Source organism: Rathayibacter sp. PhB1, from assembly GCF_004362935.1.
In the GTDB taxonomy this organism is placed as follows: Bacteria; Actinomycetota; Actinomycetes; order Actinomycetales; family Microbacteriaceae; genus Rathayibacter; species Rathayibacter festucae.
Genome location: NZ_SNYD01000002.1, coordinates 628,484 through 684,769 on the forward strand (window position 1 = coordinate 628,484; position 56,286 = coordinate 684,769).

Genomic DNA, 56,286 nt, shown 5'->3' on the forward strand with positions numbered 1-56,286 from the left:
AGGAGGCGTCGCTGATCGGCAACGTCTACCTCGGCCGCGTGCAGAACGTCCTGCCCAGCATGGAGGCGGCCTTCGTCGACATCGGGCGCGGCCGCAACGCCGTGCTCTACTCCGGCGAGGTCGACTGGGACGCCGCGAACAACGCCGGCGGCCCCCGCCGCATCGAGCTCGCGCTCAAGCCCGGCGACCGCGTGCTCGTCCAGGTCACCAAGGACCCAGTCGGCCACAAGGGTGCCCGCCTCACCAGCCAGATCTCGCTCCCGGGCCGCTACCTCGTCTACGTGCCCAACGGCTCGATGAACGGCATCTCGCGCAAGCTCCCGGACACGGAGCGCGCGCGCCTCAAGAAGATCCTCAAGGAGGTCCTCCCCGAGAACGTGGGCGTCATCGTCCGCACCGCCGCCGAGGGCGCCACGGAGGAGCAGCTGACGGTCGACGTCGAGCGCCTCACCGCGCAGTGGACCGCGCTCAGCACCAAGGCCGCGACCGGCCAGGCGCCCGCGCTGCTGCACAGCGAGCCCGACCTGCTGATCAAGATCGTCCGCGACGTCTTCAACGAGGACTTCGAGAAGATGGTGATCGCCGGCGACGACGCCCGCGAGACCATCGAGCTCTACCTCAGCCAGGTCGCCCCCGACCTGCTCGAGCGGGTCCAGGTCTACTCCGGCGAGCAGGACGCGTTCGACGAGTTCCGCATCACCGAGCAGATCGAGAAGGCCCTCGAGCGCAAGGTCTGGCTGCCCAGCGGCGGCTCGCTCGTGATCGACCGCACCGAGGCCATGACCGTCGTCGACGTGAACACCGGCAAGTTCGTCGGCTCCGGCGGCAACCTCGAGGAGACGGTCACCAAGAACAACCTCGAGGCCGCCGAGGAGATCGTCCGCCAGCTGCGGCTGCGCGACATCGGCGGCATCATCGTCGTCGACTTCATCGACATGGTGCTCGAGTCCAACCGCGACCTCGTGCTCCGGCGCCTGGTCGAGTGCCTGAGCCGCGACCGGACCAAGCACCAGGTCGCCGAGGTCACCTCGCTCGGCCTCGTGCAGATGACCCGCAAGAAGCTCGGCCTCGGCCTCCTCGAGACCTTCAGCGAGAACTGCGAGGTCTGCGCGGGCCGCGGCGTCATCGTCCAGCACGACCCCGTGGTCAAGCACCGATCGACCGCGGCTCCGCAGCAGGAGCGCCGCCGCGGCGGCAAGCCCGCTGGCGAGCAGCCCGCGAACGGCCGCGGCGGCCAGGCTGGTCAGAACGGCTACAGCGCCCAGAACGGCGCTGGCGCGCAGAACGGCTCCAAGCCGGTCAGCACCCACGCCATCACCGACGACGCCAAGAACGCGCTCGCGCAGATCGCGGCGAGCACGATCCACCCGGCCGCCGTCCGGCACGCCGCGGAGGAGGCCGTCGCCCTCGTCGACGAGGCCACGACCACCGCGGCGGAGACGCAGTCGGCCGAGCAGCCGGCCGATCCGTCCGCCGAGCAGTCGGGCGAGCAGTCCGCGGAGCGTCAGGGCGAGTCGTCCGGCCGCCGCGAGCGTCCCGCCCGGGGCGAGCGCCGTCGCCGAGGCCGGGACCGCGAACCGCGCCAGGAGACGCCGGAGTCCGGCGAGCAGCAGGAGTCCGCTCCCGCCGCCCGCGAGACGGCCCAGGAGCCCGCAGTGCAGGAGCCCGCGGCTCAGCCCGTCGCGGCCGAGGCTCCTGCGGCCCAGGCTCCGGTGGTCCCGATCCTCGACATCCCGATCCCGCCCGCGCCGGTCGTGACCGAGCGCCGGGTGCCGAGCGCGGTCGCCGAGCACCTCCTCGACTCCGTTCTGGACGCGCTGCCCGCACCCAAGCAGCCCGGCCAGGGCCGCGCCAAGAGCCGTCGCGTCACCACGGCGGCGCTCACCGGGATCGCGGTCGTGCCCGAGCAGACGCCGCGCCGCGCGCAGTAGCGCGACCAGCGACGATCAGTGGGGCCCGGTGCCCGGCGAGAGCCGGCGCCGGGCCCTCTCCGCGTCCCGGTCCCGGCCCTTCACCCTCAGCCCGCTGTCGCGGAGCCGCTCGACCAGCTCCCGGCTGCCCACGGGCACGGCACCCGCCGCCAGCAGCTCCTCGCGACGCGCGGCGGGCACGTCGTAGTGATCGAGGTCGAAGCCGCGCTCCGGCAGCCCGACGCGGCGCGCGAAGGCGTGCAGCTCCTCCAGGGAGGAGTCGCTGACGAGGTGGGCCCAGAGCGTGTCGTGGGCGGGCCAGCGCGCCGCGTCGAGGAGGATCGCCATCCGTCGATCGTAGGCGGCGCGCCTGCCCGATCCGCGGCACGGCCTGCACTATCGTGACGGGGTCGTCGGTCGGGCGGCACCCCCTCCGGGGCGGTGCGCGTTTGACCGGGGAGCACGGATCCCGTACTCTTGACCGTTGGTGTGGCGCGATCCATGTGCTCACGCAGATTTCCGTTGCCGCTCGGTCCCTCACGGGATGCGAGCCGCGGTGCCGGTCCCCTCGTCCCGTACGAGAGACGGGTACGACCGGGAAGACCGGGGTCCGACCCCGTCCTTACAAGCCCCGGACAGCGCTCACGCGCCGTCCAGATGAGAAAACAGGTACGAGAAGTGGTTTACGCAGTTGTGCGCGCCGGTGGCCGGCAGGAGAAGGTCGAGGTCGGCACCATCGTGACGATGGACCGCATCAAGGCCGACGAGAACGGCACCGTGCAGCTGGCTGCCGTGCTCCTCGTCGACGGGGACTCCATCACCTCGGACGCCGCGGCGCTCGAGAAGGTGTCGGTCACGGCCGAGGTGCTCGAGGAGCTCCGCGGTCCGAAGATCATCATCCAGAAGTTCAAGAACAAGACCGGGTACAAGAAGCGCCAGGGGCACCGTCAGGACCTCACGCGCGTCAAGGTCACGGGCATCAAGTAACACCCACACTTCGCTGATCTGCGGCGGGAGCCATCGCTCCGCAGAGCATCAGCACGGGGCTGCGGCCCCCCGGTCTCGAGGAGATGAGAAATGGCACACAAGAAGGGCGCAAGCTCCACCCGCAACGGTCGCGATTCGAACGCGCAGCGTCTCGGCGTGAAGCGCTTCGGCGGTCAGGTCGTCAGCGCGGGCGAGATCATCGTCCGCCAGCGCGGCACCCACTTCCACCCCGGCGTCAACGTCGGTCGTGGCGGCGACGACACCCTGTTCGCCCTCTCGGCCGGTGCGGTCGAGTTCGGCCAGAAGGGCGGCCGCAAGGTCGTCAACATCGTGGTGGCCGCCGCTTAGGCAGCTCTCCTCGGCCGAGCAGGCACAGGACGCAAGGGGCGGGCTTCGGCTCGCCCCTTGCGCGTTGCTGCGGCACCCTCACCGCGAGCCCCGTGCTCGTGAGCGCCGCGCACCTCGGCACCCGGCGTCGGACACTCCGACGCCGCCACCTCCCCATCGGACGGAACACACCATGGTCACCTTCGTCGACAACGTCACGCTGCACCTGCGCGCCGGGCACGGCGGCAACGGCTGCGTCTCCGTCCGCCGCGAGAAGTTCAAGCCGCTGGCCGGCCCCGACGGCGGCAACGGCGGTCACGGCGGCGACATCGTCCTCGTCGCCGATGCGCAGACCACCACGCTGCTCGCCTTCCACCGGCACCCGCACCGCTCCTCGGCCAACGGCGGCCCCGGGATGGGCGACCACCGCGCCGGCGGCAACGGCGACCTCCTCGAGCTGATGGTCCCGGTCGGGACCGTCGTCAAGTCGCCCACGGGCGAGGAGCTGCTCGACATGGACGAGCCGGGGCTCCGCTTCGTCGTCGCCCCCGGCGGCCAGGGCGGCCTCGGCAACGCCTCGCTGGCGACCACCAAGCGCAAGGCCCCCGGGTTCGCGCTGCTCGGCACTCCCGGCTGGGAGGGCGACGTCGTCCTCGAGCTGAAGACCGTCGCCGACGTCGCGCTCGTGGGCTTCCCCTCGGCCGGCAAGTCCAGCCTCGTCGCCGCGATCTCGGCAGCGAAGCCGAAGATCGCCGATTACCCGTTCACCACCCTCGCCCCCAACCTCGGCGTCGTCCAGGCGGGGGAGTCGCGCTACACCGTCGCCGACGTCCCCGGCCTGATCGAGGGTGCGAGCGAGGGCAAGGGCCTGGGCCTGGAGTTCCTCCGCCACGTCGAGCGCTGCACCGCTCTCGTGCACGTGCTCGACTGCGCCACGCTCGAGCCGGGCCGCGACCCGCTGACCGACCTCGACATCATCCTCGGCGAGCTGGCCGCGTACCCGGTCGGCGACGGCCAGGTGCCGCTGCTCGAGCGCCCGCAGCTGATCGCCCTGAACAAGGTCGACGTGCCGGAGGCCCAGGAGCTCGCCGACTTCGTCCGCGCCGACCTCGAGGCCCGCGGCTACCGCGTCTTCGAGATCTCGACCGTCTCCCACTCGGGACTGCGCCAGCTGACCTTCGCCCTCGGCGAGATCGTCGAGCAGCACCGTCTCGCCCTCGCGGCCGAGCCCAAGGTCGAGCGGATCACCATCCGCCCGCGCGCCGTCGACGAGAAGGACTACGAGATCCGCGTCGAGGGCGGCTCCTACGGCAACGTCTACCGTGTGCTCGGCACCAAGCCGCAGCGCTGGGTCGCGCAGACCGACTTCACCAACGACGAGGCCGTCGGCTTCCTCGCCGACCGCCTCGCGAAGCTCGGCGTCGAGAACGGCCTCTTCTCGGCCGGGGCCGTCGCCGGCTCCACCGTCGTCATCGGCCCGGGCGACGGCGTCGTCTTCGACTGGGAGCCCACGCTCACCTCGACGGCGGAGCTGATCACCGCCCCGCGCGGCACCGACCTCCGGCTCGAGGAGAACAACCGCAAGACCCGCGCCGAGCGCCGCGACAACTACCTCGAGCGGATGGACGCCAAGGCGGCTGCCCGCGCCGAGCTCGACCGCGAGCGCCAGGGCGGCGTCTGGCGCGTCTCCGACGAGGACGACCTGGTGGGCGACGCCGAGGAGGTCTGACTCCTCGGCTCCGCCCGTCGGCGCCCGGTCGTCTGCGAATACACTGGCCGGATGCCACAGACCACCCTCGACAGCTCCGTCCTGACCGAGCGGTTCGCCGCCTCCCGCACGGCCTCGCGGTCGCTGCGCAGCGCGACGACCGACCTCAAGAACCGCGCCCTGCTCGCGATCGCCGACGCCGTCCGCGGGTCCGTCGAGCGGATCGTCCCGGCCAACGAGCTCGACCTCGCGAACGGTCGGGAGAACGGCATGAGCACCGGTCTGCAGGACCGCCTCCGCCTCGACGAGGCGCGCCTCGGCTCCCTCGCGGACGCCGTGGTCGCGGTCGCGGGTCTCGTCGACCCGGTCGGCCAGACGGTCCGCGGCTCCAACCTGCCCAACGGCGCCTCGCTCACCCAGGTGCGCGTGCCCTTCGGCGTCGTCGGCGCCATCTACGAGGCGCGCCCCAACGTCACGATCGACATCGCCACCCTCGCGCTCAAGAGCGGCAACGCCGTGATCCTCCGCGGCGGCAGCGCGGCCGAGAACACCAACCGCGTCCTCGTCGAGCTGCTGCAGGAGGCGGTCGCCTCCGTCGGCCTGCCCGCCGAGCTGATCCAGACGGTCGACGACTTCGGCCGCGAGGGCGCCAAGGCCCTGATGCGCGCTCGCGGCTACGTCGACGTGCTCGTGCCCCGCGGCAGCGCCGGCCTGATCGAGTCGGTCGTGACCGAGTCGACCGTGCCGGTGATCGAGACGGGCGCCGGAGTGGTGCACGTCTTCCTCGACGCGAGCGCGGACGAGCAGTGGGCCGTCGACATCGTGCACAACGCCAAGACCCAGCGCCCGAGCACCTGCAACGCCCTCGAGACGCTGCTCGTGCACCGCGACGCCGCCGAGCGCCTCCTGCCGCCCGTCCTCGGCCGCCTCGCCGCCGCCGGAGTGACCGTGCACGGCGACGAGCGGGTCCGCGCGATCATCGCCGATGCGGTGCCCGCGACCGAGGAGGACTGGACGGCCGAGTACTACTCTCTCGACATCGCGGTCGCCGTCGTCGACGATCTCGACGCGGCGATGGACCACATCGCCCGCTACTCCACCCACCACACCGAGTCGATCGTCACGAACGACCTGCGCAGCGCCGAGCGCTTCCTCGCCGAGGTCGACTCCGCGGTGGTGATGGTGAACGCGTCCACCCGCTTCACCGACGGCGGCGAGTTCGGCTTCGGAGCGGAGGTCGGCATCTCGACGCAGAAGCTGCACGCCCGCGGCCCGATGGGACTGCCCGAGCTGACGAGCACGAAGTGGCTGCTGCGCGGGTCCGGTCAGGTCCGCTCCTAGCGCCGCACCCGGCTCGCGGCGGTGTCCGGGTAGACTCGACGACGCCCTGAGTGGGCGATCCCGATTCCAAGGAGCACCGCATGTCCCTCGTGACGACCGTCCTCGCTGAAGCAGCGCACACCGAGCTGCCGATGCCGACCATCGTCTACGGGCTGATCGCCGTCGTCGCCTTCACCGCGCTCGGCTTCGTCACGTGGAGCTACCGCGACGTCGCCAACCGCCACTCGCACAAGACCGGTGCCGGCTCGCACGACTCCCACGGCCACGGCCACTAGTCCGGCGGCCCTGCGATCGTGACGTCCGCCGCGAGCGGAGACCCGCGGCGTCCGCGCATCGGTGTGATGGGTGGCACCTTCGACCCGATCCACCACGGGCACCTCGTCGCCGCCTCCGAGGTGGCGCAGTCCTTCGACCTCGACGAGGTCGTCTTCGTGCCGACCGGCCGGCCGTGGCACAAGAAGACGGTCACGCCGCCGGAGCACCGCTATCTGATGACGGTCATCGCGACCGCGTCCAACCCGCGCTTCACCGTCAGCCGCGTCGACATCGACCGCGTCGGCACGACGTACACCATCGACACGCTCCGCGACATCCACCTCGCCCACCCCGACGCCGAGCTGTTCTTCATCACGGGAGCCGACGCCGTCGAGCAGATCCTGAGCTGGAAGGACTACGACGAGCTCTGGGAGCTGGCGCACTTCGTCGCCGTCAGCCGGCCGGGTCACGCCCTGTCCGTTTCGGGATTGCCGGCTCAGGACGTATCCTTGTTGGAAATTCCGGCGCTAGCGATTTCCTCGACGGACTGTCGGAGCCGCGTGAACCGGGGTGATCCGGTCTGGTATCTGGTTCCCGACGGTGTCGTCCAGTACATCTCGAAGCACCACCTGTATCGGAGCACGCCATGACAGTTCAGCACGAGGGCGCGCCGCTCACCCGGCGCGAGATCCGCGAGCGCGAGCGAGCCGCGGCCGGCGCCGCGCCCGCCGCCGCACCGACGACCTCCCGCCGCGCCGCGACCGCGTCCGTCACCGCCGCGGGCGAGATGCCCGTCCTCACCGCGACCCAGGCCCTGCGCGTCCCCGTCGTCGCGCCCACTCCCGCCGCCGAGCCCGAGCTGAGCACCTCCGCCATCGAGGTCGTGCTGCCCGAGGGAGTCGACCGCAGCACGCTCACCCGCCGCGAGCTCCGCGCGCTGCTCGCCCAGCAGCAGGCGGAGCAGGTCGCCGCGACCCCCGAGGCCGCGCCCGTCGACGCCGCGCAGGATCCGGCGAAGGCCGAGCCCGACGCCGCTGAGGAGTCCGCTCCCGAGGAGTCCCCTCGCGAAGAGGCCGCTGCCGAGGAGTCCGCTCCCGAGGCGTCCGCCGTCGAGCAGCCGGCCGACGAGCTCGAGCAGTCGGACGACGAGCCCGAGCAGCCCAAGCTCAACACCGCCCTCTTCGCCACCGTCGGCACGCTCGACATCGCGGACGAGAAGGCGACCGAGATCACCGGCAGCTTCCACCCGCCGATCGAGCACCTGGCCATCACCGACGAGCTCGACAGCAAGTCCAAGGAGGAGGTCGACGCCTCCTTCGACTCCCTCATCGCGAGCGGAGTCGCCTCGACGGGCGCCGTCACCACGACGAACGCCCTGATCCTGCCGACCGCGGGCGACGCGTCGCCCGTCCGCACGGACACGGGGGAGGTGCTCGTCACGGGCTCCTTCGACCTGCCGCGCAGCCTCGGCTCCACCGGTCAGCACCCCAACCTCTACGACTCGCCCGATGTCGACCGCTACGTCGACCGCATCGACCGCGAGCAGCCCGCCTCCGACTCGGAGCCCGTCCGGGCGTCGAGCGCCGTCTCCACGCACGCCGCGGGCACCGCGATGATCGCCCCGCAGAAGCGCCGCGCCGTCAGCGTCCCCGTCGTGCTGGCCATCACCGCCGCCGTGCTGCTGGTCGCCTCGATCGCGCTGTTCATCGGCGGCTTCGTCCTCAACATCTTCTGATCCACCACCGACACTGAAGGCTTCATGACTGCGACCGCTTCCGCCCGCGCCCTGCTCGACCTCGCGGCCACCGCCGCCGACTCCAAGGGCGGGGAGGACCTCGTCGCGCTCGACGTCTCGGGACCGCTGCCGCTCGTCGACATCTTCTTCCTGGTGACGGGGCGCTCCGAGCGCAACGTCGTCGCCATCGCCAACGAGGTGGAGGACCGCCTCAACGAGTCCGGAGCCAAGCTCCTGCGCCGCGAGGGCCGCGCCGAGGGCCGGTGGATCCTGCTCGACTTCGGCGACCTCGTCGTCCACGTCTTCCACGAGGAGGACCGGATGTACTACTCGCTGGAGCGCCTCTGGAAGGACTGCCCCGTGGTCCCGATCACGGTGGCGAACGCCGTTCCCGCCGACTCCGCGGCCTCCTCGAACTGAGGAACACGCCCGGCGGCAACGCTCGATTTCACTCCTCGCGCTTCGTGTTGTAGTTTATTCGAGTTGCTTCCGCCGGGCGGAGGAGCGGGCCGCAAGGCCGGTACCTCGAGTCCGAGAAGCGCACCAAGGGTCCGTGGCGCAGCTGGTAGCGCACCTGCATGGCATGCAGGGGGTCAGGGGTTCGAATCCCCTCGGATCCACCGCAAGGCAGAGAGCCCCGCACTTCTCCGGAAGCGCGGGGCTTCTGTCGTTTCCCGGGGCGCAGCACCGGGCGACCGATCATCCTGCGCCACCGCACACGACCTCCGAGTCGGTGCCTACCATCCCTGGGATGTCTCACCACTCGAGCAGGCGCCACGGTGCGTCGAGCGTCGGCCGCGTACCCGCCGATCTCCTCGACGCCCTGGCCGACGACCCGATGCGCCGGTCGCCGACGCTCGCGTTCCTCCGCGACTCGCTCGCCGGCGACGTGCACCTCCGCTCCTGGTGGTCCGAGGACGAGAGCGTCGCCGTGGTCGGGTTCGAGTACTCGGGCGAGCGGATCCCGCTGAGCTTCGATCTCCCGCGCCTGCTCGGTGTCCCAGGCGCGGCGACCGGGGAGCGCTGGCTGATCGTGGGTACGCCGGTGCGCCTCCGGCACACCCTGTACGGCTGCGCAACGGCACTCGCGCCGCTCCTCGAGCGGGTGGGCCGGGAGTGCCGGACGTGGGGGCTCGACGGGGTCGTCGTGCCCTGGGTGGACCTCGATGACGGGGACAGAGGAAGCCTGCTGGCCGACCTCGGATTCCGAGCGGTGTTCTCCGACGCCGACTGGCGGCTCGACACCGGCGGGCACGCCGACCTCGACGGCATCCTCGCCGCCCTGCCCCGCACGGCCCGCAAGCAGTTCGCGAGTGACCGGAACCACTTCGCCCGGACGCGCTGCACGATCCGGGACTGGCAGCCGGGCGACGAGGCGTTCGCCCCGCGGCTGCACCGCGAGTTCATGGCCGACCACAGGCACCACGGAGCCGAGTTCACCGACGACGCGTTCGGCTCCTTCTCGGCGCTCCCGGGCGCGCGCCTGAGGGTCGCGGTCGATCCCGAGGAGCGGCCGGTCGGATTCGCGATGGCGATCCACGACGACACGACGATGCACGTCCTGCGCTGGGCGCGTCCGTCCCGGGGAGTCCCGGACCGTCTCTCCGCGACGCTCGGCTACCTCGATCCCGCCGAGTCCGCGATCGGGGCCGGGGTGGAGCACGTGTGGCTCGGCAAGAGCGCGCACCGCTTCAAGCGGCTGCGCGGGCTGACCCCGGTGCCCGCGGCCTTCCACTTCCTCGCGTTCGATCCGGACCGGCAGGCGCGGCTCGGGCGTGCGGCGGAGACGGCGGACCGCATGGCGCGCGAGCGGTACCGGCTGGCGCTGGAGAGCTGAGTGCTCCGCCAGAATGGCGGGATGCCGACTCCGACCGCGCCGCGCGGCCTCATCACCCAGTTCTCCATCGTCGACGCACTGCTGGCGGGTCTGTTCGACGGCGTCGTCACGCGCGCCGAGGCGGACGAGGCCGGCGACTTCGGGCTGGGCTGCGGCGACCACATGGAGGGTGAGCTCGTCGTGCTCGACGGCGTGCACCGGCTGTTCCGCGGCGACGGCTCGGTCGTCGTCCTCGAGCCGGAGGACACGATCGCCTTCGCCGAGCTGGCGCGGTTCACGCCGGACAGCACGGAGACGGTCGAGGCGGTGCCGTCGCTCGACGCCCTGCTGACGGCGGTGCGGCGCACCGTGCCGAGCCCGAACGTGTTCGTCGGCGTCCGTCTCCGCGGCCGCGTCGAACACCTGACGCTGCGGCAGCCGATCGCGCAGGTGAAGCCGTACCTCCGCCTGGCGGACGCGATGCGCGACCAGCGCGAGGTGCACCTGAGCGACGTCGAGGGCACGATCGTCGGCTTCTACGGCCCGAAGCCGTTCCAGGGGATCAGCGTCGCAGGGCTGCACACCCACTTCGTCGACACGAGCGGCTCCGTCGGCGGCCACGTCCTCGCGGCGTCCGGACTGAGCGGCGAGCTGGCGGTCGAGCAGTACGCCGGGCTCACCGTGCGCCTCCCGGAGTCGGAGGACTTCCTCGCCGCGGACCTCGACGACGAGGTCGGCTCCTCCGACGCCGCCATCCGCGCCGTCGAGACCGACCACGCGCACTGAGACGGGCACTGAGGCGCACTCCGGCGGGGGAGCGGCGGGGCCCTACCCTGGACGCATGCCCACGCTGCGCGACGTCCACGCCGTCATCGACCGTCTCTGGCCAGAGGGGGCCGCGGAGGACTGGGACGCTCCCGGTCTCGTCACCGGTGACCCGGCCGCGCAGGTCGAGCGGATCCTCCTCGCGGTCGACGTCGTCGCCGACACCGTCTCCGAGGCCGTCGACGGCGGCTACCAGCTCCTCCTGGCCCACCACCCGCTCCTGCTCCGCGGGGTCACCTCGATCGCGGAGGACGGCTACAAGGGCCGCCTGCTCGCCGAGCTGATCCGGCACGGCTGCGCGCTCGTCTCCGCGCACACCAACGCGGACATCGTCGCGGACGGCGTCTCCGACGTGATCGCGACGCGGCTCGGACTCACCGGCACGACGCCGCTGGTCCCCGGCGAGGACCCGTCGGTCGGCCTCGGTCGCGTCGGCGACCTCGCCGAGGAGGTCACGCTCGGCCGCCTGGCCCGCGCCGTGGCCGAGCTGCTGCCCGCGACCGCCGGGGGAGTCCGTGCCGCCGGCGACTACGAGGCGCCCGTCCGCCGGGTCTCGCTCTGCGGCGGAGCCGGGGACTCCCTCCTCGACAGCCCCGCCGTCCGCACGAGCGACGTCTACATCACGGCCGACCTCCGGCACCACCCGGCCTCCGAGGCGCGCGAGAAGGCCCGCCACGGCACCGGCCCGGCGCTCCTCGACGTCTCGCACTGGGCGAGCGAGTGGCTCTGGCTCGACGTCGCCGCGACCGCTCTGCGCACCGCGCTTCCCGGGGTCGTCGTCGACGTCAGCGAGACCCGCACCGACCCCTGGGATTTCGCGATCGTCCACTGACGCTCCGCGAGCGCGCGAGAATGGAGCCGGCACGCCCACCCTCCGTGCCGGGAACGAGGACCGCGACGTGATTGCCAGCCCCGCCGACCAGCGAGAGCTCCTGACTCTGCAGAGTCTCGACACGAGGGGCAACCAGCTCCGTCACGCCGTCGCCACCCTGCCGCAGATCGCGGCGATCAAGGCGATGCAGACCCGCGACAACGAGACCCGCCGCACCCTCGCGGAGCGCAACGGCCGGCTGGAGGACGCCCGCACCGAGCTCGGCCGCATCGAGTCCGACGTCGAGGTCGTCGACAAGCGCCTCGCCCGCGACCGCGACCGCCTGCAGACCGCCTCGTCCGCGAAGGACATCGCCGCACTCGAGGGAGAGATCACCTCGCTGGTCAAGCGCCGCGGCGACCTCGAGGACATCGAGCTGACGCTGATGGAGCGGATCGAGGGCATCGAGGCCGAGGTCGCCGCCGCCCAGGCCGAGCGCGACGAGGTCGTCGCGGGCATCGCGACCCTCGCCGAGGAGCGCGACGCCCAGGCGGAGAAGCTCGCCGGCAAGCAGGAGGCGCTCGCCCGCGACCGCGCCTCGCTCGTCGAGAAGATCCCGGCCGACCTGGTGGAGCTCTACGAGAAGCAGCGCGCCCGCTACGGCGTCGGCGCGGCGCTCCTGCGTGGCAAGGTGTCGGAGGGGAGCGGCGTCGCCCTCACCGAGTCCGACCTCGCCTGGATCCGCACCACCGCGCCCGACCAGGTCGTGCTCTGCCCCGACAGCGGCTGCATCCTCGTCCGCGGCGACGAGTCGACTCTCGCCTGACCCGGCCCGTACACTGGTTCCGCGAACGGGCCGGCAAGACGGTCGCGTCGCCGGGGTGAGAGCCCCGGCGCCGAGGAACGTCCGGGCTCCGCAGAGCAGGGCGGTGGGTAACACCCACCCGGGGCGACCCGCGAGACAGTGCCACAGAGAACAGACCGCCACGGGCCCCGGCCCGCGGTAAGGGTGAAACGGTGGTGTAAGAGACCACCAGGGGCCGGAGTGATCCGGTCCGCTCGGTAAACCTCGCCCGGAGCAAGGTCAGACAGAGGACGATGCGGCTGCTCGTCGGGTCCTCGGGTAGACCGCTGGAGGGTCACGGCGACGTGCCCCCGAGAGAGATGGCCGTCCAGCGCCCGCCGAGAGGCGCGGCGTGAACAGAACCCGGCGTAATAGCCGACCCCTTCGCCACGAAAGGCCCCGCACCGCGGGGCCTTTCGCGTCTCGTGGCCGGCTGCGCCCCTTTGCGCGGCGGTCCCCGCCCGCCGCGCCGCGGTCGGCCCGGGTGCGTGTGCGCGGCGGTCCCCGCCCGCCGCGCCGCGGTCGGCCCGGGTGCGTGGTCGCGTTCCGCAGAGCGTCGCGCGTCCGGCTCCGCAGAAACGCTGGCACGCGTTTCTCCGACTCGCCTCGGCTCTGCTTCCGCAAGCTCCTGAAGAGCGCCGTCCTCGCACTCATGCTGGTCGAGTAGCCCTCGCAGAGGGCGTATCGAGATCCGCCCCTGCTGGACGCGGGCTCGGGGCTGCCGTCCGGTGACGTCGGTCTCGATACGCCGCTGCGCGGCTACTCGACCAGCAAGAGGGTGGCGGCCCTGTGCAGCCGGAAGGGGTCACCACGCCACTCATGCGGGAAGAGGCATCGCGCGCATGCTGATCGAGCAGGCGCCTGTGCATGCTGATCGAGTAGCCCTCGCAGAGGGCGTATCGAGATCCGCCCCTGCTGGACGCGTGCTCGGGGCCGCCGCTCGGTGGCGTGAGTCTCGATACGCCGCTGCGCGGCTACTCGACCAGCATGGAGGGGGGAGGGCATCAGAGGCGCGGGCCCTCCAGACCGCTCTCGCGAAGCGAGGCGAACCGGCGAAACGCGTGCCAGCGTTTCGTCGTAGCCGAAGGCGACACGCCCTGCGGAACGCGGCCACGTGTCGAGGCCGACCGCGCCGCGGCGGGCGGGGACCGCCGCGGAAGGAGGTACCGCCTCAGCGGCGGACGCCGCCGCCTGCCAGGGCCGCGGCGCCGAGGATGCCCGCGTTGTTGCGCAGGGCGGCCGGCACGATCGGGGTGCGCAGGTCGAGCAGGGGCAGGAACTCCTCGTGGTGCTTGGAGATGCCACCGCCGACGATGATCAGGTCCGGCCAGAGGAGCGCCTCGAGGTGGGAGTAGTAGCGCTGCAGGCGCTTGGCCCAGTGCTTGTAGTCGAGGTCGTCCCGCTCCTTCGCGGCGAAGGACGCCTTCTTCTCGTAGTCGCCGCCGTGGATCTCGAGGTGGCCGAGCTCGGCGTTGGGGATGAGGACGCCGTCGTAGATCTGCGCGGTGCCGATGCCGGTGCCGAGCGTGGTCATCAGGACCAGGCCCTTCTTGTCCTTCGCCGCGCCGAAGCGCGACTCGGCGTAGCCGGCGGCGTCGGCGTCGTTCACGAAGAAGATGTCGCGGCCGATGGCGTCCTCGAACAGCTTCTCGGCCTCGAGGCCGATCCACTCGTCCGAGACGTTCGCGGCGGACATGGTGCGCCCGTGCACCACGGCGGCCGGGAAGCAGATCCCCACGGGGGTGTCGGACGGTGCGTCCGGGAGCATGCCCAGGATCTGCTGCACCGTGGCGACGATGTCCTTCGGACGTCCGCCCTCGGGAGTGGCGACCTTCATCCGGTCGCTGAGGAGGGCGCCCTCGCCGAGGTCGACGTACGCCCCCTTGATGCCGGTCCCTCCGATGTCGATTCCGATCGCGGTCGCAGCAGCAGTCATACCGGCCATGCTAGCGAGGCGGGAGGGGGAGCGACCGGCGACCGGCCCCGGCGTAGGATCGCGACATGTCTGACGGTGATGCGAACAGCTGGTGGTACAACCTCAAGTCCGGTGCGGTGGAGCAGGGCTTCCAGTCCCCGTCCGTCGACCGCGCGGGCCCCTACTCGTCCCGCGAGGAGGCGTCCCACGCTCTCGAGAAGATGCGCGAGAACACCCGACGCTGGGACGAGGAGGACGCGGAGGACCGCTGATCTCGCGCTGAACCGGGTCGCGCCCCGCTACTCGTAGCTGTGCTCGGCTCCGGGGTACGCGCCGGCCTCGACGTCCTCGCGGAACGCGGTCACCGCGCCGGTGAGGACACCGCGCAGGTCGGCGTACTGCTTCACGAAGCGCGGCACCCGGCCGGTGGTGAGCCCGGCGAAGTCGGTCCAGACGAGCAGCTGACCGTCCACGTGCGGGCCGGCACCGACGCCGATCGTCGGGATGCTGAGCTCCTCGGTGACCCGGCGGGCGGCCTCGCTCGGCACCATCTCGAGGACGACGGCGAACGCGCCGGCGTCCTGGACGGCGCGGGCGTCGGCGAGCAGCTGCTCGATCCCCTCGCCGCGGCCCTGGATCATGTGGCCGCCGAGGCCGTGCTCGCTCTGCGGTGTGAAGCCGATGTGCGCCATCACCGGGATGCCGGCCTCGACGATCCGCCGGATCTGCTCCGCGGAGCGGACGCCGCCCTCGAGCTTCACCGCGTGCGCGTGCGTCTCCTTCATGAAGCGGAAGGCGGTGTGCAGCGCGTCGTCCGCGCCCGACTCGTAGGAGCCGAAGGGCAGGTCGGCGACGACGAAGGCGCGCTCGACCGCGCCCGCGACGGCCCGGGCCAGCGGGATCAGCTCGTCGACGGTGACCGGCAGGGTCGTGTCGTAGCCCAGCACCGTGTTGCCGGCGGAGTCGCCCACGAGCAGGAAGTCGATGCCCGCCTGGTCGAAGATGCGGGCCGTGAGCACGTCGTAGCTGGTGAGCCCGGTGATCCGCACCCCCGAGTCCTTCGCGGTCTGGAAGTGGCGGGTTCTCACGCGTTTCACGGGCTGCGCTGACATGCGGTCGAGTCTATCCGCGCCCCGTCGGGGCTCCGCGGGGAACGGCCGGGCGCCCAGCAGGGGAGGGGCGGAGCCACTAGCCTGGGAGCGAAACAGGAAGGGCCTTGATGGACAAGCAACGGGACTTCGTTCTTCGCACCATTGAAGAGCGAGGGATCAAATTCGTTCGCCTCTGGTTCACGGACGTCGTCGGCACGCTCAAGTCGGTCGCGATCGCTCCGGCGGAGGTCGAGGGGGCGTTCGCCGAGGGTCTCGGCTTCGACGGCTCGGCCATCGAGGGACTCACCCGCTCGTTCGAGGCCGACGTCCTCGCGCACCCGGACCCGTCGACCTTCCAGATCCTGCCGTGGCGCGGCGAGATCGATCCGACGGCGCGGATGTTCTGCGACATCACCACTCCCGACGGCCAGCCCGCCGTCGCCGACCCGCGGAACGTGCTCAAGCGCACGCTCGCGAAGGCGGCCGAGCGCGGCTTCACGTTCTACACGCACCCCGAGATCGAGTTCTACCTGCTGAAGTCGTCGACCTTCGGCGCCGAGGGGCCCGAGCCCGTCGACTCCGCCGGCTACTTCGACAACGTCCCCGGCGGCACGGCGCACGACTTCCGCCGCCGCTCCGTCCGCATGCTCGAGGACCTCGGCATCTCGGTCGAGTTCAGCCACCACGAGGCGGGCCCCGGCCAGAACGAGATCGACCTCCGCTACGCGGACGCGCTGACCACGGCCGACAACATCATGACCTTCCGCACGGTCATCAAGGAGGTGGCGATCGAGCAGGGCGTCTACGCGACCTTCATGCCCAAGCCGCTCTCCGGCCACCCCGGCTCGGGCATGCACACGCACCTCTCGCTCTTCGAGGGCGACATGAACGTGTTCTACGAGCAGGGCGCGCAGTACCAGCTGTCCAAGCTCGGCCGCCAGTTCATCGCCGGTCTGCTCAAGCACGCCCCCGAGATCACCGCGGTGACGAACCAGTTCGTCAACTCGTACAAGCGCCTCTGGGGCGGCGACGAGGCGCCCAGCTACGTGTCCTGGGGCCACAACAACCGCTCCGCGCTCGTCCGCGTGCCGCTGTACAAGCCCAACAAGGGCCAGTCCTCGCGCATCGAGTACCGCGCGCTCGACTCGGCCGCCAACCCCTACCTCGCCTACTCGCTGCTGCTGGCCGCGGGACTCAAGGGCATCGAGGAGGGCTACGAGCTCCCCGCCGAGGCCGAGGACAACGTCTGGACGCTGTCGGACGCCGAGCGCCGCGCCCTGGGCTACAGCCCGCTGCCGGCGAGCCTCGACCGCGCGATCTCGCTGATGGAGGAGTCGGAGCTCGTCGCCGAGACCCTCGGCGAGCAGGTGTTCAACTTCGTGCTGCTCAACAAGCGGAAGGACTGGGCCGAGTACCGCGCCCAGGTCACCCCGTACGAGCTGCGCAGCAACCTCGAGATGCTCTGACCCCTCCCGCCATGCCCCGCGAACGCACGCTGAGCGAGGTCGCCCGCCTCGGTTTCGCCGCACTCGGCGAGACCGGGGCTCGGCTCGCCGAGGCGGAGGAGCTCGCGGGCCGCTCGCTCGAGTCGGTGGTGCCGGCCTTCGCGACGGTTGCCGATCCCGACGCGGCGCTCGGCGCGCTGCTCGATCTGCTGCGCAGCCACCGCGGCCGGATGGACGCGGTGCTCGCGGACGACGCCGCGATCACGCGCCTGCTGCTCGTCCTGGGGGCGTCCTCCGGTCTCGCGGACTTCCTGCAGCGCCGGCCCGACGAGCTCATCGGCTTCCTCGACCCCGTCCGGGTCCTTCCGGGTCGCGGCGAGCTCAAGCAGGAGCTGCTCGACTCGGTCGGCGCCGTCGACGGCGTCGCGACGCTGCACGAGGAGGACGGCTGGACGGCCCTGCGGGTCCGCTACCGCCGACTGCTCACCCGCGTCGTCGTGCACGATCTCGGCCAGGCGGATCCCGTCGCGGCGATCGATCGCGTCGCCCGGACCCTCGCCGACCTCGCGGGGGCGGCCCTGGAGGCGTCGCTCGCCGTGGCGCGCGCCGACCTGATCGCGGGCTCCGGACCCGGTCGCTTCTCTCGCGAGGAGGTCGTGGCGACCCGTTTCGCCGTCATCGGGATGGGCAAGGCCGGCGCCTCCGAGCTCAACTACGTCAGCGACGTCGACGTCATCTTCGTGGCCGAGGGCGACCCCGAGCGCGGCCTCTCGAACGCCCGCGCAATCGACATCGCGACCCGGCTCGCCGTCCTGCTGATGCGCGGCACCTCCGCGCTCGCGCTCGAGCCGGAGCTCTGGGAGGTCGACCCCAACCTGCGGCCGGAGGGGAAGCAGGGCGCGCTCGTGCGGACCCTGGAATCGCACATCACCTACTACGACCGCTGGGCGAAGAGCTGGGAGTTCCAGGCCCTGCTGAAGGCCCGCCCGCTCGCGGGCGACCTCGAGCTCGGCCGCGCCTACGTCGACGCCGTCGCGCCGAAAGTCTGGTCGAGCGCGTCGCGGGAGAACTTCGTCGAGTCGGTGCAGCGGATGCGCGAGCGCGTCACCGAGAACATCCCCCAGAACGACGTGCATTACCAGATCAAGCTCGGGCCGGGCGGGCTGCGCGACATCGAGTTCACGGTCCAGCTGCTCCAGCTTGTGCACGGCCAGACCGACGACGAGATCCACATGCCGGGCACCCTGCTGGCCCTCGGTGCTCTCGCCGACCGCGGCTACATCGGCCGCGCGGCGGCGGAGGAGTTCGCGCAGGACTACCGCGCGCTGCGCCTGCTCGAGCACCGGCTCCAGCTGCGGCGGCTCCGGCGCACCCACCTGATGCCGCGGGACGAGCACGAGCTGCGGACCCTGGCCCGGGCGAGCGGTCTCGCCCGCAGCGCCGAGGAGCTCCTCACCGTCTGGAACTCGATCAAGCACCGCGTCCGCGGACTGCACGAGCGGCTGTTCTACCGCCCGCTGCTCTCCGCTGTGGCGGCGCTGCCCGACGGCGGAATCGAGCTGTCGACCGGTCAGGCCGAGGCCCGGCTGGCGGCCATCGGCTTCGCCGACGCGCGCGGCGCCCTCGGCCACATCGCCGCGATGACCTCGGGCGTCTCGCGGCGCGCGAGCATCCAGCGCCACCTCGTCCCCGTGATGCTGCAGTGGTTCGCGGACGGCGCGGACCCCGACTACGGGCTCCTCGCCTTCCGGCGCCTCAGCGACATCCTCGGCGGCACGCCCTGGTTCCTCCGGATGCTGCGCGACTCCTCCGGGGCCGCGAAGCGCCTGACGACGGTCCTCTCCGGCTCGCGCTTCGTCGGCGAGCTGCTCGACCGCATCCCGGAGTCGGCGGCGTGGCTCGAGGACGACGACGCGCTGCGTCCGCGCAGTGCCGAGGGGCTGGCCGAGGAGGTTCGCGCGGTGCTCGCGCGGCACGAGACTCCGGAGGCGGTCGCCACGGCGCTGCGGGGCATGCGCCGCCGGGAGGTGCTTCGCACCGCGATGGGCGGCGTTCTCGGGCTGAGCACGATCGAGGAGATCGCGACGAGCCTCTCCGACATCATCTCCGCGCTCCTGGGCGGCGTGCTCGCGGCTGTTCGCCGCTCGAGCACCGGTCGCCGCGGGTCCGCCGCGGCGTTCGCCGTGATCGGCATGGGGCGCTACGGGGGAGCGGAGCTGGGCTTCGGCTCCGACGCGGACGTGATGTACGTGCAGCGACCGGGTGGGGCGGACCCGCACGAGGCGCAGCTCTACGCGCAGTTCCTGGTCGCCGAGCTCGTGCGCCTCACCGAGGACTCGCGGCTACCGCTCGACCTCGACGCCGATCTGCGCCCCGAGGGCAAGAACGGTCCGCTGGTGCGCTCCCTCGACTCCTACCGCGCCTACTACGCACGCTGGTCGCTGACGTGGGAGGCGCAGGCACTGCTGCGCGCTCGTGGGGTGGCCGGCGACGCCGCGCTGATCGCCGACTTCGAGGAGCTGGCCGACGGCGTCCGCTACCCGGCGGCGATCTCGGACCGCGACATCCGCGAGGTGAAGCGGATCAAGGCCCGCGTCGAGAGCGAGCGGCTGCCGCAGGGCGCCGACCCGAAGCGTCACCTCAAGCTCGGCCGCGGCTCGCTGAGCGACGTCGAGTGGCTGGTGCAGCTGCTGCAGCTGCAGCACGCGCGCACGATCCCGGCGCTGCGGACCACTTCGACGCTGACCGCGCTGAGCGTGGCGGAGGAGGCGGAGCTGATCTCGCCGCCCGACGCCGAGCGCCTGCGCGCGGCCTGGCTCCTCGCGTCGCGGGTGCGCTCGGCGATGACCCTGTTCACCGACCGCACCGCCGATGTGCTGCCGGCCGACCGCCGCCAGCTGGACGGCGTGGCGCGGCTCCTGGAGTACCCCGCCGATTCCGCGACGCAGCTCGAGGACGACTACCTCGGCGTCACCCGCCGGGCCCGCGCCGTCTTCGAGCGCCGGTTCTACGGCCCGGTCGAGGTCGACGCGCCCACCTACCGCTGACGCCCGCGGAACGGGCCGGGAACGCGGAAGGGCCGCTCCTCCGGGGAGGAACGGCCCTTCGTGCAGTGCGCGAGCGCTGCGGTGCGTCGGATCAGACGCCGTAGTACAGCTCGAACTCGAAGGGGTGCGGGCGCTGCGCGAGGGGCTTGATCTCCTTCTCGCGCTTGTAGTCGATCCAGGTCTCGATGAGCTCCTGGGTGAACACGCCGCCCTGGAGCAGGAAGTCGTGGTCGGCCTCGAGGGCGGCCAGGGCCTCCTCGAGCGAGGCGGGGACCTGCGGGATGAGCTTGGCCTCCTCCGGGGGCAGCTCGTACAGGTCCTTGTCGACGGGCTCGTGCGGCTCGATGCGGTTCTTGATGCCGTCGAGGCCCGCCATCAGCTGGGCGGCGAACGCGAGGTACGGGTTGCCGGAGGCGTCGGGCGCGCGGAACTCGATGCGCTTGGCCTTCGGGTTCGTGCCGGTGATCGGGATGCGGATCGACGCGGAGCGGTTGCCGGCCGAGTAGACCAGGTTGACCGGCGCCTCGAAGCCCGGGATCAGGCGGTGGTACGAGTTGACCGTCGGGTTCGTGAACGCGAGGACGGCGGGGGCGTGCTTGAGCAGGCCGCCGATGTACCAGCGCGCGACGTCGGAGAGTCCGCCGTAGCCGTTCTCGTCGTAGAACAGGGGCTTGCCGTCGTTCCAGAGCGACTGGTGGGTGTGCATGCCCGAGCCGTTGTCGCCGAAGAGGGGCTTCGGCATGAACGTGGCGGTCTTGCCCCACTGCTCGGCCGTGTTCTTGACGATGTACTTGAACTTCAGGATGTCGTCCGCGGAGTGGACCATCGTGTCGAAGCGGTAGTTGATCTCCGCCTGGCCGCCGGTGCCCACCTCGTGGTGCGAGCGCTCGAGGATGAGGCCGGCGTCGATCAGCTTGAGGCAGATGTCGTCGCGGAGGTCGGCCTGCTTGTCGACCGGGCTGACCGGGAAGTAGCCGCCCTTGTAGGGGGTCTTGTTGCCGAGGTTGCCGCCCTCTTCGACGCGGCCCGAGTTCCAGGCGCCCTCGACGGAGTCGACGGAGTGGAACGCGGAGTTCTGGGTGACCTCGTAGCGCACGTCGTCGAAGATGTAGAACTCGGCCTCGGGGGCGAAGAACGCGGTGTCGGCGATGCCGGTCGACGCGAGGTACTTCTCGGCCTTCTTGGCGACCTGGCGCGGGTCCTTCGAGTAGATCTCGCCGTTGCGCGGGTTGTAGATGTCGAAGACGATGATCAGCGTGCGCTCGACGCGGAACGGGTCCACGTAGGCGGTGGTCACGTCAGGGATCAGCTGCATGTCCGATTCGTGGATGTTCGCGAATCCGCGGATCGAGGACCCGTCGAAGAGCTGGCCGACGGAGAAGAACTCCTCGTCGACCGTCGAGGCGGGGATGTTGAAGTGCTGCTGGACACCGGGGAGATCGGTGAACCGGATGTCGAGGAACTTGACGTCCGTGTCCTTGATGAACTTGAGCACCTCGGAAGAATCTTTAAACATGCAAAGGTCTCCAATGGCGTAACGGGTGGCTGCAGACGCAGCCGTTCCACAGTAGTCACCGGCGGTTACCCCGCCGTGTCCCTCGTGTTTCGGGCGTGTTACACGGGGTCCCGCCGAGCGGGTCGCCGCCGGCCTCCGCTCCCGGCGGGCGCGCGGGCTGCGCGGGTAGCATCGGAGGATGCCAGCACCCGAGCGCAGGACCTTCGCCGACGTCGCCCCGAGCACGCGGCCGGGGGAGCGGCTCGGGCTCCCCGAGACCGGCCGGATGTCGATCGCCCGGCCCGGTCGCCGCTTCGCCGCCCTCGCCGTCGACTTCGCGATCGTCGCGCTGCTGTCCTTCGTCTTCTTCGGCTACGACCGCTGGGCGAGCATCGTCCTCTTCGTGGTGCTGCAGGCGGTCTTCATCCCGACCATCGGCGGGAGCCTCGGCCACCGGCTGCTGGGCCTGCGCGTCGTCCGCCTCGGCGGCGGCTGGGTCGGCGTCTGGCGTCCGCTGGTGCGGTCGGTGCTCCTCGCCGTGCTCGTCCCCGCCCTCGTCTGGGACTCGGACCAGCGCGGCTTCCACGACAAGGTCGCGGGCACGGTGCTCGTCCGCTACTGACCGGGCAGTCGTCCGGGAACGACGAACGGGCCGGCAGGAGTGATCCCGACCGGCCCGTTCGTGTGCTCGTCCCGTGCGTCAGCGGGAGCGCTGCGGCCGCACCTTGAAGGGGTCGACGCCCTTCGGGATCGGCAGCGAGGTGTTCAGCGAGGCGAGGCGGTTCTTGACGGCGAGGACCTCCGCCTTGGTCAGCACCTTCTTCGTCTTCGCGAGAGCGCGGGGGACCTTGTGCAGCGGGACGGCGCCCTCGTCGGGGCCGACGTTCACGAAGGTGACGGGGACGTTGGGGAGGATGCGGGTCACCTTGCGGCGCTCGTCCTCGAGCATGCGCTTGGTGCGGCCGGTCGGGCCCTCCGCGATCAGCACGACACCGCCGCGGCCGACGGCGCGGTAGACCGCGTCCTGCGTCTTGCCGTTGACGGCGACCGGCATCTCGCCGCCGGTCCAGGTGCCGCGGAGACCGCTGCGCAGGACGGCGCCCACGGCGCCCGGCTGCCCGGCGATCTGCCCGTAGGCGGCGCGCTCGGCGCGGCGGGAGAGGACAGCGAGTCCGGCGACGAGTCCGGCCATCACGCCGACGACGATCCAGAGCGCGATGACGAAGCCGTTGCCGTCGCCGAGGAGGACGCCGAGGAGGATCCCGATCAGGATCGGGACCAGCAACGCCAGCAGGATGATCCAGACCGCGCTGCTGTCGTAGCGGCGGGTCATCTGGAACACCTGCCACATCTGCTTGAGACGTCCTGGTTCCTTGACCGCCTTCGTCGACGGTTCCGTGCTGCGTGCCATTCCTCCAGGATACCGAGCGGACCCGGTGGGGGAGACCGATCCGAGCGGATCCGCCGGACCTCCCCTCCTCCCCAGCGACAGGACGGCCGATCCGTCCACCGATCGGACCTCCGCCGCCCCGGCGGGCCGGCTCGAGCGGCACTCTCGGAGCATGGCAGCGAGCGGTGAGAGCGAACGGAGCGGCGGACGGCCGCTCGAGGGGATCGCCGGTCACGCCGTGGTGGGCTCCGGGGCGCTCGGGCCGGTCGTCCGCGACGGCGACGGCCGGCTCCTGAACGCTCTCCTGCTCTCGCAGGAGCGGGCGGAGGGCGCGCTGGGGTCGGGGATAGAGCGGCTCGCGCCGCACGAGCATCGGCAGCGCCTCGTCGACGTCGGGGTGCACGCCCACGGAGCCGTCCTCCTCACCACCCCGGCCGTCGTCTCGACACTCGAGCAGGTGCTCGAGTCCGGTGCGGTGCTGCCGCCTGGGGTCGTCGTCACCCTCCTCGCGCCGGTCGTCGGCGCACTGCAAGACGCGGCGGCGGCGGGAGTCCACCCGCTCCCCGGTGCGGAGGCGATCGGGCTGACGGAGGAGGGGCGTCCGGTGCTGCTGCTCACCGAGGCGTCGACGGGATCGACCGAGGCCGACGTCGTGGCCGCGGTGATCGGACTCCTCGGCCGCTGCCGCAGGAGCTGCCCCGCCTGGCGGGGGAGCCCGCGGGACGACGACGACCTCGCGGCGCTGGAGGCGCTCCTCTACCGCTCCGCGGCGCCGCTGCCGCTCCGCGCGGCGCAGCGGCCCGAGACGGCGGCGGGCTGGGAGCGGCCGACCGGGGTCGTCGAGAGCCCGCCCGCACGACACCGCCGCACGCATCCGCTGGACGGCTGGCGCGATCGGGTGCGCACGTCGGCGGTCCGCCGCCGCGGCCTCCTCGTGACCGCGGCCGTCGTCCTCGTCGGCGCGCTGGTGATGACGGGTCTCGGCCCCGATCGAAGCACGGGAGCGGAGACGGCCGCGTCGACTCGGGCACCGGCACCGGCACCGGCGCCGGTGCCGTCGACGCGGACCCCGGCGCCGAGTCCTGTCGCTCCGACGAGGCCGGTACCGGCGACGGCGACCGCCACCGCGCCAGCGACCGCGGGAGGGACACCTCCACCGCCGGTGAGAGCCGTGGCGACGCCGACACGGGCACCGGCACCGGCGCCGTCGAGCGCTGGGCCGACGGTCCGGCCGCCGGGCGCGGAGCTCGGGGCGGAGGAGGCGGCGACGGCCCTGCTCGCGGCGGCCCGGCACTGCGGAGGCTCGGACAGCGCCTGCGCGGAGGCGCTGACCACCCCCGACTCGCCGATCCGCGTCGACGGGGGCTCCGCCTTCGCCGCGCTCCGCACGCCGGCCTCCGCCGTCACCGCGGTGCGCGTGGACGTGAACGGCGCCTCCGCCGTGGTCGCCGTCGGTCCGGATCCGGGAACGACGACGGCCTCCGTCCTGATGATCAGGACGGAGGCCGCATGGCTTCTCCGCGACGTCTTCACCGACGGCGGCCGCTAGTGCGGCGCGTCAGCGTGGCGGCGTCAGATGCCGAGGTCGTTCTCGAACGAGCCCTCCTCGAGGCGCTCCTTGATGGCCACCAGGAAGCGGGCCGCGTCGGCGCCGTCGACCGTGCGGTGGTCGTAGGAGAGGGCGAGGAACACGGTCGAGCGGATCGCGATCGCGTCGCTGCCGTCGACCTGCACGACGGCCGGCTTCTTCGTGACGATGCCGGTGCCGAGGATCGCGGTCTGCGGCAGGAACACGACAGGCGTGTCGAACAGCGCACCGCGCGAGCCGGTGTTCGTCAGGGTGAAGGTGCCGCCGGCCAGCTCGTCGGGCTTGAGCTTGTTGTTGCGGGTGCGCTCCGCGAGGTCGCCGATGGTGCTGGCGATCTGGGCGAGGGTGAGCTCCGACGCGTTCTTCAGGACCGGCGTGAGCAGGCCGCGCTCGGTGTCGACCGCGATGCTGATGTTCTCGTGGTCCGGGTAGACGATCGAGTCGCCGTCGAGCGTCGAGTTGATCACCGGGTAGGCCTTGAGGGCCTCGGCGGCCGCGAGGGCGAAGAACGGCAGGAAGGACAGCTTGGCGCCGGTCTTCTCGTTGAAGGTCTTCTTGACCGAGTCGCGGAAGCGGGCGACGGCGGTGACGTCGACCTCGACGACCGAGGTGAGCTGGGCGGTCGACTGCATCGACTCGACGGCGCGCTGCGCGAGCACCTTGCGCAGGCGGGTCATCGGCTGCGTCGTGCCGCGCAGGGGCGAGGTCTCGAGCGGCGTGCGAGCGGCCTTCGCAGCGGCGGCGGCCGGAGCCGAGACCGGGGCGGGAGCCGACTTGGCGGCCTCGACGGCGTCGAGCACGTCCTGCTTGCGGATGCGCCCGCCGACACCGGTGCCGGTGAGGGTGGAGAGGTCGATGCCGTTCTCGCCGGCGAGCTTGCGCACCAGCGGGGTGACGTAGCCGGGGTTCGAGTCGGTGGGCTCGGGGGTCGCGGCCGGCGCGGGGGCGGCGGCAGCGGGGGCCGGAGCGGCCGCGGCGGGAGCCGGGACCGACGGAGCGGGGGCGGACGCCTCCGGAGCGGCGGGCTTCTCGGCGGCGGGGGCCGGCTCGGGCTCGGCGGGGGCCGGAGCCTCCTCCTCGGTCTCCGCGTCGACGGACGGGGTGGCCTCGTCGGTCGGCTCGGTCTCGGCGGCCTCGGCCTCGGGCGACTCCTCGGCGGCCGGCTCCTCGGCGGGGGCCTCGGGCTCGGACGCGGCTCCGGAGCCGTCGCCGATGCGCACCAGCTCGGCGCCGACCTCGACGGTCTCGTCCTCCTGGACGAGGATCTCCTCGATGACACCGGCGACGGGCGAAGGGATCTCGGTGTCGACCTTGTCGGTCGAGACCTCGAGCAGCGGCTCGTCGACCTCGACGCGGTCGCCGACGTTCTTCAGCCAGCGGGTGACCGTTCCTTCCGTGACACTCTCTCCGAGTGCCGGGAGGCTGACGGATTCGCTCATGAGCCTGTCTCCTTAAGACGCTTGTGTACGTGGTTTCAGTTTAGTGAGGCGGGAACGGCCGGTCGCCGTCCCGCGATGGTCCTAGAGGGCGTGCAGCGGCTTCCCCGCCAGCGCGAGGTGCGCCTCGCCGAGCGCCTCGTTCTGGGTCGGGTGCGCGTGCACGAAGGGGGCGACGTCCTCGGGGTGCGCCTCCCAGTTCACGATGAGCTGGGCCTCGCCGATCAGCTCGCCGACGCGGGCGCCGATCATGTGCACGCCGACGACGGGCCCGTCGACGACGCGCACGACCTTGACGGAGCCGGCGGTGCCGATGATCGTGCTCTTCGCGTTGCCGCCGAGACCGTAGTCGTAGCTCGCGACGCGGTCGGCGCCGTACTCGGCGACGGCTCGCGCCTCGGTCAGACCGACGGACGCCACCTCGGGGTCGCTGTAGGTGACCTTCGGGATGTTGAGGTCGGCCACCGTCTGCGGCTTCAGGCCGGCGAGCTCCTCGGCGACGAAGATCCCCTGCTGGAAGCTGCGGTGCGCGAGCTGCAGGCCGGGCACGATGTCGCCGACGGCGTAGACGCCGGGGACCGAGGTCTGCAGGCGCTCGTCGGTGATCACGTAGCCGCGGTCGAGCGTGACGCCGATCTCCTCGAGGCCGAGCCCCGCGGTGACCGGGCCGCGGCCGACCGCGACGAGGAGGAGGTCGCCCTCGACGCTCGCCCCGCTCTCGAGCGAGACCGAGACGCCGTCGTCGGTCTGGACGACGCCGGTGACGCGCGAGCCGAGGGTGAAGGAGATGCCGCGCTTGCGGAAGGCGCGCTCGAACTGCTTGCTGACGCTCTCGTCCTCGTTCGGCACGAGGTGGGGGAGCGCCTCGACGATCGACACCTCGGCACCGAAGGAGCGCCAGACGCTGGCGAACTCGACGCCGATGACACCGCCGCCGAGCACGACGACCCGCTCGGGGACGTGGTCGAGCTCGAGGGCCTGGTCGCTGGTGATCACGCGGCCGCCGATCTCGATGCCCGGGAGGGTGCGCGAGGCGGAGCCGGTCGCGACGACGATCGAGCCGCCGTGCAGCACGTGCTCGCCGACTGTGACGGTCGTCGGCCCGGTCAGCCGGCCCTCACCGGAGACGACGGTGATGCCGCGTGCGGAGACGAGGCTCTGCAGTCCCTTGTACTTGCCGGCGACGACGCCCTCGCGGTAGCGCGTGACGCCGGGGACGTCGATGCCCTGGAAGCCGGCGAGGACGCCGTACTTCTGCGCATCGCGGGCGCCGTCGGCGAGCTCGGCGGCGTGCAGGAGGGCCTTGGTCGGGACGCAGCCGCGGTGCAGGCAGGTGCCGCCGAGCTTGTCGCGCTCGACGATCGCCACGCTCATCCCGAGCTGGGTCGCGCGCAGAGCCGCCGCGTACCCGCCGCTGCCACCTCCGAGCACGACCAGGTCGTAGCGCTCTTCCGACACCCAGTGACTCCCTTGCGACGTGCGGTTCCCCTCGCCTCCGCGGATCCCCGCGCCTGTGCGCGGGCCGGTCGGAGGGGGGACGAGGCGGGAGATCCCGCCCCGTCGACCCTACTACGCGCTCGCCAGGCCCTCGGCCAGGGCGAGGAGGGCGCGGACCGAGACCCCGGTGGGGCCGGTGCCGGTGAAGCCGTACCCGCCGCCGCCGTTGTTCGCCGGGCCGGCGATGTCGAGGTGCACCCAGGGGATGCGCGCCGCGTCCGGGCCCTCGCCGCGGCTGCCGACGAACTCCTGGAGGAAGTGCGCGGCGATCAGCATGCCGCCGGCGGTGTTGCCCGGCTTGATGTTGGCGATGTCGGCGATCTCGGAGTTGAGCAGCGGGCGCAGCTCCGCGGGGAGCGGCATGTGCCAGAAGAGCTCGCCCGTGCTGCGCGCCGACTCCAGCACGGAGGCGACCAGCTCGTCGTCGCCGAACACGCCCGTGTAGCGGTTGCCGAGCGCGACGACGGCGGCGCCGGTCAGCGTCGCGACGTCGACGATCGCGTCGGGCTGCTCCTCGCTCGCGGCGACGAGGCCGTCGGCGAGCACGAGGCGGCCCTCGGCGTCCGTGTTGAGGACCTCGACGGTCTTCCCGCCGCGGATCGTGAGCACGTCGTTCGGACGGATGGCCGTGCCGGAGGGCATGTTCTCGGCGATGCAGAGCCAGGCGGTGACCCGCACCGGCAGGCGGAGCTCGGCGACCGCGCGCACGACCGCGTAGACCGTCGCCGCGCCGGTCATGTCGTCCTTCATGCCGATCATCGAGGCCGGCGGCTTGAGGGAGAGTCCGCCGCTGTCGAAGGTGATGCCCTTGCCGACCAGCGCGAGGTGCTTCACCGTCGCCGACTCCGGCGTCCTCTCGGGGGAGTAGGCGATCTTGACGAGGCGCGGCGGGCGCGACGAGCCGCTGCCGACGCCGAGGATGCCGCCGAAGCCGTCGCGCTCGAGCGCCGACTCGTCCCAGACCGTGACCTCGAGGGGGAGCCCTTCGACGCCCTCCTGCACGGCCTCGGCCAGGGTCTGCGGATAGAGGTGCGACGGCGGGGCGTTGACCAGGTCCTTCACGGCGGACACGGCGCGACCGACGACCAGGGCGCGCTCGAGGACGGCCGCGTCGGCGGACTCGTCGAAGGTGACGAGGAGCACGCGCTCGACGGGAGCCTTCGCGGCGTCGAGGGTGCTGTGCCGGAAGGCGGTGTAGCTGTAGGAGCCGAGCGCGGCTCCCTCGGCGACGGCTGCGAGCGCGTCCTCGTCGCCGGTGGGCAGGGCGAGGGCGACCGAGGCGGTGCCGGCGAGGCTGCGGACCGCGAGTCCGGCGGCAGTGCGCAGCACGGTGGCGCTCGGCTCCGCGGAGCCCAGGCCGACGAGGACGACGACGCCGGCGCGGACGGAGGAGGGGACCCGCGTCAGCGACTCCGCGGAGCCGGTCACCCCGAGCGCGGGGAGCGCGGCGACGAGGTCGTCGAAGCCGTCGACGCCGACGAGACGGGGCCCGTCCGGTCCGGGCGCGACGCCGAGGACGAGAGCGCCGGTGTCGAGATCGGAGGCGGGGACGGTCGTGTACTCGAGAGAGGAGAGGGGCATGAGCGCAATGCTAGGCGCGGCCGGGACGGCGCTCTGCCGCCCCGTCGCGGCTGTTCGCTCAGGGCTCAGCGCCGCCGGGGAGCCGCCCCGGTGGGCCGTCTAGGCTGGATCGCATGCCGGATCCTGCAGACCTCTTCGCGATCGAGGGCGACCTCGCCGACGTCCCGCGGGGCCTCCACCTCGTGGCCGGCCTCACCGGGTTCGCCGATGCCGGAGGTGCGGTCGGCCAGCTCGCCGAGCACCTGCACGGCACTCTCGAGCACCGGACCGTCGTCGAGTTCGATCCCGACCAGCTGCTCGACTACCGCGCACGCCGGCCGATCATCACCTTCGATCAGGACCACCTCACCGACTACACCCCGGCGAGCCTCCGCCTCTCGCTCGCGCACGACGAGCTGCACCAGCCGTTCCTCCTGCTCACCGGCTTCGAGCCGGACTACCAGTGGGAGCGCTTCACCAGGGCGGTGCTCGAGCTCATCGACCGGCTCGAGGTCGCGAGCACCACCTGGGTGCACGCGATCCCGATGCCCGTCCCGCACACCCGGCCGGTCGGCGTGACCGTCAGCGGCAACCGCGAGGACCTGATCGAGGCCATGTCGGTCTGGAAGCCGGTCACCCAGGTGCCCGCGAACGTCCTGCACCTGCTCGAGCTCCGCCTCTACGACCGGGCGCTCCCGGCCGTCGGCTTCGCCCTGCTGATCCCGCACTACCTCTCCGACACCGCCTACCCCCAGGCGGCCGTCGCCGCGCTCGAGAGCATCTCGGCGTCGACGGGGCTGATCTTCCCGACCGACAGCCTCCGCGAGAGCGGTCGCGAGTTCCTCGCGAAGGTCGACGAGCAGGTCGGCTCGAACGAGGAGCTGCAGAAGCTGGTCGCGGCCCTCGAGTCGCGGCACGACACCTACATGGAGGGGACGAGCCTGCGCTCGCCGCTCACCGACGAGGACGGCTTCGTCCCGACCGCCGACGCGCTCGCGGCCGAGCTGGAGAAGTTCCTGGCGATCAAGCGGCCCGGCGAGGAGCCCACGGCCCAATAGCAGGCGGGCCGCGCTTGGTAGTCTCTGCCGAGTGCGATCTCGTCGAGCCTGGTTCGTCTTCGGTGCCGGTGCCTTCGCGTACCTGGTGGCCGTCCTCGACCGCACGACGCTCGGAGTGGCGGGCGTCGACGCCGCGGAGCGGTTCGGCATCTCGGCCGCGATGCTCTCCTCGCTCGCCGTCGTCCAGCTGATCGTCTACGCCGGCATGCAGATCCCGGTCGGCATCCTCATCGACCGCTTCGGGCCGAAGACGCTGATCCTCAGCGGGACCGCGCTGATGATGGTCGGCCAGATCGTCCTGGCCTTCGCGCCGTCCCTCGGCGTCGCGATCGTCGGCCGGATCCTGGTGGGTGCGGGCGACGCGGCGATCTTCACCTCGGTGATCCGGCTGACCGTGACCTGGTTCAGCGGACCGATCGTCCCGCAGCTCTCGCAGTGGATCGGCAACATCGGGCAGGTCGGCCAGATCCTCTCCGCCCTGCCTTTCGCCGCGATCCTGCACGCGGCGGGCTGGACCCCCGCCTTCCTCTCCGTCGCCGGGATCGGCGCCGTCGCCTTCCTCGGCGTGCTCCTGCTGATCACCGACGTCCCGCCGCGGACCGAGCCGATCGTCCTGGTGCCGCCGACGCTCCGCGCCACGATCGCCCAGCTGGGTGTCAGCCTGCGCCGCCCGGGCACGCAGCTGGGCTTCTGGTCGCACTTCGTGACGCAGTCCTCCGGCACCGTGTTCACGCTGCTCTGGGGGTATCCCTTCCTCGTCTACGCGATCGGACTCGAGCCGGGAGTCGCCGCTCCGACGCTGACGATCGTCGTGGTCGCCGGTATCGTCGTCGGCCCGATCCTCGGCGTCCTCACTGCCCGGCACCCGATGCGGCGGAGCAACCTCGTGCTCGGCATCGTCTCGGCGATGGCTGTGGCGTGGACCGTCGTCCTGCTCTGGCCCGGCGTGCCGCCGTACTGGCTGATCGTCCTGCTGCTGATCGTCATCGGCGCCGGCGGGCCGGGATCGATGATCGGCTTCGACTTCGCGCGCACCTTCAACCCGTCCCGGAGCCTCGGCGCCGCGAACGGCGTGGTGAACGTCGGCGGCTTCCTCGCGAGCTTCACGATGATGTTCCTGATGGGGCTGCTGCTCGACTCGCTGGCAGGGCCGGGCGCGGACTCCGCCCGGCTCTACTCGATGGACCACTTCCGGCTCGCCTGGTGCATCCAGTACGTCGTCGTCGGAGCGGGCGTGATCGGGCTGATCACGGCGCGCCGCAGGACCCGGCGCCGGCTCGCCGAGGACGAGGGAATAACGGTGGCCCCTCTGTGGGTTGCATTGAACGACCGTCTCCGTCGTGGCCGCGCAGGACGCTGACCGTCGGACCCGCCCTTCCCCGTCCCCCCGCGAGGCCCCGCATGGCCCCGCGTCGGACTCCTCCCGGAGTGCCGAAGCCCTGAGCGCACGGCCGCACTACTCAGGCGTGCAATAATTGTCAATAGGACCCGTTCGGGTCGAGGAGCACGGCGCCCACGTCGGGCGTGCGATCCCCTCGACTTGACATGGGTCCTCGTAATGCCCACCGACGGACGACGCCTCCCGGCCTCGCCCGCAGCCGGGACGCAACGGATGGAGAGGTGCCGCCATGGCCACCAGAGCTACCAAGACCGCAACGCTCGACGCCGTCGACGACGACGTGACGACGACCAAGAAGCCCGCCGCGCGCAAGCCGGCGGCCAAGACCACGCGCGCCCGCGCGACCACCAAGGCCGCGGCTCCCGCCTCCGCCGAGGAGGAGCCCACCGACGCCGCCGAGCCCGAGGACGTCGACGGCGATGCCGTGGACGAGGAGGAGACGGTGGTCGTGGTCGAGGAGACCGAGACCGAGGCCAAGGACGACACCGAGACGCCGGTCGTCGCGGCCGCCGCTCCGGCCGAGCCGCTGCCCAGCGGCGCGCTCGTCCTCTCCTTCGGCGGCGACGACGACGAGGTCCCCGTCTACTCGACGGCGATCACCGGCGCCACGGCCGACCCGGTCAAGGACTACCTGAAGCAGATCGGCAAGGTCGCGCTCCTGAACGCGGCCGAGGAGGTCGAGCTCGCGATGCGCATCGAGGCGGGCCTCTTCGCCGAGGACAAGCTCGCCAACTCGAGCGACCTCAGCCCGGAGCTCGTCCGCGAGCTGCGCTGGGTCGCGAAGGACGGGCAGCGGGCCAAGAGCCACCTGCTCGGCGCGAACCTCCGCCTCGTGGTCAGCCTCGCCAAGCGCTACACCGGCCGCGGCATGCAGTTCCTGGACCTGATCCAGGAGGGCAACCTCGGTCTGATCCGCGCGGTGGAGAAGTTCGACTACACCAAGGGCTTCAAGTTCTCGACCTACGCGACGTGGTGGATCCGCCAGGCGATCACCCGCGCGATGGCCGACCAGGCCCGCACCATCCGCATCCCCGTGCACATGGTCGAGGTCATCAACAAGCTCGCCCGCGTCCAGCGCCAGATGCTGCAGGACCTGGGCCGCGAGCCCACGCCCGAGGAGCTCTCCCGCGAGCTCGACATGACCCCCGAGAAGGTCATCGAGGTGCAGAAGTACGGCCGCGAGCCGATCTCGCTGCACACCCCCCTGGGTGAGGACGGCGACAGCGAGTTCGGCGACCTCATCGAGGACACCGAGGCGGTCGTGCCGGCCGACGCGGTGGGCTTCACGATGCTGCAGAAGCAGCTCGAGTCGCTGCTCGACTCCCTCTCCGAGCGCGAGGCCGGCGTGATCCGCATGCGCTTCGGCCTGGGAGACGGCATGCCCAAGACGCTCGACCAGATCGGCGACACCTTCGGCGTGACGCGCGAGCGCATCCGCCAGATCGAGTCCAAGACGATGGCCAAGCTGCGCCACCCGTCTCGCTCGCAGTCGCTCCGCGACTACCTCGAGTAAGCCGGTGATCCGCTACGCGCCGGCGGTCCTCCTCGGGAGGGCCGCCCGGTTCGCAGCGCGCGTCCGCAAGCCCGGCGGAGGCTCCGCCGTGCCCGGACTCGTCGTGAACCGCCTTGCGCCGGGCTTCCTCCCGGCCGTGCTCGACGGCTTCACCGACGGCCTCGTCGTCGTCACCGGCTCGGCCGGGAAGTCGACGACGACCAAGATGCTGGTGGCCGTCCTGCGCGCCCACGGGCTGCGCGTCTTCACCAACCCCTCCACCGCGAACATCGCCCAGGGGCTGACCTCGGCGCTGCTCGAGCGCACCGACCTCCGCGGCCGGATCGACGCGGACATCGCCGTCCTCGAGATGGACGAGGGTCACGGTGCGCGTCTCGCGCCCCGGATGAGCCCGCGCGTCGTGCTGCTCACCAACGTCGTCGTCGATCAGATCGACCGCTTCTTCGACCCGGCCATGGTCGCCCGGATGCTCGCGACGATCGCGAGCCGGGCCACGGGTCCGGTCGTGCTCAACGCGGACGACCGCCACGTCGCCGACATCGCGACGAGCCTGCCGAGTGACCGCCTGCGCTGGTACGGCGCCTCCGCAGCCGTCCGCGCCGCCGCCGTCGGCGGGCTCGGCTACGCGGCCGACGCCGAGGGCCAGGACGGGCGCGCGACGACCGTCGTCGAGACGACCACCGGTGCCGCGGCGACGATCCGGAGCGACGGCGACGTCCTCGACGTCCGCCTCCCCGCCCGCGGCGTGCACTACGCGGTCGACGCCGCCTCGGCGGTCTCCGCGGCGCGCGCGATCCTCGGCACCCGCTTCCTCCCCGCGATCACCGCGGAGGCGCTCTCCTCGATCGACCCCGTGTTCGGGCGCGGCGAGAACGTGACGGTGCGCGGCCAGGAGGTCGAGTTCGTCCTGGTGCAGAACCCGGCGAGCTACCGCCTCAACATCGCGGAGATCCCCGAGGGCACCGAGCAGATCATGCTCGCCCTCGGCTCCGACGTCCGCGACCCGTCCTACTTCTGGCCGGTCGACACCGCCCGCCTAGGGCGGGTGCGGGTCGTCTCCGGCTCGAAGGCGCACGAGGCCGCGCTGCAGCTGCGCTACGACGGGGTCGCGATCGACGCGGTCGACGACGACCTCGGCCGGGCGCTCGACACCTTCCTCGCGCTGCCCGCTCCGAGCCACGGGCGGAAGACGATCGTCTTCTCCGCCGACTCGATGCGGCGCACCCGCGCCCACCTCCAGCTCGCCTCCAACCGCGAGGAGACCGCGTGACCACCCTGCTGATCGGCGTGCTCGCCCCGGACGTCCTGGACAGCAACGGCGACGCGGCGAACGCCCGCGTCCTCGCGGCACGCGCCGGCTGGGCCGGTCTCGACGCCCGCGTCCTGCCTTTGCGCGAGGAGGCCGACTTCTCCGAGCGGCCCGATGTGCTCGTGGCCGGCACGGGAGCGGACGAGGACCTGCCCGCCGTGCTCGACCTCCTCCGCGCCGTCGGCGACACGGTCCACGGCTGGGTGCGCGACGAGACCGAGGTCGTCGCCGTCGGCGCGGGCTGGGAGCTGCTCGCCGAGTCGTTCGCGACGCCCCAGGCCGTCGTCGCGGGCATCGGGGTCCTCCCCGGTCGTGCGGTGACCGCCGAGCGGTCGACGGACGACCTCGTCGTCGAGTCGAGCGCGGGCGTCCTCGTCGGCTTCGAGAACCACGCCCGCCGTTTCGAGGGCATCGACCCCGCCCACGTCCTCGGCCGGGTGCTGCACGGCACCGGCGACGGCGGGGGAGCGGAGGGCTACGCCGCGGGGTCGTTGCTCGGCACGCACCTGCACGGTCCCGTGCTGGCGAAGAACCCCGTCCTCGCCGATGCGATCCTGCACCGGGTGGCCGAGCGGCGCGGGCTGCTCTACTCGACCCGGGACGAGCGGATCCGCGCGGCGGATGAGACAGCTCGAGCCGCCCGCGAAGTGATCGCGAAGCGGCTCGGAGTCGGCCGGTAGGGAGTCCCGCTCCCCACCGGCGAGGTGGGCGGACCGACTAGGGGCGCTGCTCCTCGAAGAGGCGCGCCGACTCGTCGTGCCAGCTCTGGGCGATGCTGGAGAGCTTCTCCTGGTACTTCTTGCCGTGGTGCGCGCAGAACAGCAGTTCTCCGCTGTTCACCACGACACGGATGTAGGCCTGGGCTCCGCAGCTGTCGCAGCGGTCTGCCGCGGAGAGCTGCTGCGATCCAGCGAGCTCGTCCACGCCGTTCTGGGTTGCTGTGGTCGACATGACGTGGCCTCCTGCGCTCGGGTCTTCGACTTCGGTGGACTCGGCCTCTCGGCTCCGTCCTTCCCTTGGTCCAACCATCAAAGCACGCGGATGTTTCCCGGCAGAGTCGATCCCGTGGCATTTCGCTCTGCGCGTAGGTCCCCCGGCGCACTTCCCAGGCCGTGAGCACCGTGATCGCGCTCCGCCGCGCCGCGGCCGGGGTGTCGTCCCTCGAACCTAGACTGATCGGATGGCCTCCACCGACTACTCCGCACGGCACCTCTCCGTCCTCGAGGGCCTCGAGGCGGTGCGCAAGCGTCCCGGCATGTACATCGGCTCGACGGACTCCCGCGGGCTGATGCACTGCCTCTGGGAGGTCATCGACAATTCGGTCGACGAGGCCCTCGCCGGGCACGGCACCGAGATCAGCGTGGTGCTGCACAAGGACGGCAGCGTCGAGGTCCGCGACCGCGCCCGCGGCATCCCGGTCGACATCGAGCCCAAGACCGGGCTGACCGGCGTCGAGGTCGTCTTCACCAAGCTGCACGCGGGCGGCAAGTTCGGCTCCGGCTCGTACGCCGCCTCGGGCGGCCTGCACGGCGTGGGCGCCTCGGTCGTGAACGCCCTGTCGGAGCGGCTGGACGTCGAGGTCGACCGCGACGGCCGCACCTACCGGATGTCCTTCCACCGCGGCGAGCCGGGCCGCTTCGCGGACTCGGGCGAGCCGACCCCGGACGCTCCGTTCTCGCCGTTCGAGAACGGCTCCGAGCTGGAGATCGTCGGCAAGGTGAAGAGGGGCGTCACCGGGACGCGGGTCCGCTACTGGGCGGACCGGCAGATCTTCACCAAGGGCGCCGCCTTCCAGACCGACGATCTCGTCACCCGGGCCCGGCAGACCGCCTTCCTGGTGCCGGGGCTCACGATCGACATCGTCGACGACCGCGAGGAGGAGCGCCGCGCCGAGATGTTCCGCTACGACGGCGGCATCTCGGAGTTCGTCGAGTTCCTCGCTCCGGACGCGGCCGTCACCGACGTGCTGCGGCTCACCGGCAGCGGCACCTTCGCCGAGACCGTGCCGGTGCTCACCCCCGGCGGCGCGATGGTGCCCACCGAGGTCGAGCGCACTTGCGAGGTCGACATCGCGCTGCGCTGGGGCACCGGCTACGAGACCGTGCTGCGCAGCTTCGTCAACATCATCTCGACACCCAAGGGCGGCACCCACCAGACCGGCTTCGAGCAGGGGCTGCTGAAGCTGCTCCGCGCGCAGGTCGAGGCGAACGCCCGCAAGCTCAAGGCCGGCTCGGACAAGCTGGAGAAGGACGACGCGCTCGCGGGTCTCACCGCGGTGCTGACCGTGCGCCTGCCCGAGCCGCAGTTCGAGGGCCAGACGAAGGAGGTCCTCGGCACCCCGGCGGTGCGCGCGATCGTCGCGCAGACGATCACCTCGACCCTCGGTGCCGTGTTCGCCTCGACGAAGCGCGAGGACAAGGCGCAGATGTCGCAGCTGCTCGAGAAGCTCGTCGCCGAGATGAAGTCGCGGATCTCGGCCCGTGCGCACAAGGAGACCCAGCGCCGCAAGAACGCGCTCGAGTCCTCCTCGTTGCCGGCCAAGCTCGTCGACTGCCGCAGCAACGACGTGGAGAACAGCGAGCTGTTCATCGTCGAGGGCGACTCGGCGCTGGGCACCGCGAAGCTCGCCCGCAACAGCGAGTACCAGGCGCTGCTGCCGATCCGCGGCAAGATCCTCAACGTGCAGAAGGCGAGCATCGCCGACATGCTCTCGAACACCGAGTGCGCCTCGATGATCCAGGTGATCGGGGCCGGATCCGGTCGCTCCTTCGAGCTGCCGGCCGCGCGCTACGGGAAGATCATCCTGATGAGCGACGCCGACGTCGACGGCGCGCACATCCGCACGCTCCTGCTCACGCTGTTCTTCCGCTACATGCGGCCGCTGGTCGAGGCCGGCCGGGTCTTCGCCGCGGTGCCGCCGCTGCACCGCGTCGTGGTGATGAACTCCGGGAAGAAGCCGAACGAGACGATCTACACCTACTCCGAGAAGGAGCTGCAGGGCGTCCTCGCCGGGCTGTCGAAGGCGAACCGGCGCTACCAGGACCCGATCCAGCGCTACAAGGGCCTCGGCGAGATGGACGCCGACCAGCTCGCGCTGACGACGATGGACCGCTCGCGGCGGACGCTGCGGCGGGTCAAGGTGTCGGACGCCGAGAACGCGGGCCGGGTCTTCGAGCTGCTGATGGGCAACGAGGTGGCGCCGCGCAAGGACTTCATCGTCCGCGGCTCCGAGACGCTCTCGCGCGACCGCATCGACGTCTGAGGCCCGTCCCGCGCCGGGGCGGCGCGGGACGACGGTCTAGAACTGCTCGGGGGCCGCGCCGATGCTGGCGACCGGGGCCGCGAGGGCGACGCCGGAGCCGTCGCGCTTCATCCCGGAGTCGGGCAGTGCCGCGACGCTGCCGTCGGCCTCGAGCGCGTGCGCCGGGCCGGGGCCGACCCAGGCGACGCCGAGGGCGGTCTCGCCCTTGAGGAAGCGCTGGGCGCGGACGCCGCCGGTCGCGCGGCCCTTGGGCGGGAACTCCGAGAACGCCGACACCTTGGCGCTGCCGGTGTCGGTGCCGGTGAGGGCCCAGCTGTCGACGGCGACGGTCGCGACGACGGTCTCGTCGCGCTCGGACTCGGGGACGACCGCGAAGGAGACGACCTCGTCGGTCTCGCTGATCTTGACACCGGCCATGCCCGCCGCGGTCCGGCCCTGCGGGCGAACCGCCGAGGCGGAGAAGCGCAGCAGCTGGGCCTCACCGGTGACGAAGACGAGCTCGTCCTCGTCGGCCGACGGCGCGGCGCCGACGACCGCGTCCTTCGGCCGCAGGGCGATTAGCTCGATGTCCGGGCGGTTGGGCAGGTCGCCCGGGGCGACGCGCTTGACCGTGCCCTGCAGGGTGCCCAGGGCGATCGGGCGCGGGTCGTCGAGGGCGACGAGGGCGAGGACGCGCTCGTCCTTCGCGAGGTGGCTGAGGTAGTCGCTCATCCGCACGCCCGCGCCGAGCTGCACTGAGGAGGACGGGACGGACGGGACGTCGACGGGGGAGAAGCGCAGCAGGCGGCCCGCGGTCGTCACCGCGCCGATCTCGGCGCGCGTGGTGGTGTCGATCGTGCTGAGCACCGCGTCGTGCTTGCTGCGGCGGGTCGCGCGCTCGGGGTGCGGCGCGGCCTCCGGGTCGCGGTCGATGCGCACCATCCGCCCGGTGGTGCTCAGCAGCACTCGGCACGGCAGGTCGGCGATCTCGAGCACGGCGGCGGTCTTCCGGCCGGTCGTGGCGACGGAGGGGCGCGCCTCGGTGAGCAGCGTCCGGCGCGGCGTGCCGAGACGCTGCGCGACGTCGTCGAGCTCGTCGGACACGAGCGCCTCGAGGCGGCTGCGGCTGGCCAGCAGCGCCTCGAGCTCGGCGATCTCGGCGAGGAGGGTGTCGCGCTCGGTCTCGAGCTCGATCCGGGAGAACCTCGTCAGGCGGCGCAGCTGCAGCTCGAGGATGTAGTCGGCCTGGTTCGTGCTGAGGTCGAAGACCTCGATCAGCCGGGCCCGGGCGGCGGCGGTGTCGTCGCTCGCGCGGATCAGCTGGATGACCTCGTCGATGTCGAGGATCGCGATCAGCAGTCCCTCGACCAGGTGCAGCCGCTCCTGGCGCTTCCGGAGGCGGTAGCGGGAGCGGCGGGTCACCACGGTCAGGCGGTGGCCGACGTAGACCTGCAGCAGCTCTTTGAGGCCGAGCGTGCGGGGCTGGCCGTCGACGAGGGCGACGTTGTTGATCGAGAAGGCGTCCTCGAGCGGGGTGTAGCGGTACAGCTGCTCGAGCACAGCCTCCGGGCTGAAGCCGGTCTTGATCCCGATCACGAGGCGGAGGCCGTTGTCGCGGTCGGTGAGATCGGTGACGTCGGCGATGCCGCTGAGCTTCTTGTTCTGGACGCCGTCCTTGATCTTGTCGATGACCTTCTCGGCGCCGACGAGGTAGGGCAGCTCGGTGACGACCAGGCCGGACTTCCGGGCGGTGATGCTCTCGACCGAGACGCGGGCGCGGGTCTTGAAGCTGCCGCGGCCGGTCGCGTAGGCGTCGCGGACGCCGGCGAGCCCGACGATCGTGCCGCCGCTGGGGAAGTCGGGGCCGGGGACGAACGACATCAGGTCGTCCAGCGAGGCGTCGGGGTGCGCGATCAGGTGCCGCGCCGCTCCGATCACCTCGATCAGGTTGTGCGGGGCCATGTTGGTGGCCATGCCGACCGCGATGCCGCTCGCGCCGTTGACGAGGAGGTTCGGGAACGCCGCGGGGAGCACCTCGGGCTGGTCGTGCGAGTTGTCGTAGTTGGGGACGAAATCCACGACGTCCTCGTCGAGGTGCTCGGTCATCGCCGTCGCCGCGGCGGCGAGACGGGCCTCGGTGTAGCGGGCGGCGGCGGGGCCGTCGTCGAGCGAGCCGAAGTTGCCGTGGCCGTCGACGAGCGGGACCCGGAGCGTGAACGGCTGCGCGAGGCGCACGAGCGAGTCGTAGATCGAGGCGTCGCCGTGCGGGTGCAGCTTGCCCATCACCTCGCCGACGACGCGGGCCGACTTCACGTGGCCGCGATCGGGGCGCAGGCCCATCTCGCTCATCATGTAGAGGATGCGGCGCTGCACCGGCTTCAGGCCGTCGCGGGCGTCGGGCAGGGCGCGGGAGTAGATCACCGAGTAGGCGTACTCGAGGAACGACCCCTCCATCTCGGCCGAGACGTCGACGTCCTCGATGCGCTCGGTCAGGGAGGATCCGGAGGGAGGGGGTGCAGCGTTCATGTCTCACTTCGGTAGCGGGCGCGGGCACGGCGGGGCACGCTCCGCGGAGGGGCGCAGCGTGCGAAACTGGGCGCGATGACCCCCATGCTACCGGCCGTCCCCGCCGGGCGGCGGAGCCTCGCCGACGTCCTCCCCGGCGCTCTCGACGCCCTCCTCGGCCGCCCGGGGACCTTCGGCTCGCCGCGCGTCGAGCGGATCGTCGTCGTCCTGGTGGACGGGCTCGGAGCGGCCAACCTGCGGCAGCGCGCCGGGCACGCCCGCACGCTCGCGCCCGCGCTCACGAAGGCCACGACCCTCGCCTCCGGCTTCCCGACGACGACCGCGGCGGCCCTCGCGAGCCTCACCACGGGCCGGCGCCCGGGGGAGCACGGGATGGTCGGCTACCGCGTGCTCGACCGGGCGCACGACCGCCTGGTGAACCAGCTCTCCGGCTGGGACGACCGGATGGTCCCCGAGCAGTGGCAGCCGCACCCCACCGTCTTCGAGCGGGCCGTCGAGGCGGGCGTCGCGGCCAGCGTCATCGGCGCCGCCCGCTACGCGCACTCGGGGCTCACCCGGGCGATCCTGCGCGGCGCCGAGTACCGGGTCGCCGGGGGAGTCGCCGAGCGCTTCACCGCGGCGCGCGACCTCCTCGACCGCGGCGGCCGCCAGCTGGTCTACCTCTACGTCCCCGAGCTCGACATGACCGCGCACGCCCGCGGCTGGGAGTCGCCGGAGTGGACGACGGCCCTGGAGCAGCTCGACGGCGAGGTCGCGGCGTTCGTCCGCGGACTCTCCGGCCGCGAGGGCGTGCTCGTCACCGCCGACCACGGCGTCCTCGACGTGCCCGCCTCGTCGCACGTCCTCGTGCGCGATCCTGCGCTCCTCAAGGGCGTGCGCCACCTGGCCGGCGAGCCGCGTTGCCTGCAGCTGCACCTCGAGGCCGGGGTCGATCCCGCGGTGGTCGCGGCGCGCTGGATCGAGGCGGAGGGCTCCCGGGCCTGGATCGCGACGCGCGACGAGGTCGCGGCGAGCGGCTGGTTCGGCGAGATCGGCGCTCCGGCGGCGGAGCGGATGGGCGACGTCTTCGTCGCCGCGCGGAAGGCGATCGCCTACTACTCGGCGGAGGACGCCTCCGGCCGGTCGATGATCGGCCAGCACGGCTCGCTCACCCCCGAGGAGACCCAGGTGCCGCTGCTCGGCTTCGGCGCGCTCTCCGGGATCTGAGTCCCGGGAGCGCGCTCGCCCTCTCCGGCGTCGACCGGTCAGTCGTCGACCGGTCAGTCGTCGCTGCGGGCCCCGAAGACGATCTCGTCCCAGCTGGGGATGGCGGCCCGGCCGCGGCGCATCGAGGTGCGTCCGCTCGCGGCGGGGTGCTCGGCGGCGGGTGCCGCGGGGCGCTCGGGCTCGGGGGCCTTCGGGGCGACGACCGCGGGGGCCTCCGGCTGCGGCTCCTCGCGCACCCGCGCCGAGGAGGCGTGGTCGCGCTCGCCGCGCCGGCGACGAAGCGCGTCGAGGAGATCGGCCGTGTCGTTGAGGTTGCGCTCGCGCTGCTCGGTCGTGCTGGTCACCGGGCGGGGGAGCGTCGAGACCGGACGCGGCGTGTCCGAGAGGGCCGGCTGCGGCTCGGTGTCGGAGGGTCGGGAGGCGGCGGGGCGGGAGTGCGGGAGGCGCGAGGGCCCCTGGCGCTCGGAGCCCGCTCGCTCGGAGCCCGGGCGCTCGGGGCGCGACGGCTCCGCGGGCTTCGCGAAGGCGTCGGTGTCGAAGCGGGTCGCCAGCTCGTCGACCGCGGCGGGGATGACGGCGCGCAGGCGCGGGATGAGCGTCGGCCGGATCTCGCCCTGCTGCGAGAGCGTGGTCGCCTCGGCGGTGAGGGGGGAGAGGAGCGCCTTCTTGGGGTCGAAGCGCCAGCGGGCGTCGTGGTCGATCTCGTCGGAGCGGAAGAGCAGCTTGACGACCCAGCCCTCCTCCTCCTTCCAGCTCGACCACTGCTCGCCGTCGGCGCCGAGGGCGCCCAGGCGCTCGCGGATGACGTCGCCGAAGGGCGTGCCCTCCTCGAGCGGGTCGGGGTCGGCGCTGGTGTAGACGCGGACCGCCAGGGCGGAGGCGACGATGTGCTCGCGCTCGGCCGTGACCGGGCCCTCGAAGCGGGCGACGTAGTCGAGGTCGGCGCCGGTGAGCTCGGCGACCTCCTCGGCGGAGAGGCCCGAGCGGATGTGCGACTGGATCTCGCGGGGCGACACGCGCTTCTCCCGCGGGGGCAGCGAGTGCACGCGCGGGCGCAGCTGGCTCTGCAGCGTCTCGTCGATGCGGACGGAGAACCGCTCACCGCCGTCCGAGACGAGGACGAGCGATCCGCTCTCGACGCCGATCACCTTCAGTTCCATCATCGTGCTGGACCTCCTTCTGGCCGCGGACGAGCCCGTGCCTGCCGCGAACCGGCTCAGGATCGCACGCCGACGGGCCGTTCCCCGGGAATACCGCGGGCGGGTCGAAAGTTGGTGCGGAGGAGGGCGCGGCAGCGGCTGTCAAGACGCGTTCGAAGCGGTTTGCGCATCGATACTTCTTGATGCACACTGTCCCCGCCGATTTGTTGAACGACTGAATTTAAGAAGTGGATGGGAATGGCTACGGACTACGACGCCCCCCGCAAGACCGATGACGACTCCGAGTCGATCGAGGCCCTGAAGGAGCGAGTCCCCGACAAGATGTCTGGTGTCGTCGACGTCGATGACGCCGACAACCCGGGCGGATTCGAACTGCCCGGTGCCGATCTGTCCGACCTCGATCTGGACGTCGTGGTCCTTCCGCCGCAGGCGGACGAGTTCACGTGCGTCAGCTGCTTCCTGGTGAAGCACCGCTCGCAGATCGACCACGAGGAGAAGCTCGGCCCGATCTGCCTGGAGTGCGCCGCCTAGGCCTCTCCCGGCTCCGAAAGACCAGCGCCCCGTCGCCGTGATCCCTCCCGGATCGCGGCGACGACGTCGTTGGGGCGCCTGCTCGACAGCAGCCAGTACGGCGTCGGGTCGGCAGGGTCCTCGATCGGGACCCGCACGACGTCGCGCACCCAGCCGCGGATGACGAGGAACGCCCTGGCGTCCAATCGCGGTCCGCGCTGAGCGAACGCCCGCTCGCCGGTGAAGGCGACCGCGTCGCCCACCAGCTCGAGCGGGATGTGCGCGCGGCCGGCCCGCAGCTCGCCGTCGACGACCTCGATGGTCGGCGACGTGGCCAGCAGCGTGCCGACGGTGCCGCCGTAGAGCACCAGCGCGACGAGGAAGCCGACGGACAGGTTGATCGGCGCGAAGACCAGGATGCTGGCGGGGATCACGAGGGCGGTGGAGACGAAGAGCCAGGGCGCGGGCCACAGCCTCTCTCGGTAGGACGGCATGTCCCTATTGCATCAGACGATTGGTCTACCCTCGTCACGTGAACGAAACCGTCGACGTCCCGATCCGCGCGGACGAGGTCCCGTTCTACGCCCACCCCGGTGACGCCGGAGCCGATCTGCGCTCCACGGAGGAGCTCGTGCTCGCTCCCGGTGAGCGGGCGAGCGTCGGCACCGGAGTCTCGATCGCCCTGCCCGACGGTCACGTCGGCTTCGTCGTGCCGCGCAGCGGGCTGGCCTTCAAGCACGGCCTCACGATCGTGAACGCGCCAGGCACCATCGACGCCGGCTACCGCGGCGAGATCCGCGTGGCGCTCCTGAACACCGACGCGCGCGAGCCGTACCGGATCGCCGCGGGCGACCGGATCGCACAGCTCGTCATCCTGCCCGTCGTCCGGGCCCGCTTCACCGCCGTCGAGGAGCTGCCGGACTCCGTCCGCGGCACCGGCGGCTTCGGCTCGACCGGCTACGCCACCGCAGCACCAGCAGACGCCCGCACCAACGAGGAGAACGCATGAGCGACATCCAGCCCGCCGGCACCGAGGACGCGGCCGTCGAGACCGCCGCGCAGGACTTCGAGAAGTCCGCGCCCGCCGACCGCGCCGAGGCCGGCCCGCTCGACGAGCGCGAGGCCAACCCGGTCCGCCCCTACATCGACCTCGGCGGGGTGAAGGTGCTGCCCCGCGAGGGCATGCACATCCGCCTCGAGGTCGAGGAGGCGACCAAGCGCGTCATCGCCGTCGGCCTCGACTACGCCGGGTCCACCCTCCAGGTGCAGCCGTTCGCGGCGCCGCGATCCTCGGGTCTCTGGCACGAGATCCGCGGGCAGATCGCGGAGCAGATCGGCCGCCAGGGCGGCAGCACCGAGGAGCGCGAGGGCGTCTTCGGCCCGGAGATCGTCGCGCAGCTCCCGCTGGCCGGCGGCGGCGTGCGCGTCGCGCGCTTCGTCGGCGTCGACGGTCCGCGCTGGTTCCTCCGCGGCGTGATCGCCGGCGCGGGGGCCACCGACGAGCAGGCCGCGGCCGCCGTCGAGGACCTCTTCCGCAGTGTCGTCGTGGTGCGCGGCTCCGGCCCGATGCCCCCGCGCGACCTCATCCCGCTCAAGATGCCGGACAGCGGCCAGACCCAGCAGAGCGCGAGCTGAGCGGGATGGGCGCCGAGGGCGACCCGCAGCCCGAGCGCGCCGATCAGCCCGAGCGGCCCGAGCGTGCTGTCCAGCCGGAGGTCGGCGAGGCGATCGCGAAGGCCGCCCGCCGCTCCGGACTCGGCGTCGTCGCCGACGGCGAGCCGTTCGACGGCCGTGCACTGCTCGGCTCGATGGGCGGTGTCCGCGGCATCCTCGAGGCCGTCGTGCCCGGGGTCGCCTTCGTCCTCCTCTTCACGATCACGGGAGAGCTCGTGCTCTCGCTGGTCGCCTCGGTCGGGATGGCCGTGCTGTTCACCGTCGCGCGGATCCTCGGGCGCACCCCGGTCATCCAGGCGGTCGGCGGTCTGCTCGGCGTCGTGATCTCGGCCGCCCTCGCACTGATCACCGGCCGCGCCGTCGACAACTTCGTGCCCGGGCTGATCACCAACCTCGTCTACGGCCTCGTCTTCCTGGTGTCGGTGCTCGCGCGCTGGCCCCTGATCGGCGTCGCGGCCGGCTACCTGATGGGCGACGGCACGGCCTGGCGGGACGACCGCCGGAAGCGCCGGCTCTTCTCGCTGCTGACGCTCGCCTGGGCGGCGCTGTTCTTCGTCCGGCTCGCGGTGCAGTACCCGCTCTTCCTCGCCGGCGACGCCACGGCCCTGGGCACCTGGAAGCTCGTGCTCGGCCTGCCCCTCTACGCACCGCTGCTGGTGCTCACCGTCCTGGCCGTGCGCGCGGAGTACCGCGGCGCGGCGGAGCGGGACGAGGCGGCTCCGCCCACGGAACGCGCGTAGAGTTGTCTCGACGTCAAGATAAATAGTTAGGTCCTCCTTGGTGGCGGGGCGCTGTGCGCGGTCGCCAAGATGGAGACGGATATGTGGGTGCGCCCGTCGGCGGAGCCCACGTCAGCGAAGGAGAGGGCGACGTGTCCGCGGTAGACAGCTTTGGATCGAAAGACAACCTGAAGGTCGGCTCGACCGACTACGAGGTGTTCCGCATCGACCGGGTCCCCGGTCACGAGAAGCTCCCGTTCAGCCTGAAGGTGCTGCTCGAGAACCTGCTCCGCACGGAGGACGGCGCCAACATCACGGCCGATCACATCCGCGCCCTGGGCGAGTGGGTCCCGGAGTCGGAGCCCGACACCGAGATCCAGTTCACGCCCGCGCGCGTCGTGATGCAGGACTTCACCGGCGTGCCCTGCATCGTCGACCTCGCCACCATGCGCGAGGCCGTCGCGGCCCTCGGTGGCGACGCGAACAGGATCAACCCGCTCGCGCCCGCCGAGATGGTCATCGACCACTCGGTCATCGCGGACCTCTTCGGCACCCCCGACGCCCTCGAGCGCAACGTCGAGCTCGAGTACGAGCGGAACGGCGAGCGCTACCAGTTCCTCCGCTGGGGCCAGACCGCGTTCGACGACTTCAAGGTCGTCCCGCCCGGAACCGGCATCGTCCACCAGGTCAACATCGAGTACCTGGCCCGCGTCACGATGACCCGCGAGGTCGGCGGCGTCCTCCGCGCCTACCCCGACACCTGCGTCGGCACCGACTCGCACACCACCATGGTGAACGGCCTCGGCGTGCTCGGCTGGGGCGTCGGCGGCATCGAGGCCGAGGCGGCCATGCTCGGCCAGCCCGTCTCGATGCTCATCCCCAAGGTCGTCGGCTTCAAGCTCTCCGGTGCCATCCCGGCCGGCGTGACCGCCACCGACGTCGTCCTGACGATCACCGAGATGCTGCGCAAGCACGGCGTCGTCGGCAAGTTCGTCGAGTTCTACGGCGCCGGCGTCGCCCAGGTGCCGCTCGCCAACCGCGCCACCATCGGCAACATGAGCCCCGAGTTCGGCTCCACCGCCGCGATGTTCCCCATCGACGACGTGACCCTCGACTACCTGCGCCTCACCGGCCGCAGCGACGAGCAGATCGCCCTGGTCGAGCAGTACTCCAAGCTGCAGAAGCTCTGGCACGACCCCGCGGTCGAGCCGGTCTTCAGCGAGTACCTCGAGCTGGACCTCAGCACGGTCGTCCCCTCGATCGCCGGGCCGAAGCGCCCGCAGGACCGCATCGAGCTCACCTCGGCGAAGACGCAGTTCGAGTCGGACCTCAACAACTACACCGACGTCACCCACGACATCGTCGACCTCACCCTCGCCGAGTCGTTCCCCGCGTCGGACCCCGGCGAGCTCCAGCCGCAGGACGAGTACAGCTCGCACTCGCACACCCACCGTTCGCACGCGCCGACCACCGCGTCCAAGCCGACCACCGTCGAGCTGGGCGAGGGCCACGAGAGCTTCACCATCGACCACGGCGCCGTCGCGATCGCCGCGATCACCTCCTGCACCAACACGTCGAACCCCTCGGTGATGCTCGCGGCCGGCCTGCTGGCCCGCAACGCGGCGCAGAAGGGCCTGAAGGCCAAGCCGTGGGTCAAGACCACGCTGGCGCCGGGCTCGAAGGTCGTCACCGACTACTACGAGAAGGCCGGGCTCACCGAGTCGCTCGAGGCCCTCGGCTTCTTCACGGTCGGCTACGGCTGCACCACCTGCATCGGCAACTCCGGTCCGCTGCTCGAGGAGATCTCGACCGCGGTGCAGGAGAACGACCTCGCCGTCACTGCCGTCCTCTCGGGCAACCGCAACTTCGAGGGCCGCATCAACCCCGACGTGAAGATGAACTACCTGGCGAGCCCGCCGCTGGTCATCGCCTACGCCCTCGCCGGCTCGATGAACTTCGACTTCGAGGTCGACGCCCTGGGCACCGACACCGACGGCAACGACGTCTTCCTCAAGGACATCTGGCCCGACGCGGCCGAGGTCCAGGCGACGATCGACTCCTCGATCGACAAGTCGATGTTCGACACGCAGTACGCCGGCGTGTTCGACGGCGACGAGCGCTGGCGCTCGCTGCAGACCCCCGAGGGCTCGATCTTCGAGTGGGACGAGGACTCCACCTACGTGCGGAAGCCCCCGTACTTCGACGGCATGACGATGGAGACGACTCCGGTCACCGACATCGCCGACGCCCGCGTGCTCGCCAAGCTGGGCGACTCGGTCACCACCGACCACATCAGCCCCGCCGGCTCGATCAAGGCGGACAGCCCGGCCGGTCAGTACCTCGCCGAGCACAGCGTGGACCGCAAGGACTACAATTCCTACGGCTCGCGCCGCGGCAACCACGAGGTGATGATCCGCGGCACGTTCGCGAACATCCGCCTGCGCAACCAGCTCCTGGACAACGTGGAGGGCGGCTACACCCGGGACTTCACGCAGGAGGGCGGCCCGCAGTCGTTCATCTACGACGCGTCGCAGAACTACCAGGCGCAGGGCACCCCGCTGGTGATCCTCGGCGGCAAGGAGTACGGCTCCGGCTCGTCGCGCGACTGGGCGGCGAAGGGCACCAGCCTCCTGGGCGTCAAGGCGGTCATCGTCGAGAGCTTCGAGCGGATCCACCGCTCGAACCTGATCGGCATGGGCGTCGTCCCGCTGCAGTTCCCGCAGGGCGAGACCTGGGCCTCGCTCGGGCTCGACGGCACGGAGTCGATCAGCATCTCGGGCATCGAGGCGCTGAACGAGGGCGTGACCCCGAAGACGGTCCACGTCGTCGCCTCGCCGACGTCCGACTCGCCCGAGGGCAAGCAGCCGATCGAGTTCGACGCGGTCGTCCGCATCGACACCCCCGGGGAGGCGGACTACTACCGCAACGGCGGGATCCTGCAGTACGTGCTGCGCTCCCTGGTCTGATTCCGAGCAGATCTGCGCGCCTCCCTGCAAGCCGGGGAGGCGCGCACCTGTTCCACCGGACCCCGTGCGTAGACTCGGGAGACGTCCACACCCCTCAGACATCCCCCGGAAAGGCGGCGCGAATGGCTGTTCTCGAGACCATCTCCGGACCGCGCGACCTCGACCGCCTGACCCGGACCGAGCTCGAGACGCTGGCGCTGGAGATCCGCGACTTCCTCGTGCGCGAGGTGTCCAAGACCGGCGGCCACCTCGGCCCGAACCTCGGCGTCGTCGAGACGACCATCGCGATCCACCGGGTCTTCGACTCGCCGCACGACGCGATCATCTTCGACACGGGGCACCAGTCCTACGTGCACAAGCTGCTGACCGGTCGCCAGGACTTCTCCGGCCTCCGTCAGCGCGGCGGACTCGCCGGCTACCCGCAGCGCTCCGAGTCGCCGCACGACATCGTCGAGAGCTCGCACGCCTCCAGCTCGCTGTCCTGGGCGGACGGCATCTCGCGGGCCTTCACGATGACCGGGCAGACGGACCGCCACGTGGTCGCGGTCGTCGGCGACGGCGCGCTCACCGGCGGGATGACCTGGGAGGCGCTGAACAACATCAGCGACGACAACTCCCGCGGTCTCGTCATCGTCGTCAACGACAACGGCCGCTCCTACGCCCCGACCATCGGCGGCATGGCGCGCTTCCTCAACGGCGTCCGCACCCGGCGCACCTACCGGACGCTGCACCGCGGCTCCCGCGCCGTCTCCGAGCGCCTGGGCGGCCCCGCGGCCGCGGTCTACCGCGGAGTGCGCGGCGGCCTGCACGGCTTCCTCAGCCGCTTCATCAACAACGAGGCGCTGTACTCCAACCTCGACATCAAGTACCTCGGCCCGATCGACGGACACGACCTCACCGCGATGGAGGAGGCGCTCCAGCAGGCCAAGGACTACGGCACGCCCGTGATCGTGCACGCGATCACGCAGAAGGGCAAGGGCTTCGAGCCCGCCGTCCAGGACCTCGCCGACCAGTTCCACGCGGTCGGCCAGATCGATCCCGAGACCGGCGAGCCGCTCAGCGCGAGCGGCGCCCGCTCCTGGACCTCGGTCTTCGCCGAGGAGATCGTCACCCTCGCGGACGAGGACCCGACGATCGTCGGCATCACCGCCGCGATGCTCCGCCCGGTCGGCCTCGACCGCCTCGCCGAGAAGTACCCGGACCGCGTGTTCGACGTCGGCATCGCCGAGCAGCACGCCGTGACCTCCGCCGCCGGCCTCGCCTTCGGCGGCCTGCACCCGGTCGTCGCGCTCTACGCGACCTTCGTCAACCGCGCCTTCGACCAGGTCCTGATGGACGTGGCGCTGCACCGCGCCGGCGTCACCTTCGTGCTCGACCGCGCCGGGGTCACCGGCCCCGACGGCCCGAGCCACCACGGCATGTGGGACCTCGCGATCCTCCAGGTCGTCCCGAACATCCGCCTCGCCGCGCCCCGCGACTCCGTCCGGCTGCGCGAGGAGCTGCGCGAGGCCGTCGGCGTGAAGGACGCCCCCACCGTCGTGCGCTTCTCCAAGGGCAACGTCGGCGACGAGATCGACGCGCTCGAGCGCCTCGACGACGGCGTGGACGTGCTGCTGCGCTCGGAGCGGCAGGACGTGCTGATCGTCACCGTCGGCCCGATGGCGGCGATGGGCCTCGACGTCGCGCAGCGGCTCGCCGCGCAGGGCATCGGCGCCACCGTCGTCGACCCGCGCTGGGTCGTGCCGGTGCCGCGCAGCGTCATCGACCTCGCGGCCGAGCACCGACTCGTGATCTCGATCGAGGACGGCGTCCGCGTCGGCGGCATCGGCACCCGGATCCGCCAGGACCTCCGCGACGCCGGCGTCGACACGGCCGTCACCGAGCTGGGGCTGCCGGACCAGTTCCTCGACCACGCGAAGCGCGAGGAGATCCTCGAGGACGTCGGACTGACTCCGCAGCACATCGCCCGCGACGTCGTCGCCCAGGTGCTCGGCAGCAAGATCCCGGTCGCGCGCCCGCTGCCCGAAGAGGTCGCGGCGCACGACGACGCGCGCAAGGACTGAGTGCTCGAGGACTGAGTGGTCGAGGACTGAGTGCTCAAGGACTGAGCACGCTCCACGCACGAGAGAGGGCGCCCACCGGACCGGTGGGCGCCCTCCTGCGTTCCTGCGGCTACTGGACCCCGCGGATGGCCGGGTCGTGGAACGTGCCGCCGAAGGCCCGCTCGCTCGCGCCGACGCGGTCGAGGTAGGGCGTCAGGCCGCCCATCTGGAACGGGTAGCCGGCGCCGAGGATGAGGCAGAGGTCGATGTCCTCCGCGGCGTGCACGACGTCGTCGTCCAGCATCCGCTTCACCTCGTCGGCGAGGCCGGTCTCGACGCGCAGCCGCAGCTCCTCGGCGGTCATCGGGTCGGAGCCGCCCTTGACGATGGCGACGGCGCGCTTGTCCACGCCCTTCACCCGGCCCTTGGCGTCGCGCTCGAAGACGTGCCCGAGCTCCGCCAGGCGGTGCAGGTTGGCGCTGTCGTAGAAGCGGTCCGGGAAGGCCGCGTGGTGCGTGTCGAGCACGTGCGCGCCGACCTTGAGTCCGACGAGCTCGAGCAGCTCGAACGGCGTCATCGGCAGGCCGAACGGCTCGAGCGAGGCCTCGACGACCTCGAACGGGGTGCCGGTGTCGACGGCGTGCATCGCCTCGCCGAGCACCTTCGCCAGCACGCGGTTGACCACGAAGCCCGGGGTGTCGCGGGTGATGACGGCGTTCTTCTTCAGCTTCGCCGCCGTGACCATCGCGGTCGACAGCGTCTCGTCGTCGGTCTGCGGCGTGTTCACGACCTCGATCAGCGGCATCACCGCGACCGGGTTGAAGAAGTGGAAGCCGACCAGGCGCTCCGGGTGCTGCAGCCGCTCGCCGATCCGCTCGACCGAGAGCGACGACGTGTTGGTCGCGAGGACCGCGGTGGGGGACACGTAGCGCTCGATGTCGGCGAAGACCTCCTGCTTGACGGAGAGCTCCTCGAAGACGGCCTCGATCACCCAGTCGGCGTCGGCGAAGTCGGCGCGGTCGGTGGTGCCGGTGACGAGACCGCGGAGGCGGTTCGCGTCGTCCGGCGAGAGGCGGCCCTTGGCGAGCAGGGTGTCGATCTCGCCGACGATGCTCGCGACGCCGCGGTCCACCCGCTCCTGGTCGAGGTCGGTGATGACGACCGGCACCTGGAGGCGGCGGACGAAGAGCAGCGCGAACTGCGTGGCCATCAGACCCGCGCCGATGACGCCGACCTTGGTGACCGGCTTGGCGAGGCTCTTGTCCGGCGCGCCGGCGGGGCGCTTCGCCCGCTTCTGCACCAGGTCGAAGGCGTAGATGCTCGCGCGGAACTGATCCCCGGAGACGAGGTCGGCCAGCGCCTCGTCCTCGGCGGCGAAGCCCTCCTCGCGGGTGCTGCTCTTGGCGGCCTTCAGCAGGTCGAGCGCGCGGTAGGGCGACGCGGCGACGGTGCCGATCTTCGACTCGAGCTGCTTGCGGGCGATCGCGATCGCGGCGTCCCACTTGACCAGCCGCTCGATCTTCCCGGGCACGTTCGGCCGCTTGACCTCGACGGTCCCGCCGAGGACGCCGTCGGCCCAGACCAGCGAGTTCTCGAGGAAGCTCGCGGAGGGGAAGATCGCGTCGGCGATGCCGAGGTCGAAGACGTCCTGGCCCTTGAGGGTCCGGTTGTTCTTCAGCGGGTTCTCGACGATCACCTTCAGGGCGTTCTCGATGCCGATCAGGTTCGGCAGCAGCCAGGCGCCGCCCCAGCCGGGGATGATGCCGAGGAAGACCTCGGGCAGCCCGAGCGCGGGGATCGAGGCGTCGACGGTGCGGTAGTCGGCGTTCAGCGCGATCTCGGTGCCGCCGCCGAGCGCGAGCCCGTTGATGAAGACGAACGAGGGGACGCCGAGCTCGGACAGCAGGCCGAGGGTCCTGTGGCCCAAGCGCGCCAGCTGGCGTCCGATCTCGTGGCTCGGGATGCTGCCGACCTTGCTGAGGTCGGCGCCGGCGGCGAGGATGAACGGCTTGCCCGTCACGCCGACCGCCTGGATCTCGCCGGCCTTCGCGCGCGCCTGCTGGGCGAGCAGCACGTCGGCCAGCTCGAACAGCCCGGCGGGGCCGAAGGTGCTCGGCCGGGTGTGGTCGCGGTCGTTGTCGAGCGTGATCAGCGCCAGGACGCGGCCGCTGGGGAGCGGGACGTCGCGGACGTAGGAGTGGGTGACGACCTCGCCCTCGGCGAGTTCGACCAGGTCCTCGAATCCTTCGAGCATGGGTCAGCGTCCCTTCCGTCGTGCGCGCTTGCCGTCGAAGTGCGGGTTCTCCCAGATGACCGAGCCGCCCTGGCCGAGACCGACGCACATCGCGGTCAGGCCGTAGCGGACCTCGGGGTGCGCCTCGAACTGGCGGGCGAGCTGGATCATCAGCCGGACACCCGAGGAGGCGAGCGGGTGGCCGATCGCGATCGCGCCGCCGTACTCGTTGACCCGCGGGTCGTCGTCGTCGATGCCGAAGTGGTCGAGGAAGGAGAGCACCTGCACGGCGAAGGCCTCGTTGAGCTCGAAGAGGCCGATGTCCTCGATGCCGAGCCCGGCCTTCTTCAGCGCCTTCTCGGTCGAGGGGACCGGGCCGATGCCCATGATCTCGGGCTCGACGCCGGCGAAGGCGAAGCTGACCAGGCGCATCTTCTCGGGGAGGCCCAGCTCCTTCGCGGCGTCGGCGCTGGCGAGCAGCGAGACGGCGGCGCCGTCGTTGAGACCGGAGGAGTTGCCGGCGGTGACCCGGCCGTGCGGGCGGAATGGGGTGCGCAGATTCGCCAGCCCCTCGAGGGTGGTCTCGGGGCGGGGCGCCTCGTCGGCGGTGGCGAGGCCCCAGCCGGCGGCGCTGCGGGTGGCGACCGGGACGAGATCGGGCTGGATGTCGCCGTTGCGGTAGGCCTCGGCCAGCTTCTGCTGGCTGCGCAGGGCGTAGTGGTCGGAGCGGCTCTTGGTGAGCTGCGGGAAGCGGTCGTGGATCTTCTCCGCGGTCTTGCCCATGTTCAGGGCCTCCTCGCCGACCAGGCGCTCGGAGAGGAAGCGCGGGTTGGGGTCGGCGTTGAAGCCCATCGGGTGGCGGCCCATGTGCTCGACGCCGCCGGCGATGACGACGTCGTAGGCGCCGAAGGCGATGCCGCCGGCGGTCGTGGTGACCGAGGTCATCGCTCCCGCGCACATCCGGTCGATCGCGTAGCCGGGGACCGAGCGCGGCAGGCCCGCGAGGAGCGCGGCGGTGCGGCCGAGGGTCAGGCCCTGGTCGCCCTGCTGGGTGGTCGCGGCGATGGCGACCTCGTCCACGCGCTCCTTCGGCAGGGCGGTGTTGCGCTCCAGCAGACCGATCATGGCCTTGACGACGAGGTCGTCGGCCCGGGTCTGCCAGTACATGCCCTTCTCACCGGCTCGCCCGAACGGAGTACGGACTCCGTCGACGAACACGACTTCGGATCTCTCGGCCACAGTGCCTCCTGAAAACGGGACGCCCTCTCGGAAACCGGACGTCCTTCCGATCGTAGGAAGGCGGCGACGGGCGCCGGAATCCTTTGCTTCTTCCTACGAAGCGGGTTCCGTGCCCTCGACGGGTGCTTGCCCGGCTTCCACAAACGCGGTGGCGAGCGAGCCGGCGGTCGCGTCGATCTGCCAGGAGCGGGCGCCGGCGCGCTCCAGCTCGGCGGCGACGGAGTCCCGGTCGAGCGGCTCCGGCGGGTTCCAGGCGAGGCGGCGGACCAGCTCGGGCGTGAGCAGGTTCTCGACCGGGAGCGAGAGCAGCTCGGCGATCTCGCCGACGACGGCGCGGGCAGCCTTCAGCCTGGCGTCGGCGGCCGGGTTGCGGTCGCCCCAGGCGCGCGGCGGCGGCAGGGTGTCGGCGGCGGGACGGACGGGGCCGGGCAGGTCCTCGGTGCTCTGACCGCGCTCGATCGCGGCCCACCAGCGCTCGACCTCGCCGCGGCTGGCACGGCCGGTGAAGTCGCGGCGGCCGGAGAGCTGGCCGAGGCTCGTGGGGACGTTGCGCGAGACGGCGATGATCGAGGAGTCGGGGATCAGCCGGCCGGGCGCGATGTCGCGCTCGCGGGCGAAGGCGTCGCGGGTCAGCCAGAGCTCGCGGGCGATCGCGAGGGCGCGGGGTCCGCGCAGGGCGTGCATCCCCGAGAGGCGGCGCCACGGCTCGGCCGGGACCGGCTTGGGCTGCCGCGCCAGGGTCGCCTCGAACTCCTCGCGGGCGATCCGGGTCTTCCGGGCCTCGACCAGCATCTCGGCCATCCGGTCGCGCAGGTCGGGCAGCAGCTCGACGTCCTTCGCGGCGTAGACGAGCCAGCTCTGCGGGAGCGGGCGGGTCGACCAGTCGGCGGCCGAGTGCTCCTTGGCGAGGTGGATGCCGAGCAGGTCCTCGACGACGGCGCCGAGGCCGACCTTGGGCAGGCCGAGCAGGCGCGCGGCGAGCTCGGTGTCGAAGATGCGCACCGGGTCGAGGCCGACCTCGCGCAGGCAGGCGAGGTCCTGGCTGGCGGCGTGCAGGATCCACTCCTCCTCGCCGATCACGGCCTGGAGGGCGTCCATCCGGCCGATCGCGGGCGGGTCGAAGAGGAACGCTCCGGCGCCGCGGCGGTAGACCTGGATCAGGTACGCGCGCTGCGAGTAGGTGAAGCCGGAGGCGCGCTCGGCGTCGACGGCGACGGGACCCTCGCCGGCGGCGAGGGCGTCGACCGCGGCGAGGAACTCGTCGGGGGTGGAGAGGACACGGTAATCAGTCACGGTTGTTCCGTCGGAAGGCGAGCGAGGTCACACCGTCGCCCGATACGGGCGGGAGGCCCGCGAGCATGCACAACAGCTCCCCCCAGCCTTCCACGTGGGGAGCGAGCTGCGCATCCTCGGGGCTCCAGGAGGCCCGGATCTCGATCTGCGCGCCGTCGCCCTGGGCGGCGAGCTCGCCGAATCCGGTGGAGAGGACCTTGGTCGCGGTGCCGGAGGCGGCGGTGTAGAAGGCACCGCGGACCTCGAGGGCGTCCATCAGCCAGGACCAGGCGACCTCGGCGAGGAAGGGATCGGTGCCGATCTCGATCTCGAGCGGGGCCTGGGCGAAGCAGACGACGCGGAACGGGCCGCCCCACTGCTCCGGCTCCTCGGGGTCGTAGAGCAGGATGAAGCGCCCGGTGCCCAGCTCGGAGTCGCGGCCGTGGGCGCGCGGCGAGACGTCGCCGGAGAGGGCGACGGCGTAGGGCGCGAGTCCGGCCGGCGAGGCGATCTCGGAGACGGTGAGCTCGGAGCGGGTCGTCGCGCGGCGCAGGGAGTCGACCGCGGCGCGGAACTCCTCCGGGAGCTGGGACGGCGCTGGGAATTCGGGCACGCTCGCAGACTAGAGTTCCCGCATGCTCGAAGCCCGCAGGCACGCCGCGGAGAGCGCGCACACCGGTGTCGTCCTCGCCGCGGTCCTCGCGGCCCCCGCCCTCGCCGCGCTGACGGCCCTCGGCGGCGCCGCGCTCGGGACGGCCTTCCTCCGCGGTGTGGTCACTCCGCCCTCCCGGCGCGCGCAGGACGTCCGGGTCCTCGCCGTGCGGCCGGAGGTGCACGAGATCGAGCTGTCGGCGTCGGTCGACACCGCGGTCCGCGGCGGCTTCAGCCTCTGGTTCGACCACGGGCGCGGGCACGCGCGGATCGGGCGGCTGCTCGCGACCGGGCGCGGCCGGGTCGTGCGGGAGCTCGACGGCGTCGATCGCGGGACGCTGCGGCCCGGTGCCCGCGGCCGGCTGAACGGCTGGCTGCTGCTCTCGCCGCGCGAGACCGGGCTGCCCTTCACGGCGGAGGAGGTGCCGACGCAGTTCGGCGCGGCTCCGGCCTGGCTCTTCCCGGCCGAGGAGGACGGCGGCGTCTGGGCGATCCACGTGCACGGCCGCGCGACGACCCGCGAGGAGACGCTGCGCGGGATGGCC

Annotated in this window: 48 protein-coding genes, 1 tRNA gene and 1 other RNA gene (2 of these 50 only partly in view); 34 read left to right on the plus strand and 16 right to left on the minus strand. The window is 71.9% G+C overall.

The window, feature by feature from the left end:
• Positions 1 to 1,931, plus strand: partial view of an Rne/Rng family ribonuclease gene (locus EDF17_RS07090; RefSeq protein ID WP_123445820.1) — the 3' portion only. The gene continues 856 nt to the left of window position 1, outside the view; the window shows 1,931 of its 2,787 coding nt (coding positions 857-2,787); its start codon lies beyond the left edge, outside the window; it ends in the stop codon at positions 1,929 to 1,931.
• 15 nt (positions 1,932 to 1,946) lie between these two features.
• On the opposite strand, the gene EDF17_RS07095 is transcribed toward EDF17_RS07090, so the two are convergent.
• Complete coding sequence (locus EDF17_RS07095; protein ID WP_123445821.1) at positions 1,947 to 2,258, minus strand: DUF4031 domain-containing protein; 312 nt, start codon at positions 2,256 to 2,258, stop codon at positions 1,947 to 1,949.
• 330 nt (positions 2,259 to 2,588) lie between these two features.
• Between EDF17_RS07095 and rplU the strand changes: the two genes are divergently transcribed.
• The 14 genes from rplU to rnpB all read left to right on the plus strand — a co-directional run bounded on the left by rplU (position 2,589) and on the right by rnpB (position 12,946).
• A complete protein-coding gene (gene rplU / locus EDF17_RS07100) occupies positions 2,589 to 2,897 on the plus strand; it encodes a 50S ribosomal protein L21 (RefSeq protein ID WP_123445822.1) in 309 nt (102 codons plus the stop codon).
• A gap of 90 nt (positions 2,898 to 2,987) precedes the next feature.
• Positions 2,988 to 3,245 (plus strand): 50S ribosomal protein L27, encoded by a 258-nt coding sequence (rpmA, locus tag EDF17_RS07105; protein WP_123445823.1) that lies wholly within the window; start codon positions 2,988 to 2,990, stop codon positions 3,243 to 3,245.
• 172 nt (positions 3,246 to 3,417) lie between these two features.
• A complete protein-coding gene (gene obgE / locus EDF17_RS07110; protein WP_123445824.1) occupies positions 3,418 to 4,953 on the plus strand; it encodes a GTPase ObgE in 1,536 nt (511 codons plus the stop codon).
• Positions 4,954 to 5,004: 51 nt separating this feature from the next.
• On the plus strand, positions 5,005 to 6,273 hold the full coding sequence (locus EDF17_RS07115; RefSeq protein ID WP_123445825.1) for a glutamate-5-semialdehyde dehydrogenase: 1,269 nt from the start codon (positions 5,005 to 5,007) through the stop codon (positions 6,271 to 6,273).
• Positions 6,274 to 6,353: 80 nt separating this feature from the next.
• Complete coding sequence (locus EDF17_RS07120; RefSeq protein ID WP_123445826.1) at positions 6,354 to 6,548, plus strand: hypothetical protein; 195 nt, start codon at positions 6,354 to 6,356, stop codon at positions 6,546 to 6,548.
• 18 nt (positions 6,549 to 6,566) lie between these two features.
• On the plus strand, positions 6,567 to 7,178 hold the full coding sequence (gene nadD, locus EDF17_RS07125) for a nicotinate-nucleotide adenylyltransferase (RefSeq protein WP_123445827.1): 612 nt from the start codon (positions 6,567 to 6,569) through the stop codon (positions 7,176 to 7,178).
• Positions 7,175 to 8,263 carry a hypothetical protein gene (locus EDF17_RS07130; RefSeq protein WP_123445828.1) on the plus strand — a complete coding sequence of 363 codons (1,089 nt, stop codon included), beginning with the start codon at positions 7,175 to 7,177 and terminating at the stop codon, positions 8,261 to 8,263. Before nadD ends, EDF17_RS07130 begins: the two co-directional genes overlap by 4 nt.
• Positions 8,264 to 8,287: 24 nt before the next feature.
• The gene (gene rsfS / locus EDF17_RS07135) at positions 8,288 to 8,683 is read left to right on the plus strand and encodes a ribosome silencing factor (protein ID WP_123445829.1); all 396 of its coding nucleotides are present in this window, start codon (positions 8,288 to 8,290) and stop codon (positions 8,681 to 8,683) included.
• Between the two features lie 127 nt (positions 8,684 to 8,810).
• A tRNA-Ala gene (locus EDF17_RS07140) sits at positions 8,811 to 8,883 on the plus strand.
• Positions 8,884 to 9,014: 131 nt separating this feature from the next.
• Complete coding sequence (locus EDF17_RS07145; RefSeq protein WP_123445830.1) at positions 9,015 to 10,100, plus strand: peptidogalycan biosysnthesis protein; 1,086 nt, start codon at positions 9,015 to 9,017, stop codon at positions 10,098 to 10,100.
• A gap of 21 nt (positions 10,101 to 10,121) precedes the next feature.
• Complete coding sequence (locus EDF17_RS07150) at positions 10,122 to 10,865, plus strand: acetolactate decarboxylase (protein WP_123445831.1); 744 nt, start codon at positions 10,122 to 10,124, stop codon at positions 10,863 to 10,865.
• A 55-nt stretch (positions 10,866 to 10,920) separates the two neighbouring features.
• On the plus strand, positions 10,921 to 11,736 hold the full coding sequence (locus tag EDF17_RS07155) for a Nif3-like dinuclear metal center hexameric protein (RefSeq protein WP_123445832.1): 816 nt from the start codon (positions 10,921 to 10,923) through the stop codon (positions 11,734 to 11,736).
• A 67-nt stretch (positions 11,737 to 11,803) separates the two neighbouring features.
• Entirely contained in the window at positions 11,804 to 12,541 is a 738-nt protein-coding gene (locus EDF17_RS07160; protein ID WP_123445833.1) for a hypothetical protein, read from the plus strand.
• A gap of 26 nt (positions 12,542 to 12,567) precedes the next feature.
• Positions 12,568 to 12,946: RNase P RNA component class A (gene rnpB, locus EDF17_RS07165), an RNA gene on the plus strand.
• 784 nt (positions 12,947 to 13,730) lie between these two features.
• Here rnpB and ppgK read toward each other — a convergent pair.
• The gene (ppgK, locus tag EDF17_RS07170; protein ID WP_123445834.1) at positions 13,731 to 14,495 is read right to left on the minus strand and encodes a polyphosphate--glucose phosphotransferase; all 765 of its coding nucleotides are present in this window, start codon (positions 14,493 to 14,495) and stop codon (positions 13,731 to 13,733) included.
• A 65-nt stretch (positions 14,496 to 14,560) separates the two neighbouring features.
• On the opposite strand from ppgK, the gene EDF17_RS07175 reads away from it, so the two are divergent.
• Positions 14,561 to 14,746 (plus strand): SPOR domain-containing protein, encoded by a 186-nt coding sequence (locus tag EDF17_RS07175; RefSeq protein WP_123445835.1) that lies wholly within the window; start codon positions 14,561 to 14,563, stop codon positions 14,744 to 14,746.
• Positions 14,747 to 14,773: 27 nt separating this feature from the next.
• Here EDF17_RS07175 and panB read toward each other — a convergent pair whose 3' ends face one another.
• Complete coding sequence (gene panB, locus EDF17_RS07180) at positions 14,774 to 15,586, minus strand: 3-methyl-2-oxobutanoate hydroxymethyltransferase (RefSeq protein ID WP_123445836.1); 813 nt, start codon at positions 15,584 to 15,586, stop codon at positions 14,774 to 14,776.
• Between the two features lie 107 nt (positions 15,587 to 15,693).
• Here panB and EDF17_RS07185 point away from each other — a divergent pair, with 107 nt between their 5' ends.
• On the plus strand, positions 15,694 to 17,031 hold the full coding sequence (locus EDF17_RS07185; protein ID WP_123445837.1) for a glutamine synthetase family protein: 1,338 nt from the start codon (positions 15,694 to 15,696) through the stop codon (positions 17,029 to 17,031).
• Positions 17,032 to 17,042: 11 nt separating this feature from the next.
• Positions 17,043 to 20,057 carry a bifunctional [glutamine synthetase] adenylyltransferase/[glutamine synthetase]-adenylyl-L-tyrosine phosphorylase gene (locus EDF17_RS07190; protein WP_123445838.1) on the plus strand — a complete coding sequence of 1,005 codons (3,015 nt, stop codon included), beginning with the start codon at positions 17,043 to 17,045 and terminating at the stop codon, positions 20,055 to 20,057.
• A gap of 91 nt (positions 20,058 to 20,148) precedes the next feature.
• Here the strand turns inward: EDF17_RS07190 and glnA are convergent, their stop codons facing one another.
• The gene (gene glnA / locus EDF17_RS07195) at positions 20,149 to 21,573 is read right to left on the minus strand and encodes a type I glutamate--ammonia ligase (protein ID WP_123445839.1); all 1,425 of its coding nucleotides are present in this window, start codon (positions 21,571 to 21,573) and stop codon (positions 20,149 to 20,151) included.
• A gap of 178 nt (positions 21,574 to 21,751) precedes the next feature.
• Here glnA and EDF17_RS07200 point away from each other — a divergent pair, with 178 nt between their 5' ends.
• Positions 21,752 to 22,174, plus strand: a complete 423-nt coding sequence (locus EDF17_RS07200) for an RDD family protein (protein ID WP_123445840.1) — start codon at positions 21,752 to 21,754, stop codon at positions 22,172 to 22,174.
• A 78-nt stretch (positions 22,175 to 22,252) separates the two neighbouring features.
• Here the strand turns inward: EDF17_RS07200 and EDF17_RS07205 are convergent, their stop codons facing one another.
• Positions 22,253 to 22,963: a DUF4191 domain-containing protein gene (locus tag EDF17_RS07205; RefSeq protein WP_123445841.1), complete on the minus strand. Its 711-nt coding sequence runs from the start codon at positions 22,961 to 22,963 to the stop codon at positions 22,253 to 22,255.
• A gap of 151 nt (positions 22,964 to 23,114) precedes the next feature.
• Here EDF17_RS07205 and EDF17_RS07210 point away from each other — a divergent pair, with 151 nt between their 5' ends.
• Complete coding sequence (locus EDF17_RS07210) at positions 23,115 to 24,491, plus strand: hypothetical protein (RefSeq protein WP_133671940.1); 1,377 nt, start codon at positions 23,115 to 23,117, stop codon at positions 24,489 to 24,491.
• Positions 24,492 to 24,514: 23 nt separating this feature from the next.
• On the opposite strand, the gene sucB is transcribed toward EDF17_RS07210, so the two are convergent.
• The 3 genes from sucB to EDF17_RS07225 form a co-directional block, all read right to left on the minus strand.
• Complete coding sequence (gene sucB / locus EDF17_RS07215) at positions 24,515 to 25,969, minus strand: 2-oxoglutarate dehydrogenase, E2 component, dihydrolipoamide succinyltransferase (RefSeq protein WP_123445843.1); 1,455 nt, start codon at positions 25,967 to 25,969, stop codon at positions 24,515 to 24,517.
• Positions 25,970 to 26,050: 81 nt separating this feature from the next.
• Positions 26,051 to 27,424: a dihydrolipoyl dehydrogenase gene (gene lpdA / locus EDF17_RS07220; RefSeq protein WP_123445844.1), complete on the minus strand. Its 1,374-nt coding sequence runs from the start codon at positions 27,422 to 27,424 to the stop codon at positions 26,051 to 26,053.
• A gap of 111 nt (positions 27,425 to 27,535) precedes the next feature.
• Entirely contained in the window at positions 27,536 to 29,044 is a 1,509-nt protein-coding gene (locus EDF17_RS07225; RefSeq protein WP_123445845.1) for a leucyl aminopeptidase, read from the minus strand.
• 113 nt (positions 29,045 to 29,157) lie between these two features.
• Here EDF17_RS07225 and EDF17_RS07230 point away from each other — a divergent pair, with 113 nt between their 5' ends.
• The 5 genes from EDF17_RS07230 (at position 29,158) to EDF17_RS07250 (ending at position 34,982) form a co-directional block, all read left to right on the plus strand.
• Complete coding sequence (locus EDF17_RS07230) at positions 29,158 to 30,081, plus strand: PAC2 family protein (RefSeq protein WP_123445846.1); 924 nt, start codon at positions 29,158 to 29,160, stop codon at positions 30,079 to 30,081.
• Between the two features lie 31 nt (positions 30,082 to 30,112).
• A complete protein-coding gene (locus tag EDF17_RS07235; RefSeq protein WP_123445847.1) occupies positions 30,113 to 31,441 on the plus strand; it encodes an MFS transporter in 1,329 nt (442 codons plus the stop codon).
• Between the two features lie 268 nt (positions 31,442 to 31,709).
• Entirely contained in the window at positions 31,710 to 32,993 is a 1,284-nt protein-coding gene (locus EDF17_RS07240) for an RNA polymerase sigma factor (protein WP_123445848.1), read from the plus strand.
• Positions 32,994 to 32,997: 4 nt separating this feature from the next.
• A complete protein-coding gene (locus tag EDF17_RS07245) occupies positions 32,998 to 34,263 on the plus strand; it encodes a Mur ligase family protein (protein ID WP_123445849.1) in 1,266 nt (421 codons plus the stop codon).
• The gene (locus EDF17_RS07250; protein WP_123445850.1) at positions 34,260 to 34,982 is read left to right on the plus strand and encodes a cobyric acid synthase; all 723 of its coding nucleotides are present in this window, start codon (positions 34,260 to 34,262) and stop codon (positions 34,980 to 34,982) included. The genes EDF17_RS07245 and EDF17_RS07250 overlap by 4 nt, the downstream gene beginning before the upstream one ends.
• A gap of 37 nt (positions 34,983 to 35,019) precedes the next feature.
• On the opposite strand, the gene EDF17_RS07255 is transcribed toward EDF17_RS07250, so the two are convergent.
• Positions 35,020 to 35,253, minus strand: coding sequence for a hypothetical protein (locus EDF17_RS07255; RefSeq protein ID WP_123445851.1), 234 nt, complete (start codon positions 35,251 to 35,253; stop codon positions 35,020 to 35,022).
• A 229-nt stretch (positions 35,254 to 35,482) separates the two neighbouring features.
• Between EDF17_RS07255 and EDF17_RS07260 the strand changes: the two genes are divergently transcribed.
• Positions 35,483 to 37,564: a DNA topoisomerase IV subunit B gene (locus tag EDF17_RS07260; protein WP_123445852.1), complete on the plus strand. Its 2,082-nt coding sequence runs from the start codon at positions 35,483 to 35,485 to the stop codon at positions 37,562 to 37,564.
• A gap of 36 nt (positions 37,565 to 37,600) precedes the next feature.
• Here the strand turns inward: EDF17_RS07260 and EDF17_RS07265 are convergent, their stop codons facing one another.
• Positions 37,601 to 40,069: a DNA topoisomerase (ATP-hydrolyzing) gene (locus tag EDF17_RS07265; protein ID WP_123445853.1), complete on the minus strand. Its 2,469-nt coding sequence runs from the start codon at positions 40,067 to 40,069 to the stop codon at positions 37,601 to 37,603.
• 75 nt (positions 40,070 to 40,144) lie between these two features.
• On the opposite strand from EDF17_RS07265, the gene EDF17_RS07270 reads away from it, so the two are divergent.
• Entirely contained in the window at positions 40,145 to 41,275 is a 1,131-nt protein-coding gene (locus tag EDF17_RS07270; RefSeq protein WP_185019960.1) for a nucleotide pyrophosphatase/phosphodiesterase family protein, read from the plus strand.
• A gap of 53 nt (positions 41,276 to 41,328) precedes the next feature.
• On the opposite strand, the gene sepH is transcribed toward EDF17_RS07270, so the two are convergent.
• Positions 41,329 to 42,438, minus strand: coding sequence for a septation protein SepH (gene sepH, locus EDF17_RS07275; protein WP_123445855.1), 1,110 nt, complete (start codon positions 42,436 to 42,438; stop codon positions 41,329 to 41,331).
• Between the two features lie 234 nt (positions 42,439 to 42,672).
• On the opposite strand from sepH, the gene EDF17_RS07280 reads away from it, so the two are divergent.
• Positions 42,673 to 42,966: a DUF4193 domain-containing protein gene (locus EDF17_RS07280; RefSeq protein ID WP_055792269.1), complete on the plus strand. Its 294-nt coding sequence runs from the start codon at positions 42,673 to 42,675 to the stop codon at positions 42,964 to 42,966.
• On the opposite strand, the gene EDF17_RS07285 is transcribed toward EDF17_RS07280, so the two are convergent.
• Positions 42,963 to 43,439, minus strand: coding sequence for a DUF3093 domain-containing protein (locus EDF17_RS07285; protein ID WP_123445856.1), 477 nt, complete (start codon positions 43,437 to 43,439; stop codon positions 42,963 to 42,965). The two genes, EDF17_RS07280 and EDF17_RS07285, sit on opposite strands and share 4 nt — an antisense overlap.
• Positions 43,440 to 43,477: 38 nt before the next feature.
• Between EDF17_RS07285 and dut the strand changes: the two genes are divergently transcribed.
• The 5 genes from dut to dxs all read left to right on the plus strand — a co-directional run bounded on the left by dut (position 43,478) and on the right by dxs (position 50,367).
• A complete protein-coding gene (dut, locus tag EDF17_RS07290; RefSeq protein WP_123445857.1) occupies positions 43,478 to 43,954 on the plus strand; it encodes a dUTP diphosphatase in 477 nt (158 codons plus the stop codon).
• Positions 43,951 to 44,580, plus strand: coding sequence for a DUF3710 domain-containing protein (locus EDF17_RS07295; protein ID WP_123445858.1), 630 nt, complete (start codon positions 43,951 to 43,953; stop codon positions 44,578 to 44,580). Before dut ends, EDF17_RS07295 begins: the two co-directional genes overlap by 4 nt.
• 5 nt (positions 44,581 to 44,585) lie before the next feature.
• A complete protein-coding gene (locus EDF17_RS07300; RefSeq protein WP_123445859.1) occupies positions 44,586 to 45,359 on the plus strand; it encodes a DUF3159 domain-containing protein in 774 nt (257 codons plus the stop codon).
• 131 nt (positions 45,360 to 45,490) lie between these two features.
• Positions 45,491 to 48,304 carry an aconitate hydratase AcnA gene (gene acnA / locus EDF17_RS07305; protein ID WP_123445860.1) on the plus strand — a complete coding sequence of 938 codons (2,814 nt, stop codon included), beginning with the start codon at positions 45,491 to 45,493 and terminating at the stop codon, positions 48,302 to 48,304.
• Positions 48,305 to 48,426: 122 nt separating this feature from the next.
• Positions 48,427 to 50,367, plus strand: a complete 1,941-nt coding sequence (dxs, locus tag EDF17_RS07310; RefSeq protein ID WP_123445861.1) for a 1-deoxy-D-xylulose-5-phosphate synthase — start codon at positions 48,427 to 48,429, stop codon at positions 50,365 to 50,367.
• Between the two features lie 109 nt (positions 50,368 to 50,476).
• Here the strand turns inward: dxs and EDF17_RS07315 are convergent, their stop codons facing one another.
• The 4 genes from EDF17_RS07315 to EDF17_RS07330 form a co-directional block, all read right to left on the minus strand.
• Positions 50,477 to 52,600 (minus strand): 3-hydroxyacyl-CoA dehydrogenase NAD-binding domain-containing protein, encoded by a 2,124-nt coding sequence (locus tag EDF17_RS07315; protein WP_123445862.1) that lies wholly within the window; start codon positions 52,598 to 52,600, stop codon positions 50,477 to 50,479.
• Positions 52,601 to 52,603: 3 nt separating this feature from the next.
• Positions 52,604 to 53,818: a thiolase family protein gene (locus EDF17_RS07320; RefSeq protein WP_123445863.1), complete on the minus strand. Its 1,215-nt coding sequence runs from the start codon at positions 53,816 to 53,818 to the stop codon at positions 52,604 to 52,606.
• A 93-nt stretch (positions 53,819 to 53,911) separates the two neighbouring features.
• Positions 53,912 to 55,111, minus strand: coding sequence for a ribonuclease D (locus EDF17_RS07325; RefSeq protein WP_123445864.1), 1,200 nt, complete (start codon positions 55,109 to 55,111; stop codon positions 53,912 to 53,914).
• Positions 55,104 to 55,703 (minus strand): DUF3000 domain-containing protein, encoded by a 600-nt coding sequence (locus tag EDF17_RS07330; protein ID WP_123445865.1) that lies wholly within the window; start codon positions 55,701 to 55,703, stop codon positions 55,104 to 55,106. Before EDF17_RS07330 ends, EDF17_RS07325 begins: the two co-directional genes overlap by 8 nt.
• Before the next feature lie 22 nt (positions 55,704 to 55,725).
• On the opposite strand from EDF17_RS07330, the gene EDF17_RS07335 reads away from it, so the two are divergent.
• Positions 55,726 to 56,286 carry the start of an alpha/beta fold hydrolase gene (locus EDF17_RS07335; RefSeq protein WP_123445866.1) on the plus strand. Its footprint extends 657 nt past the window's final position, so 561 of the gene's 1,218 nt are visible here — the first part of the coding sequence; it begins with the start codon at positions 55,726 to 55,728; its stop codon lies off the right edge, out of view.

What these genes read in the sequence shown, in the direction of transcription:
- EDF17_RS07260 (WP_123445852.1), top strand. Translation starts at nt 35,483, where the DNA reads ATGGCCTCCACCGACTACTCCGCACGGCACCTCTCCGTCCTCGAGGGC.
- EDF17_RS07150 (WP_123445831.1), top strand. Translation starts at nt 10,122, where the DNA reads ATGCCGACTCCGACCGCGCCGCGCGGCCTCATCACCCAGTTCTCCATC.
- EDF17_RS07255 (WP_123445851.1), bottom strand. Translation starts at nt 35,253, where the DNA reads ATGTCGACCACAGCAACCCAGAACGGCGTGGACGAGCTCGCTGGATCG.
- EDF17_RS07280 (WP_055792269.1), top strand. Translation starts at nt 42,673, where the DNA reads ATGGCTACGGACTACGACGCCCCCCGCAAGACCGATGACGACTCCGAG.
- EDF17_RS07230 (WP_123445846.1), top strand. Translation starts at nt 29,158, where the DNA reads ATGCCGGATCCTGCAGACCTCTTCGCGATCGAGGGCGACCTCGCCGAC.
- EDF17_RS07205 (WP_123445841.1), bottom strand. Translation starts at nt 22,963, where the DNA reads ATGGCACGCAGCACGGAACCGTCGACGAAGGCGGTCAAGGAACCAGGA.
- EDF17_RS07285 (WP_123445856.1), bottom strand. Translation starts at nt 43,439, where the DNA reads ATGCCGTCCTACCGAGAGAGGCTGTGGCCCGCGCCCTGGCTCTTCGTC.
- dxs (WP_123445861.1), top strand. Translation starts at nt 48,427, where the DNA reads ATGGCTGTTCTCGAGACCATCTCCGGACCGCGCGACCTCGACCGCCTG.
- sepH (WP_123445855.1), bottom strand. Translation starts at nt 42,438, where the DNA reads ATGATGGAACTGAAGGTGATCGGCGTCGAGAGCGGATCGCTCGTCCTC.
- EDF17_RS07145 (WP_123445830.1), top strand. Translation starts at nt 9,015, where the DNA reads ATGTCTCACCACTCGAGCAGGCGCCACGGTGCGTCGAGCGTCGGCCGC.
- EDF17_RS07210 (WP_133671940.1), top strand. Translation starts at nt 23,115, where the DNA reads ATGGCAGCGAGCGGTGAGAGCGAACGGAGCGGCGGACGGCCGCTCGAG.
- EDF17_RS07270 (WP_185019960.1), top strand. Translation starts at nt 40,145, where the DNA reads ATGACCCCCATGCTACCGGCCGTCCCCGCCGGGCGGCGGAGCCTCGCC.
- rsfS (WP_123445829.1), top strand. Translation starts at nt 8,288, where the DNA reads ATGACTGCGACCGCTTCCGCCCGCGCCCTGCTCGACCTCGCGGCCACC.
- EDF17_RS07200 (WP_123445840.1), top strand. Translation starts at nt 21,752, where the DNA reads ATGCCAGCACCCGAGCGCAGGACCTTCGCCGACGTCGCCCCGAGCACG.
- obgE (WP_123445824.1), top strand. Translation starts at nt 3,418, where the DNA reads ATGGTCACCTTCGTCGACAACGTCACGCTGCACCTGCGCGCCGGGCAC.
- EDF17_RS07265 (WP_123445853.1), bottom strand. Translation starts at nt 40,069, where the DNA reads ATGAACGCTGCACCCCCTCCCTCCGGATCCTCCCTGACCGAGCGCATC.
- EDF17_RS07130 (WP_123445828.1), top strand. Translation starts at nt 7,175, where the DNA reads ATGACAGTTCAGCACGAGGGCGCGCCGCTCACCCGGCGCGAGATCCGC.
- panB (WP_123445836.1), bottom strand. Translation starts at nt 15,586, where the DNA reads ATGTCAGCGCAGCCCGTGAAACGCGTGAGAACCCGCCACTTCCAGACC.
- EDF17_RS07120 (WP_123445826.1), top strand. Translation starts at nt 6,354, where the DNA reads ATGTCCCTCGTGACGACCGTCCTCGCTGAAGCAGCGCACACCGAGCTG.
- EDF17_RS07115 (WP_123445825.1), top strand. Translation starts at nt 5,005, where the DNA reads ATGCCACAGACCACCCTCGACAGCTCCGTCCTGACCGAGCGGTTCGCC.
- EDF17_RS07155 (WP_123445832.1), top strand. Translation starts at nt 10,921, where the DNA reads ATGCCCACGCTGCGCGACGTCCACGCCGTCATCGACCGTCTCTGGCCA.
- sucB (WP_123445843.1), bottom strand. Translation starts at nt 25,969, where the DNA reads ATGAGCGAATCCGTCAGCCTCCCGGCACTCGGAGAGAGTGTCACGGAA.
- EDF17_RS07240 (WP_123445848.1), top strand. Translation starts at nt 31,710, where the DNA reads ATGGCCACCAGAGCTACCAAGACCGCAACGCTCGACGCCGTCGACGAC.
- ppgK (WP_123445834.1), bottom strand. Translation starts at nt 14,495, where the DNA reads ATGACTGCTGCTGCGACCGCGATCGGAATCGACATCGGAGGGACCGGC.
- EDF17_RS07315 (WP_123445862.1), bottom strand. Translation starts at nt 52,600, where the DNA reads ATGCTCGAAGGATTCGAGGACCTGGTCGAACTCGCCGAGGGCGAGGTC.
- EDF17_RS07225 (WP_123445845.1), bottom strand. Translation starts at nt 29,044, where the DNA reads ATGCCCCTCTCCTCTCTCGAGTACACGACCGTCCCCGCCTCCGATCTC.
- EDF17_RS07175 (WP_123445835.1), top strand. Translation starts at nt 14,561, where the DNA reads ATGTCTGACGGTGATGCGAACAGCTGGTGGTACAACCTCAAGTCCGGT.
- glnA (WP_123445839.1), bottom strand. Translation starts at nt 21,573, where the DNA reads ATGTTTAAAGATTCTTCCGAGGTGCTCAAGTTCATCAAGGACACGGAC.
- rpmA (WP_123445823.1), top strand. Translation starts at nt 2,988, where the DNA reads ATGGCACACAAGAAGGGCGCAAGCTCCACCCGCAACGGTCGCGATTCG.
- EDF17_RS07095 (WP_123445821.1), bottom strand. Translation starts at nt 2,258, where the DNA reads ATGGCGATCCTCCTCGACGCGGCGCGCTGGCCCGCCCACGACACGCTC.
- EDF17_RS07190 (WP_123445838.1), top strand. Translation starts at nt 17,043, where the DNA reads ATGCCCCGCGAACGCACGCTGAGCGAGGTCGCCCGCCTCGGTTTCGCC.
- EDF17_RS07300 (WP_123445859.1), top strand. Translation starts at nt 44,586, where the DNA reads ATGGGCGCCGAGGGCGACCCGCAGCCCGAGCGCGCCGATCAGCCCGAG.
- EDF17_RS07295 (WP_123445858.1), top strand. Translation starts at nt 43,951, where the DNA reads ATGAGCGACATCCAGCCCGCCGGCACCGAGGACGCGGCCGTCGAGACC.
- EDF17_RS07185 (WP_123445837.1), top strand. Translation starts at nt 15,694, where the DNA reads ATGGACAAGCAACGGGACTTCGTTCTTCGCACCATTGAAGAGCGAGGG.